Raw genomic sequence first — 52,118 nt, 5'->3', positions numbered from 1 at the left:
TTGAGCGCCTTCGGGTTGATCCCGCGCGTCTTCCCCTCGGTGAACAGCTCCTTGCGGGCCTCGGCGATGTCCTTCGCCTTCTTCATGAACTTGCCCTTCTCGGAGGCGAGTTCCTGCTCGAGGGCGTCGAAGCGCTCGATGTATTCCTTGATGAGATCGGCGCTGATGCCGTTGCTCTTGGCGACGGCGCCGGCGGCTGCAGCCGCTTTACTTGCTCTCGGCCTGCGGGCCATGTGCTTCTCCATTGGACGAGCGCCATCGTGGCAGCGCGAGGCCGCGGTCTTGGTCAGGTTGGTGGTTGGCGCTGCCGCGGCCGGTCAGCGCCGGCCTGGCTAACCCTGCTCTTGCAGGTGCCTCTCGCGCGCCTGCTTCGCCGTAACGGCGTCGACTTGGCGCGTCAGGATGTTGAAGGCCGCCTCTGGACCGACCGAGGCCTCGAGCCAGGTCGCGATTGCGGACAGGTAGCCATCGGCGGCAGCAATAGTTCTCTGGCGATTTCCGGCATCGTGATGCTTCTGGAGAATTCCGATCATCTCACCGCTGCAACGAACGGTGATGACGGCAGGATTATCTCCCGGGTTCTCATTCTCGCTCAATTTTCCCCTCCTAAAGTGAGGGGTGCATTCTGAGCAATCAAAGGAACACCACGGGTTTCGGCGTGCCATCGTGCCAAAACATCTTCCGAAATACCGTTAACGCCCTTCGTATACGCTGCGGAAACGATACCTGACCAGTATTCGCCCGGGATGTAGCCCCGACGCTTCCAGCCGGAGACTGTGGTGACGTTCTTGTGCCCGAAGCGACCGGCCAGCCAGGAGAGGCCCAGGGCCTCGATCAGCTCAGCGACATTGGCAGGGGTAGCGGGGGCGTCGACGACATCGGTCATAAACGAAATTCCTCGTTGCCCGTAGATATTACGTTCGCAACGTAATAAAAGTCAACGTCCACGACGTAACTTTTTTGAACCAAGTCGTGCCATAAGGAGACCAACCCATCGAAAGGAGGCATTCATGCAGGAAAAAGAACGGGAAACCGCCGAAACTGCGCGCCGAAAGGCGCGAGCAGACCGCATCGCGAAGGCTCGCTCGGCCGCTGGCTTTCGTTTCAAAATGGACGCGGTTCGAATGCTCGGGATACCGCAGACGACCTACTACGGCTGGGAAGGTGGCGCGGAGATCGATGCCGACACCGCTCGGCGCCTAGGCGAGCTATTCGGGGTGAAGCCAGAGTGGATTCTCTACGGCGACGGAGAGCCTGAAGCCGCGCTTTTCAAGGTTCCCGTCGTCGGCGTCATCGGCGCCGGCGGCACAATCGAGACCATGTCGGAGCAGTTCGACTCAAGCACGCCACTCTACGAAATCGAGGTCCCATTCCAGCTTCCGCCTGATGCGCTGGCGCTCGAGATCCGCGGCGATTCGATGTACCCGCGCTACGATAACGGCGACGTCATCATCTGCAGGAAGTTCAGCGAGGATATCGAGGTGATGATTGGACGCGAGGCTGCAGTGGCAACGGATATCGGGAACCGATACCTCAAGAAGGTCCTCAAGGGCACGAGACCAGGCCTCTTCGACCTCGAGAGCCACAACGCGCCGTTGATGAGGGATCAGAGGATCACCTGGGCCAGCCCCGTCAATACGGTCGTTCGATCCGGTCAATGGCGGGCACTGACTCCTGGAAATCGAGCATCATCCAACGTCAGACCTGTCCGGGCCTGATCGCGCGATGTCCAATCTCAGGTACGGATAATGAATTTTGTTGAACAATTGTGCTCTATCATATCAACAAAAATCATGATCCGTACTTGTTGATACGATAATCATTAAAGGGGTGGCGCTGTAGCGCCACCCTATTTTCTTATCGATATATCGTATTATCTGAAGAGTTTAGAATATATATTATATTTACCGCTCGCGCGCGTTGCGGCGCACGCGAGAGCGCGTTACCCGCGATGGCTTGCCGGGCCGTAATATTTTTGGGGGTCGGAGAGCTTTATTTCGGGCTGCTCGAAAAAAAATTACGTCGAGGGCGTTGACATAAATTACGTTTGCGACGTAATTTCCTTCCGTCGCAACCGGAAGGGTCAGCGCAATGCAATCCCAGATTTCCCAACTTGGCATATCGCCTGAGACCGTGATTCTCGCGGTCGTCGTCGTTGGCCTCATCGCCACGCTGGCCTCCCTTGCCGCAGTCCTCGCGGCTCCGGCGTCCCGTGGAAAGCCCACCGACCGGGGGCGGTTCTGATGGGTCGCTATCTTCCTCATCCGACACGCCCCGATGCAGTCGTCGTCCTTTTCACGCGACCGGCGCCGCACCTCGTTCCACGGGAGTTCTCCGGCGACCGCGAGCACGTCGCGGTCAGCCTGCCTCGTCTTCGCTGCCTGGGACAGGTCAGCTTGTCCGGCCTTGGCGGGAGGGCTTGATGGTCAGCTACGGCACCCTTGCGACGGCCGTCGTCGTATCTCTCCTCGTGGGCGCGTTCCTTGGTTCCCTCGCGATGGCTCTGGCCTGCATGGCTAAGGACGATTCCGTGGATGGGCTCCCGTGATCGAAAAGATCCCAGCCTCAGACCGATCCGCCTGGCTGGCTCTGCGCGAGCGAGATGTGACAGCGTCCGCCGCGGCCGCGCTCCTTGGGGCCCATCCATTCATGACGCCGTTCCAGCTCTGGCAGCTCAAGGCCGGCAAGATCTCGGAAGATCCGGAGGAGACGCCGCCGATGCAGCGCGGTCGCCTGCTCGAGCCCGTCGCCGTGAAGCTGCTGCAGGAGCGCCGTCCGGATTGGACCATCAAGCACAACAGCGGCCGCGCGCAGCTCTACTGGCGGGATCGCGATCGCCGGATCGGATGCACGCCTGACGTCCTGATCGACGATGACGGGGTGTTCGGAACGGTCCAGATCAAGTCGGTCGAGCCGATGGTCTTCCGCGAGAAGTGGCTCGTGGAGGGCAAGCTCGGATCTCCTGCTTCATGGGTCGTCGAGCCACCGCTCCATGTCGTTGTCCAGGCTCTTGTCGAGGCCAAGCTGACCGGCGCCGAGGTGGCCTATGTGGCGCCGCTTGTCGTCATGCACGGCCTTGAGATGCCGCTGGTTCCGGTGCCGATCCACGAGGGCGCCTGGGGCAGGGTGGTGGAGGAGGTCTCGTCCTTCTGGGCGTCGATCGCCGCCGGCGAGGAGCCTGACCCCGACTGGAAGAGGGACGCCTCGCTGCTGAACGAGCTTGGCCGCACCGACAACGGCCGCGAGATCGACCTGTCCGGCAACAACCTCATGCCTGAGTTGCTGGAGCGCCGGCTCGCCGCCAAGGAGCGGATCAAGGTCGACGAGAAGATCGTCGAGGAATGCGACGACGAGATCGCCGCGAAGATCGGCGCGTTCGAGCGCGCCCATGTCCCGGGCTGGTCCGTCAAGCGGCCGACCATCAACCGCAAGGCCTACGAGGTGAAGGCGGGCTCCTACCGCCGCCTCGACGTGAAGCGTCTCTAGCAAGGGCAGAACCATGGCATCTGAAGACGATGAACTCCGCCACGGCGTCGGCGGAAACAACCCACCTCGCTCCGAGGTGCTCGCTGACGAACACCGCGACCTCATCCGAGAGGTCGACGAGCTGCTGACAAAGGCCATGACCGCGCCGGCCGTTGTGTCGACGCCTGAGCACAAGGCTCAGATCGGCGAGCTCGTCGTGCCGATGGCGCGGCTTATGAAGCGTCTCGACGATACCCGCGCCGAGGCAGTTCGGCCGCACCTGCAGGCTCAGCGTGAAACCAATGGGTGGTTCAACGACCATGCCACCAGGATCTCGACGTTGAAGACTGAGCTCGAGGCGCGGGCTACGGCCTATGACCGCGCGGTAATCGAGAACGAGCGCAAGCGGCGAGAGGAGGAGGCGGCCAAGGCGCTCGAGGAGGAGAAGCGTCAGACCGAGTTAGCCGCACTCGCGGCGGCGAATGGCGACCTCGCTGGTTCGGCTGCCGCCGACGAGAAGGCCGAGCAAGCCGCCATCGCTGCCGCCAGCCTCGAGGGCCCGGCGCCCAAAGCCGCTGACGTTACGCGCGTTCGCAGTGGAGGAGTCGTCGGCTCATCCCGCACGGAATGGAAGGGCGAGATCATCGACATCGACAATCTCGATGTCGTGAAGCTCCGCCCGTACCTGAAGCGCGACGATCTCCAGAAAGCGCTCAACGCCTACGTCCGGACAGGCGGCCGCGAGTGCGCCGGCGCGGTGATCAAGGAAGACGTGAAGGCGAGCTTCCGATGAAGGTGGACCCGACGATCGACCCTGACTTCGCGGAGGTCTCGACTGGCCTCCAGGTCCGCATCTCCCAGACCGTCGACGGCGCATTCTCGCTGGTCTGGGTCAAGGAGAAGGGCGGCCCGAAGCACTTCGCTCACGGTCTCACCTACGGCGAGATGCTGGAGAACGTCATCAAGCTGATGTCGGTCCAACCACTGCCAGGCCCCGTCTACGAAAGCCGCCCAGAGCAGATGATCAAGTGGGGCCAGGTCCCGCCTGGCTACGCCGCCGTGATCCTGCCGAAGCAGGTGGCCGAGGAGCTGTCATTGGCGCTCTCCGATTTTCTGTGCTGGGCCGCCGGCTACAACGCCGCGCTCACGCCCGATGAGTTCGCCCGCCGCCCGATGGGCGTCGAGGATATCCGCTCCCTCAACATCAAGCTGAAGTCCGCAATCCAGAAGGTGAAATCATGAGCGCAGCTACCGAACTGACCGTCTCACCGCATGCCGGCAAGACTCCGATGAACCTGCTCGAGGTCAGCCGGCACGCCGGCGGCGTTGCCTATGCCAATATGGCTGACACGATCGCCACGGCCGAGCTGATGTCGCGCTCCGGTATCGCCGTCCGCGCCCACCTGCGTGGTGAGCCCGGGGCCTGCCACGCCGTCGTGATGCAGGCGATCGCGTGGGACATGAACCCCTACCAGGTCGCGAACAAGAGCTATTCGGTCAACAACCAGATCGCCTACGAGGCGCAGCTCATCCAGGCCGTGATTCAGATGCGCGCGCCGATCAAGGGGCGCATCAAGACGGAATACACGGGGGAGGGCGGCAAGCGCCAACTCCGTGTCTGGGCCCTCACGCGGCCGGGCGATGACGAGGAGCCGGAGACGGTCGAATACAAGTCGCCCGAGTTCGATCGGATTCAGCCCAAGAACTCTCCGCTCTGGAAGAACGATCCGGATCAGCAGCTCCACTACTATGCCGTGCGCGCCTGGTGTCGGCGGCATTTTCCGGAGGTCATTCTCGGCGTCTACGCGCCCGACGAGATCGAGGCCGTGAAGGGCGTCGACTATCACGAGATCGATGCCCGCGACACGATGGCCGAAAAGCTGGATCGTATCGCGGCGCCGAAGAAGGAGCGCCAGCCTCGCGCGGCGGCTCAGACGGCTCCCGCTGTCACTGCGCCCCTGCCGGCCCACGACCCTGACACCGGCGAAATCAAGCCTGAGACCGCCGCGCCCGCGCCGAAGCCGAAGGGTTACGACGCGCTCTTCGCGGCCGCGAGCCTCGTGATCGAGGACGGCGTCATGACCAAGAGCGGCGACGCTGTCGATGTCGGCCAGCAGGCCGGCGCTGGCGATATCGAGGATGCCGATCTCGTCATCGAGAAGGGCATCATCACCAAGAACCTGGTCCGCGCGCCCGATGCCGCGCCGAAGGAGCCGGTCAAGGTGACGAGCGGCACGGCTGCCCCGGAGAAGAAGGCGGACGCGCCGCGCGACCCGGTCGCCGATGAGCGAGCGACGCAGCAGGAAATGGCGGCGGCGGCCGGCGCACTCGAGCCTGGGAACGACCCCTTCGCCGACGACGATCGATCGGCTGAGCAGGAGGACCCGCTCAAGGCGAAGGTGGAAGCATTCAAGCGCGATCTCGCTGCGGTGACCGACGAGCCTGGCCTGGAGAAGTGCCGCAAGTCCTTCATGAAGGACTTCAAGAGCGTTCCAAACGACAATCCGTTCTACAAGGAGGCGGCTCTCGCCTACCAGCAGACCCTCGCCCGGGTGAAGGACGGCGCCCCCGCGCAGCCGGCGAAAACCGAGACCGCGCCCGAGGCCAAGCCTGCGCCCGCGCCAGCGGCGCAGCAGCAGCCCGACATGTCGCCCGAGGACGAGGCGGAGCTCGAACGCATCATGATGCACGAGCTCGACCACGCGCCGCGCGGGATCGACACGAACGACCTCGGCCAGGTGAAGGCCTACGTTCAGGGCCTGAAGGCGGCCGCCAAGGGCCGGGCGATCGGCGCGGTGCCGGCGGTCTACAGCGATGTCGAGGCGGAAGCCTGGAAGGTAGGCCACGCCTATCGCGCGGCCAACCCCGCCACATCGCAGGCCTGACCATGATCTTGCGCTGCGTAGATTTTGAAACGACCGGAGAGCCCTCCGAGGAGAACCCGCAGGCGGTCTGCGAGGTGGGTTTCTGCGACGTCGTCTTCGAGAACGGCGTGGCCTCGATTGGAATGCCCTGGTCGATGCTCGTCGACCCGGGTCGCCCAATGCCGGCGGACGCGCGCGCGGTCCATCACATCTCGGATGATGATGTCGCCATGTGCCCGCCGGCGACCACGGCCTTCATGCGTCTAACCGGAAACGCCGGCGGCGTCCCGAAGGCCGACTATTACTGCGCCCACAACGCCGACTACGAGCTGGCCTTCTTCAAGGGCGGCGAGACCCCCTGGATCTGCACGTTCAAGGTCGCTGTCCGCCTCTGGCCTGATGAGCAGAAGCACAGCCTCCAGTACCTGCGTTACGCGCTGGCGCTGGACATCGACCAGGACGTCGGCTTGCCGGCGCATCGGGCTGGGCCAGACGCCTATGTCGGCGCGGCGCTCATGGCCGCGATCCTCAATCGAGGCGCCAACCAGGTCGACCTCGCGACGATGGTGCGATGGTCCAAGGGGCCAGCGCTCTTCCAGCGGCTGAGTTTCGGCAAACATCGCGGAAAGCGTTTCGACGAGGTTCCGCTCGATTACTTGTATTGGATACAAGATAAGTCAGACATGAGCGCAGATATCAAAGCTAATGCCAAGCATTGGATTAAGCAACGCGCCATCAATAACGGGAGCTCAACATGACCTCGGCGTACCCGCTGTCGTGGCCGCCCGGCTTTCCGCGCGCCAAGAGCCGTGAAGACGGACGGTTCAAGACCAGCCTCCCGGCGGCCCTAAAGAACGTCGAGGGCAGCCTCAAGCTCTTCGGCAGCGATAGCCGAAAGCCGGTTTCCGACATCGTCCTCTCGTCGAATGTCGCACTCGGCGTCGCAAGGCCATCCGACCCGGGCGTGGCGGCATGGTTCACCTGGGATGGCGAGCAGATCTGCATCCCTGTCGATCGCTATGCGACGGTCGAGGCGAACCTGCAGGCCATCCATCATGTCATCGAAGCGCGCCGCGTCGAGCTGCGCCACGGCACGCTCGCCCTGGTCCGCGCGACCATGCAGGGCTTCAAGGCGCTGCCCGCGCCGCCCGGCGAGAGCTGGCGCGAGGTCTTCGGATTCCAGCCGGACACCCCCATCACCAGGGAACATGTCGAGGCCCGCTACAAGCGCCTCGCCAGCGTCAACCACCCCGATACCGCGACAGGGTCAGACGCGGCTATGGCGCGCCTCAACGTCGCCCGCGACCGGGCCATCTCCGAAATCGGCTGATCAGCCAAGTTCAGGAAAATCCAATGTCATCACTCAATAGGGCAACGCTCATCGGACGGCTCGGCAAGGACCCCGAGATCACGCGAACGGGCGGGGGTCTCATGGTCGCGAAGTTCAGCATCGCGACATCGGAGACTTGGCGCGACAAGCAGTCGGGCGAGAAGAAAGAGAAGACCGACTGGCATAACGTCGTCGTCTTCAATGAGAACCTCGCGAAGATCGCCGAGCAGTACCTGAAGAAGGGCTCTCTGGTGCTGGTCGAGGGCAAGATCGTCAATCGGACCTGGGACAAGCCCGACGGCGGCAAGGGGTATGCGACGGAGATCCAACTCCAAGGCTTCGACGGCAAGATCACGATGCTGGGTGGCAAGGGCGACGGCGGCGGAGGCGGCCGCGATTACGACTCCGAGTACGCCGAGCGCGGTGGTGGTCGATCGTCTGGCAACTCCGGCGGCTCGAGCTCCAGCGGCGGCTTCAGCGGTAGCGGCCGCGCCAGCCCGGGCCTCGACGACGACATCCCGTTCGGACCGGAGATGCGCTGATGACTATCCTCACCGATCAGCAGGTCCAGGATCTCTATGTCGAGATCGGAACCGAGCTTCAGGCCGTCGTGCGTCGGCGCTTCGGCGCAGGCCTCACCGACCAGCAGGCGGCCGCGACCGTCTCGGCGCTCGGCAGCGTCGCAGCGATCTTCATCGCGCAGGACGAGGAGTCGCATCGCAAGCTCCTCAACATCATCATCGACCAGACGGTCGCGAACGTCCGCGCGAGCGCGGAGTTTCAGGAGGGCATGCGGCGTCTTCGAGCCGGAGAGACCCCGCCCGAAAACCCGCATGTCGAGCAGGTTCCGGTCGCGGCGTCGATGCGCGCCGCAGCTCCGCACGGGGCTGACAACTGCCTCTGCTGCGCGATCTCGGCGCTCATCAGCGAACGCTATGGCGAGAAGCTCGAACCCCAAAAACTCGACGATGTCCTGCTCGGCCTCGCCGGCGCCGTCACCGTAATCGCCCAGCAGGCGGGCATGGAGATCATGCTCCCGTTCATCCACCACCTGAACGTCCTGATGGCGAACATGTCCGAAGCCCATGACATCGAAGGGATGACCAAGCAATGAGAGGTCTCCCGATCTACAATCGAGCGGCCATTATCTCCGATTGCGGTCGTTTTCGTTATCGGCTGGCTCGGACCTGGGACAGCAGCAAGACGTACCTCCAGTTCGCCATGCTCAACCCTAGCACGGCCGACGCGGAGATCGATGACCCCACCATACGCCGTTGCGTCGCATTCGCTCGCCGCGAAGGATTCGGCGGCATCGACGTCATCAACCTTCACGCTTATCGCGCGATGCGACCGGAAGAGCTCAAGCACGTCGATGACCGAGATGGCCCGGAGAACGAGCGTTATCTGCGGTACGTCGCTGAGTATCAGGCGAGCGTCGGAGGTCAGATCCTTTGCGCCTGGGGCGCGACCGGCGATGTCTTCAGTGGCGCCAGTAGGGCTCTCGATACCTTCAAGGCGGCTGGCGCGCGCACCGTCTGCCTCGGCAAGACCGCCAACGGCATGCCGCGACACCCTCTCTACGTCCCGGGCGATCAGCCCCTCGAGCCCTACGAAAGGAGCTGATGATGCCCAGCGTCTTCCCAGCCTGGATGACCGATCTTCCGATGCAGCAGCAGAGCGTGCTTGTGCTCGCCCTGCGCGGCCCGGACGGAATTCGCAAGCACCACCCCTGCAAGGATATTGTCCGCGCTTACCGCGGTTCGGTGCTGCTGGCGGCCAAGTACGGCCGGCCGCTCCGGGTCGGCGAGAAGGCTGACACCTTCATGTCGATGGAGCTGATCAGTAATCCCGAGCTCTGGCAGATTGCCTTGGAGCTTTTCTTCGACGTGATCGACGAGCTCCCGCACCACTACATCGCTCATCTCGTCCACGGCGCTCATATCCTCGCCTGCCACCATCCAAACGAGACGCTGCGTGACCGCTGGCGCGTGTTCTACGAACGCGCCGTCGACGACGCTCACATGGCTGTCGAGCCCGACCAGGTCATGAACGAGCGCCTCGGGGATTGGGGGCGGAAGTGGTGGGACAAGGAAGCGGCAGCATGAAAACTGCAATCTGTCTCGCCATCTACCTCGCCTTCGGCATCGCTCTCCATGCCCTTATGCTCGGCCCGACGATCGAGCCTGGCAGCGCGTGGTCTCTCGGCTGGATCGCCGGCTGGCCGGTGCTGCTGATCGCCTATGGCTTCAAGTGGTTCCTGATCACGGTCGCGGTGGTCGTCGCGATCGTCTGCATCTGGCTCCTCTGGGACAATCTCTGGTTCCGGGCCTATCGCAATGAGCTCGCGCGGAGGCGCTCATGATCGGCCTCGACCAGATCCGCCAGCAGTTCGACCGCATCTTGGCCGAGCCGCTCCAGACCCGTCTCCACACCAGCGAGGACAAGGGCAGGGAGATCGTGGCCGCGGCCGATGCGCGGCTGGGGCCGCTCGTTCGCGACTCGCTCTATGCCGGGCCCAACCGCTACGCTGGAATCGAGATCGTGACCTATCCGATCGGCACCCGCCTGCGGAACGCTGCAGGCGAGGAGCTCGTCATCGACGCGCAATCGGCCTTCCTCACGGGGCCTGGCTTCAAGGTGGTGTCATGAGCGGCTGGATCGTATCGAACGCGAAGGGCGACAAGTTCCGCTGCTGGGGTTCCTTCGGGCCCGACTGGACTGAAGACCGTGAGCTGGCGACGCGCTACGCGCGGCGCCGAGACGCTGAGAGCGTTCACGAAAACGATGACGATGCGTGGCGCATTATTCTCGTCTCTGAAGAGTTGCATCGTCGATCCGATCAGGAGAAGGAGTTCGCACTCCTATCCGAGATAGCCGAAACCCGCGCGGTCCTTGCTCACCTACTCTCGGTCAGAAATCTATCTCCGGGGACGATGGAGGTAATCGAGCGCGAAATTTCGACGATCCTCTCGATCGCGCGCGACCGGATCGGCAGCGGAGCGCGACCTTCTCGTGTCCGCCACCGGAAGCGCAGATCGACCTATTCCGTACTTGGCGATGCGGAGGCTCAGATCGCCACCTACGCGGATGGGACTGAGGTGCCGATCGATCGCGTCCGGAGCCGCTTGCTCACCGAAGGAGACAAGCTCGTCGTCTATCGCGCTGACGAAGGCGGCAAGCTCTGGCTTCGCTTCCCCGACGAATTCAACGACGGCCGCTTCGAGGAGATCCCAGCATGACCAAGGTCGACGACCTAACAGAAGCTCAGGAGGCGCTCCTCCTGTCGCTTCCGACGAAGCCTGGCGGCGATGTCCGGACCACCAACAAGCTGCTTGCGCTTGGGCTTGTGGTATGGGCCGACGAGGATCAGACGCACCTCGAGCCGACTGAGACCGGCCGTCGGCGGGCGGAGCAGATCCGGGAGGCGCGCCGCCCATGACCAACCCCACACCAGCGCAGGCTCCGAGCGGGGATGCGCGAACTCTACATCAGACCATTCTCGACTATTTGCAGTCAGACCTTTACCGAGCGCGCCTTTTAACCAAAAACAATAGCGAGATCGCTACGGACATTGCGCTTGCGGTCTATCCGCAGATTGCTTTTCCTGAGAATCCCGCGACGGAAGCTGCAGCCCCGCAGCCGCCAGCATTCGATCCTCTCAACGGGGGCTGTCCGCACTGCAAATGGCTCGACACCAACTTGGGCCGCGTGCTCGACAAGAAGTGCGGGCTTCATCAGCGCATCGAGGATATGCAGGCCGACCAGCAGCTTGATCAGCAGGTCATCAAGAGCCAAGGCTACACGATCCGCCGCGTTTGCGAGGTCATCCGAGCCGGCGATGACGAAGACCCGGTTCAGGTCGCGCAGGAGCGCATGGACGAAATCGCCGAGCTTGATGCCGCCGCGCCCCCGCAGCCCGTGCAGGGCGTCGCGGCGGTGGCGGTGAAGCCGTTGGAGTGGTCGGCGCCGACGCCGGAGGGAAAGCGCACAGCGGCTACTGTCAGCGGCTGGGCGACGATCGAGCCGATCTCAAACGGAATGTGGCGCTGGGACTTGGGCGGCGTCGCATGGGGCCGCGAGCGCAGCCAGCAAGGCGCACTCAAGATGCTGATGGCCTCCTACGAAGTACGAGCCCGCTCTGCGCTCCTTACGTCAGTGCCGGAATTATCCGAGTTGCGTCGTGCCCTCGCAGCTCTGACCGATGCTTTCCTGGATCGACATGGCTGTTTCCCGCTGGACAAGACCAACGACAAGGAGCGCCGGTGGTGCGCGGCGATGTCCGAGGCCTACCGCCTGATCGGACAGCCAGGATCGTCCCACCGCGCCGCTGAGATGGCGCGCTCATAGCGCCTCTTGACTCCTACCCTGAACGCGAGTTTGTTCTCACTCCGTTCACGGTAGGAGAACGTCATGGCTCAGTCCAGAAAGTTCCGCTTCGAGATCATCACGCAGCTCGGCGATGACCGGCCGAGGCTCGTGTCTCGGCATCATCACCGCCGAACAGCCGACCGGCGCCTCCTTCGTCTGCCGCTTCGCCCGGGCGAAAACGTCTCGATCCTCGACGAGGGCTCGATCGTGCGCTTCATGCGCTGCCCGACTGACTCGGAGATGGGTGATCTGCCGTTTTGACGACGATCTCCGAGCAGCGCTTCCGCGTGCAGCAGACATGGCCCGATCGCGATGACGTCTTCCAGGTATTGAACGACGATGGCGACAAGGTCGCGCATATCAGCCACGACAACTTCGTGCCGCCCGGCACGCCGAAGTGGTCTTGGCATCTGACCTACCATCAGAGCCGAAATATGCCGGGCTTCAGCGGCCGATGCGACAGCATGAACGACTGCAAGGCCGAGATCCGCGCGCGCTGGCCCACGTTCGAGGAGGTGCTGGAGCTTGAGGGGCATCTCGAGCGCGTGCGTCGCCCCAAGCACGGCGTCCGCACAGCGCTGTTTCCAGGCGAGGACGAGTACCGGCGCGCGGTGGCGGAAACCGAGGCCTTGGCGGGCTGCTTGGAGGACACTTACGATGATGCCCGCCTGTCGCTTGCTTCGCTAGTCATCCGGCGATGGGAGGGTGACGATGGAGCTTAGGTCTCCTTCTGACCGAAGCGCAGTTCGCACCCGGCCCGGTGATACTCACCCTTGGGCCCGCCGCCACAGGTCGAGCAGAGCGTGTCCTCCGAGCGCGCGAAGTTCGTGGCGAATTCCTCGATCGCAGCGACAGCCGCCGGTCGCACGAGCTGGCGGACGCCGTTCCGGTATTCCTCAGTGCTGGTTTCCCAACGCAAGAACTTCTTGTCACGCAGCTCGTCGTGAAATGCGATCGCGGCAGCCTCGACCGCGAGGTCGAACCGTCGGGTCGTGCGGAGATCAGTCATCGCCAGCCTCCAGATCCGTCGGCAGCTCGCGCCGGGCATGGTATGGGTACTCTCCCCGCTCCGGGTGCAGCTTGTCTAGCTTGATGGCCGTCGCGGCAGCGCGGCGCGCAACCACGATCATGCCGGCGTCGTCGATCATCATTGCCGTGACGGTGCGGACCCACGGCGGAATGTCCTGCTCGCCGCGCGTCCAGCGCTTTACGACGTTCAGGTTCACCCCGAAGATGCGAGCGAATGCGCCGGGCTGCATGTTGAGGACAGCAAGCTCGCGCCGGAAGCGCGCCGCGTCGATCCTGTCGTATTCGAACCTCACGCGGATGCTCCCATGGTCTCGTCGCGCCAGCTCGGCCGATCGCGGCGCGCGGCGTGCTCAGCGTTGGCCTCGGCGGCAAGTCGGGCGGTGAAGGCGACATAGGCGTCCTGGTCCGTCGGGTACAGCTTGCCGTACTGGTGCCGCAGCGGGTCGCGCCTGATGAGCGCGATGCGCTCCAGCATGTCGATCGGCTCGAGCTGAGAGGAGGGCAGGTTGATCCTGGTCCTGACGACGGGAGTCGGAACGCCGCCGTCGCCGATCACTGAGACGAGCGCCTCGCCAGTTCCCATCTCGGTCATAGCCTTCTCGGTGTCGACGCCCGTGTTCTGACGGAATGTCTTGGCGACCGCCTTGACAGCCCGGTGCTCGTTCGGGGTGAAGGCGCGCATGGCGTGCTGGACGCGATTGCCAAGCTGCGCCGCGACCTTCTCGGGGATGTCGAGCGCGTTCTGGCTGGCGAAGTAGACGCCAACCCCGCGAGAGCGGATCAGGCGCACGATGCGCTCGATGGTCTCGATCAGGATCTTCGGCGCGTCGGCGAAGACCATGTGAGCCTCGTCGACGATGACCACGAGCTTCGGCTTCTCGGCATCACCGACCTCCGGCAGGCGCGTGAACAGCGACATCAACAGCCAGATCATGAAGCCGCTGTAGAGCGAGCGCGACTCGAGCAGCCGATCGGCCGAGATCAGGTTGACCATGCCGCGGCCATCCTTGTCGACACGCAGGAGGTCCATGACGTCGAGCACCGGTTCGCCGAACAGGGCGTCCGCGCCCTGGCCCTCGATGTTGAGGATCGCGCGCTGGATAGCGCCGACGCTTGCCGCCGTGACGTTGCCGTGCTTCTCGCGGATTTCGGCGGCGTAATCGAGGAGGTTGCCGACCGCTGCCCGCAGGTCGTTGATGTCGAAGAGTTTGATCCCGTGCAGCGGACTCTCGCGGTCCTCGCACCAGCGGAAGCAGATGTTGATGATGCCTTCCTGCGTCGCGTTCAGGCCAAGCAGGCGAGCGAGCGTCTGCTGGCCCATCTCGTGGACCGACGTCTTCATCGGGAGGCCGTCCTCGCCGAACAGGTCCCAGAAGCGCACGGGGAAGCCCTTCGAGATCCCCGAGAGGTCTCCCTTGACATCGGTGATGAGCGTCGGGATGCCGACCGCCGAGCACTGCTCGACGATCGTTTGCACGGTGCGCGTCTTGCCGCTGCCTGTCGCGCCGGCGACCAGGCCGTGCCGGTTCAGGTAGCGGAGCGGGATGCCGGCGTCGGGGGAGAGTGTGATGCTGGTCAAATGAGCTCTCCCGTCTCGGCGAAGCGCTGAAGGATGGGCAGAAGCTCGCCTACCTGCTCCTGCGTGAGGTGCATGCGCGGCCAGCCGTCGCAGCGCGGGAACGGCTTGTCCACGCCAAACCAGATGGCGTGCTCGCCGGCCAGCGAGGACTTCTGCAGGCTGCATTCGGAGCCATAGCGATCCTTGAAGACAGCCTTCGAGAATCCGCGTTCGGTGTGGTGCATGTCGATGCTGCTCATCGCGCGGCCTGACACGCTTGACGATCAAATGACCCGCCGAGCGCAGCGCGCCCGGCGTCGGTGATCTCCCACCAGTTGTCGTCTCCCTGAGCGGCGTAGCCTCGATCAGCGAGAGCTCGCATTTGATTCTTCTCTGCTGTGTCGAGGTGACCCCAGAACAGGTCCAGGCGCGTCAAGCTCTCAAGAAGCCCACGCATGCCCCGCGTGATCGGCCGGCGCTGGTTGATCGTCGCCCTATCGGTGTGCCCGAGCATGTCACTCCCTCCCTTCGGTCTGGATGCATTCGACGACAGGTGTCCATGATGTTGCCTTCTTGACGACAGGGAGGACGCGAGCCGCCGCCGAGCGGCACGACGCCTCGTCGACGAACTTCATGTCGGATGTCACCGCGGGAGGGTGGTTTAAGCCGACACCCCAGACAATGAGGATGAGGGTCCAGGTCACAGCGGCTTCCCTTCGATCTCGGCGATGATTGCCATGGCTCGGCTGACTTCGCTGGGCTGCTGAGCTGCCGGCAGGAGCTGGTCATAGAGCCCGCCGCGCTTGCCATGCTCGACAACATGGCGAACCAGGAAGTCGAACATGGATGGGCTCTGCAGAAACAGGCGCGCAGTGGCCTTGACCCTGCCGTCGCTCTCGCTGGACGGCCCCGTCTTGATGACCTTGGCGAATGCGTGCCAGGCTCCGGGTCGCGAGGTGATTGGGATATAGCCCTCCCGATCTTCCGATGCGTCGAAGTCGATGTGGTATGGTCCCTTGATGAACTTCGGCATCAGATGACCCCCGCGATGCGCTTCGCTTCCTCGACGGCCGCCGCCGCCTTGGCGCTGAGAAGCGGGTCGAACTCGATGCCGTCAGCCCTGTTGGCCTCGTCGTTCTCGATCATGTCCTCGACCCGGCTCTCAGCGTAGGGGATGATCGCCTTCAGCGCCTCGCGCTGCGAACGGATGCGCCGGCCCATGCTGATGAACTGGCCGACATAGGCCTCGGTGGCGTCGCGCTCTCGCTCCAGCAGGCGGATGATCTCCCGCCTCGCGGCGCGCGCGTCCTCCAGGTGACGGTTGTTGGCCGCCAGCAGCTCGCGTTCTCGCTCGGCGAAGCTCTGGGCGCGAAGACCGGCATGCGTGGCGTTCTGGATCACCTCGATCGCCGACCTGTCAGCTTTGGAGCAGATCGTGATGAGGTCCTGGACTGTCTTCTCGATTCGATCGGTGCCTTGGTCGCGACCGAGGAATGCGATGGTCATGACGAGCGCCGTGCGCGCGTCGCTCAGCGCCGCCAGCAGGTCGGCGGCAATCAGGTCGCGGTTCTGGTCGATCTCGTGATCGGTGAGCGTGGTCACTGGTATCTCCTTTTGCGGTGGGCACAATTGCCCGTGGGGTCAGCTCGTCTTTGGTGGCATGAACGTCCAGATCAGCGCCGCCACCCACCCCAACCCGGTCCAGCCGGTGAAGAGGTTGAGGATGAATATCGGGACCTTGTGCGGGTTCTCGCGCGCCGCCGCCAGCAGCGCCGGCAGGAAGTAGAGCATCGCGAGGAACACCAGCGTCCCGATGTTGAGGATCGTCTCCAGCATGCCCCTTTGTCTCCCGCCGGCCCGCCGCCGTTCAAGGCAGCGCGGGTGGAGGTTAACGGGGCATGGTCATCAGCGTAAGAGCGCCATGGCGTCAGATCTCCCGCCCGAGCGCCGCGCGGATCGTGCGCAAGATCTCGCCATTCTCCGCGATCGGGCTCCAGGCCTGCTCCTCGATCCAGTGTTCGGCGGCTTCCAGGGCTTCGCGCACCGGATCGTTGACCAGCTCGCCGCCTGCCTCCTGTAACGCGCGCTCGGCCGCCGCGAATTCTGCCTTGAGCCAGTCCGGTGGGTTGCCGCCGCAGGCATCCACGAAGCCCTGCACCGCCGCCCGGAGTACGGGGGCCGCTGTCATCAGTACGGCAGCCGGCCGGTCGCGCGGGTCCAGGTCGCGCCGCGTCTTGTCCCAGACCGGCGACGGAATGCGCGCCAGCACATAGGAGCCGTCGCAGATGATCGACTGGCGGCCTTCGGTCTGCTGGCAAGGTTGAAGGGCCCAGGTCATGACCGGACCTCTGCTTTAGCAAAGCGCGGTCTGAACATGCCGCCCAGCTTGCCGGTTCTGCGGTCCAGGTGACGCGCGATGCCGCAGTAATCATGCGCGAAATTGAAGTCGTCAGCGGCGAGCATGCGGTCGAAGTCCATCGGGCAGCCGTTGGCGTGGGTCGCGCAGAGGTCCATGCTGATGGACATCCGGTCATCAGACGATCGCACGAGCCCGGCCTTTTCTGCGCGGTCGATGATCTTCATGACGGTATCGTGCTCGCGTCGGGTCGTGGTGAAGCTAATTTCATCCATGGTCAGCTCTCCAGCACGATGCGGACGACGAAGACGGCACCGCTTGCGGTGTGGATGCGCGGATTGTTGGCGTCGCTGACATCAACCAGCGTCACCTCGTCGTCGCCTCCCTCCTCGACCGTGTCGCCGTCGAGCTTGAAGAGCTTGAACGGGCGATCCTCGACCATGTCGCGGATGAGGAGGCCGATATCCGACGTGATCGGGCCGCGCTGATGATCTGGGCCGACTTTCGAGATGTCACACGCATCGCGCCATGTGTCGGCGTACTCCACGGCGTCGCCCGTCCCATTCGCCGCGCCCCGCGCGTCATGGTGGATGCCGTGCTGGTCGCTCTGCTGCCAACCTGCCGCGCGCGCCGGCCCGCTTCAATTGGGGGCGAACCTCATTCGCGAAACGTCGCGCAATCATCGTGTTCCGGATCATCGGCGCAGGCTTCGCGATGCTCTTCGATGACGATGGCGCAGGCGGCCTTGTCGCCGTGGATGCACGCAAGCGCGGTGCGCTCGACGCAATCGGAGTCGGTGAGGCATTCGCGCCAGCCGGCCCAAGTCGGCGGCGCGTGCGCCGGCCCGGTCAGGCAGATGAGGAGAAAGGCGGCGCGGATCATTCCAGGTAGCCTTCCGGGTTGGGGACCAACTCGCCTGTCGCCTCGCAAAAGATCGGCTCGCGCTCGCAGCGGGCGAACCAGTTTCCCATGACGGGAAGCGCTGTGTGGTGCCTATGGTCGCGGCCGCAGTCGGCGCACCATTCAAAAGCGAATTGCTCGCGAAGCCATTGCGGGGCCGGTGTCCCAAGATTGCCTTCGGTCATGCTCGCGACTCCGGCGACAGGTCCGGCCGGCTGGCGGCGATATCGTCCGCCATGGCGTCGGCGCGCTCGCTTTCCATCTCGTCGGCAAGCTCACCTGCAACCGTGTCGAGATAATCGCCGCTGTCGCTTTCGATGCCCCATAGCGATCGCGTTTCGCCGGTTTCCTCGCCGTCTTCGTCAAGTTGCTTCACGATGACGCCGCACCAATGCCAGACATCCGCGCACCATTGGCGCATGCGGTCGCAATCCTGTCGCACGGCCTCCGCCGCGACCTCGCGCCGTGTCGGCGAGCGGCCCAGGCGAGAGGCGAGGGCGGCTAACCCGTCCGGTCCCAATCCCCAGCCATCGCGCCGCGCCTGCGCCAGCGTCTCGGCTACGTCATAGTAGCGGCGGGATGCGCCATCGCGGGCAATGATGACCTCGCCCGGCGCCTTGTCGCGCCGCGTCCAAGCGCTAACGATGCCGTGGCCGTCATGTTCTTCCCAAGGCGGGCCCATGTCTTCGTCATGTTCGATCTCGACACGATAGGCGCACCCGTTGCGGATGATCGTTTCCATTTCAGAAGGCCCCGGTCAGGTGAATTTGCAGGGTCGCGGCGTCGGCTTCGAAGCCGTGCCCGCGTTCGGTGAGGCCGGCGCAGCAATCGAGAAATTGCGCCAGAGTGTCGCATTTGATGGTGCGGCGGGTCACCGTGCTGCCCTCCGCGTGCGGTAGGAGGGGAAGCGGTCGCGGATCGCGAGCCGATAGCGATAGGGCGCGCTTTCAAGCTCGCGCTTCAGGTCCGCATATTCCTCCGCCGTGGCGGGCCGCGTGTTGCCCGTCACCCATCCGGCATCGCAGGTGGAATGCTGGCCGATATGGGCATAGCAGGCCATGAGGCCGCGCCCCTCATCTTCGAACGGAAAGACGGCGGTTACGTCTCCTTTGTGGTCGCCGCGCTTGTCGGTTCGGAAACAGACGATGGTTTCGCGTTTCGTGCCCATGGCGTCACCGATAGAAGCGAGCGGCGGGAATGAGCGTCCGGACGTGCGCCTTGGCCGCGTCGCGGTTAGAGGCGCGAAAGGTCGCGTCCAGCTCGCCATCATCGGTCGCAGCCCAGAACAGCGGCTGACCATGGCCCCAATAAGCGCCGCAGTGGTCATAGCCTCCGGAGTCGAGCCGGATGCGCTGCAGCGTCACCTTAGGGGAATAGGCGGCGCGCTCGCCGGCTGCCTTGATCAGCGCGCGGATCGTCTCCCGCTCCGCCTTGCATTCGTCCGCCTCTTCCTGCCAGTAGCGGGCCTTGTAACCCTCCGACGGCCGGGCCTCTTTGAGGCGCAGGCAAACGCTGATGCGCTGCGACAGGCGGATGAATTCGGCTTCAAGCTCGGCTGCCGTGCGGTGCTCTGGCGCTTTCGTGCCGCGCCCAAGCGGCGCGCCGCGTGACCAGTCGCCGCCGTAACCCTGAGGGGCATTGTCGGAATAGTTCGGCATTGGGCATGCTTTCCCGTTCGCGCTCTAGCCATCGGCGAGCGCGTCGATTGATCGGATGGGATGGGGAGGCGCGGCCTAAGCCGCGCGCCGTATCAGTGGGGAAGGAAGCGCAGCGCGGCGAAGAGCAAGCCGGCGGTCGCGCCCATCATGGCACCCATGCGAACCGTTAGGCGCAGCGTCTGGGTTTCCAGCGCCTGCCGAAGATCTTCGCGTGTGGCGATCTCGCGCATGATGAAGTCCCGGGCGGCTTCCGCCATGGCTTCCGCGTCGGCGGCTTTGATGCCGCGATCTCGGAGGGCCTTTGCGTAGCCGAGGGTATCGAAGGCGAGGGCCATCGATCAAGCCCAGATGGCGCAGATTTGCTTTCGCATGCGGCCATCGCGGCGGATGCGGCGGCGCTCCTTTTCGCGCTCGATCCGCGCGGCGTGTGCGATGGCCCGTTCCTGATGCTTGGACATGGTCAGGTCTCCTTTTTAGGCATGGGCCACGATTGGCCCGGGGTGAAGCTGGCGCTTCCCATTACCGGCCCGTTAGGGCCGGCAAGGCGGAAAAGTCAGCGGGCGAGGGTGAGGCCGCACCGCGCAATGGCCGCGCGGGCATGGGCGAGGGCATCGGCCGGGCTGGCATGGTGAACCGGGCCGGCCTTGATCGTGGCGAGCTTCCCATCCCGGTAGAGCCTGACCACAGGGTAGAAGGCATCGCCGGCCCGCTCGACCATGGGCTTTGCGGTCAACTTGACCGGCCGGGCAACCGGCTTGCGCGTCAGGCAGAAGGAAAGGGAGAGCCGACCGATGCGGACGAAGCGCAAGCCGCCTACCTTCTGAGTGCTGATGTTGAGAATGGGATTGGTCATCGATCCGGTCCTTTTTTGGTGAGACACGATTGCCTCTATCCATGTGTAGAGATTACGCGCGGGACGTAAGCGCGTCAATAGTTTTCTACGTTCTGAGCGTAATTATTTTCATGTGATGGGCAGGGCAAAGCGAGTCCAGGTCAGGCAGGGCAAGGCAGGCTCGGCCCATCAATGGCAGGGCAAGGCATAGGGCCGGGCGCATGGTCAGTCATGCATGCGGTCATGGGCAGGGCGAGGCCATGGGCTGAGCAGGCTGGCCCGGTTAGCTCGCCTTGCCCGGTCAGGGCATCCGGCATCAGGCCCATGCGAATCGATGATCGTCAGGGCAGGGCATAGAGCCCGCAGGAAGCCCAAGGGCGGGCGCTGGCCCAAGCCCTTGCCTACCTAGCGGGGCAGCAAAGGAAAGCCGTCCTATTACGCTCTGGGCGTGGCTTTGGCCTAAACCATTGTAGGGACCGTGTTTTTCGGCCTGCGGGCGAGGCGCGCCGCGGCTCGCCCTTCATCGCCGCGTGAAAAATTCCTAAGAAACCTCCTCCCCAGAGCTCAAAATTCCCATTTCGATCGAGATCGCGACCTGCTAAGTTCTTGAAATCGCGTCGGGCTTGGGAACTCAGCGCACATGACGGTTGAACGCATTCGGGCGCGGCTGAAGCCGCCGAGCCGCAGTGACGCTATTCGCATGATCGTTGCGGAGCGCGGCGAGATCTCACGTCCAGAGCTCCTGGAGATCATGCGGAGCCGCGGTCTCGTGGAGGCGTCTCGGGAAGGCTCAAACCGGCTCTACTTCACATTGCGGGACATGCGGCGCGCCGGCTCGGCCTGCTTCGACGAGGACCGCGTATGGGCCGGAAACCCGGTCGACGCCCGAAATCTGTCAAGACAAAAGCGCGTCGGAAAAGAAAAAATTTCAGACCTGAGCAAGTGCCTATACGACCAGCTCTTTCAGGCCTTTGACCACCGCCGCGCTATGGCGGTTGTGACGTAATTTTACGGCGAGGGTCTTGCGCTGTGAGGAGAAATTCGGCAATTCTCGCGTCCAGCAGCCTCGGGGTGTGTGAAACAACATCTCTGAGAGCGCGGTAGACGAGCAGTTGAGAGCGAGGGGCGGCCCCAGCCGCCCTCCGTCCCGAGACCTGATCCCAAGCTCAGATAGATAGATTATCGTCTACACGCGAAGGCTGCGTCACGAATTCCGGCATCCATGTCACAGACAGGCGGTGCCGTGTCACGGATCAGCGGGCAGCGCCCTCGCGGCGCAATCGGAACGGCCCCGAGTGGAAAACTGCTGCAAGCGATAAAGGCCCCGTGCAGTTTCCAGCCAGATTAGACACCTGGCCTCGCTGACGATCTGAACCAGGGGTGAGGTCCGCCGGCACTAGCCGGCTGCTCACTCGGCACGAGGGCAAGGCACAACCCTCACCCCGACCATGAAGGCGAGCACCGGAGGGCCGAGCGTCCGGATCGCAATCGAGAGCAGAAAGCCGGTCGCTCTCGTAGCCAATCGAAGCCGAGGCAAACGAGCCCGCTGTACGGCGTCGGGGCGCAAACGACGTCGGGGGTCTGCGAGCCCCCAAGCCAATTCGCCCGAATGGGCAACGAGTAGACGACGGTGGTTGGAGAAGGTGATTGGGCCCCTTTCCACCGATACCCGGTCGCCGTCGTCGACCTGATCAGCGTCGCGCTGCTTTCGCGATCCCCAAGCCCGCACCCCGCGGCGAGAGGCGCTGACCCCACGAGGAACCGATGAGCGGATTTACCGCGCAAGCGCGCGTCTCGACGCTGCGCACCGTCGCGGCGAAGCTCGAGGGCGGCGCGATCCGCGCTGCCGCGGCGCGTGGGTTGAACGAACATATTCGTCTGCAGGAGCGCCAGGCCGTGAGGCTGATGGCGGCGCAGACGAAACTCAGCCCGGGCCGCGTGGCGAGGGTGACGAAGACCAGCTTCGCCGGCGGAGGCCGGATGGAGGCTTCGGTTGACGTCCGCGACGCCGCGATCCCTCTGGGCAAGGAGACGCATCGATCTTGGTCGCACTCGGCGGCGGGTGCGTCTGCCGGCGACTGGCGGTCGCACACCTATCCGAGCAGCTTCATCATTCGGCGTTACGGCGGCGACATTTTCGCTCGTATGCCTGGCGCCAAGAAGTATCCGATCGTCCGACTCTGGGGTCCGGTTCTCCCGAACGAGCTCCGGCGCCGGAACCAACCGACCTATCAGGGCGCAGTACGCCTCGCGAACACCGACCTCGAGGCTCGTGTTCTGCGGCACATCAGCTCTGTCTTTGCCTAGAGGCACCATGTCATCAGCGGCGGATCGAGAGCTCCTCGCCGGGCTACCGGCCGAGGTCTCTCACCAGTTCATGGCCGCCTTCACGAATATGAGCACCCGCGGCGTGCGCGACTTCGTGGCGCGCCGCATCTTCGTTCCCGGGTCGAAGAAGGGGCTGCTCAAGTTCGTTGAGAGCATCCATCGCTACCATGACCATCTGCGCGCTAGCGCTATAGGTAAGGCGGGCGGCGGGGAGCGCGACACACTCACCACCGAGCGAGCCAATCTCGCGAAGCTTCAGGCGCAGGAAGTCGAGCTCCGCCTGGCTCGCGCCCGCGGCGAATATGTGCCGCTGTCGGATGTGACGGATGGCTGGGCCAAGGTCGCCCAGATCGTGCGGGCGCAAGGTCTGGCGCAAACGAGCCGGATCGGCGCGAAGGTGCCGCACCTGACTGCGCACGATCGGACCGAGATCGCCACGCTCAACCGCGAGATGCTCGAAGCGATCGCGGAGGAGGTGGCGGCCCTGCAGGTGCTTGGCTCAGCGGGTGGCGCCGAATTTACGAGCGATCAGCCGGTTAAGGCGAAGCCTAAGCTGACCGAGGTGAAGATCCCGACCAATCGGGGCCGACCGCAAGGCGTCAAGGATTCTAAACCGCGTGCCAAGCGCCGCTCTTAACGGCGCCTATGGCGCGTTCTCGCGCGGTGTAACCCCGCCTGAGGCGATCCAGTATTCGCGCTGGGTGCAGGAAAACGTCCGCTTGCCGTCGACGTCGGCGGTTTCGGGAAAGTACCGGCCCTGGAAATACCAGCGCCTCATCCTGGACGCGATCGGTGATCCGACGATCCCGGAGGTGACGGTTCAGAAGCCGACCCGCATCGGCTACACCCGCCTGCTCTGCTCGGCGTTCGCCGCCGACATGGTCAACGACCCGACGTCGGTGATCTTCGTCACCCCCACGGATGACGATGCTGACGAGACGGTAAAGGACGAGATCGAGCCGACCTTCACAGAGTCGCCGGCGGTCTCTCACCTGATGACGTCGGGCCGCTACGCGAACGGCGAGACCCTCCGGAACCGCAAGTTCCCTGGCGGCGGTACGCTAAAGGTTCGCTCCGCCCGCGCGCCGCGCAACCTGGCGCGACTGACGGCCCGCAAGGTCTATTTCGACGAGACTGATCGCTACGAGGTCACCAAGGAAGGTGACCCGATTGCGATCGGTAAGAAGCGCACCGAGTCCTTTGCGGACCGGAAGCACGTCATGGGTTCGACGCCCGTCGATAAGGCGACGTCGTTCATCTGCCAGAGCTACGAGAACAGCGATCAGCGGGTCTTCGAGGTCCCCTGTCCGGGATGCGGCCACCGCTTCGAGCTCCTCTGGGAGCACATCAATCGTGACGACCCCTCCAACGTCGTTGCCGTCTGCCCCGACAAGGGCTGCATCATCGAGGAGCGTCACAAGCCCTGGATGGTGGGGGAGGGCGACTTCCGGATCACCAAGCCGGAGGTCAAGGACCACGCCGGCTTCCGCCTCAACGCGCTGGTCTCCCTGCAGCCTGGCGCGGCCTGGGCGATCCTGGCGAAGGAGTTTCGCGAGGCCAAGCGCGACGGCCCGGCCAAGATGCAGGTGTTCTGGAACACCGTGCTTGGCCTGCCGTGGGATCAGACCGTCGATGTCATCGACGAGAGCTCCCTGCTGGCGCGCCGGGAGCCGTTCGGCATCTCGTGGGACGAGGTCGAACAGGAGTGGCGTCAGGACATCCCTCGGGAGGTGCTCTACCTCACCGCCGGCGTCGATGTTCAGCCTGACCGCCTCGAGGCGGCATTGATCGGATACTCGAGGCAATCGCGCTTCATCCTGGGGCATATCGTGATCCGCGGCTTGCCCACGGTCGCGGTCACTTGGGATCGGCTCGACGCCTTCCTGCAGACGACATGGAAGCACCCGTTCGGAGGCCAGATCGGGATCGAGGCTGCCGCCGTCGACTCCGGCGACGGCAACATGACGGGCTACGTCTACGAATTCTGCGGCCCACGCTCGCACCGCCGGATTTACGCGATCAAGGGGCGCGGCGGGCCGCACAAGCCCTGGCAGTTCTCGACGTCTCGGCGGGCCCGCAAGCATGGCGGCCAGCTCGCCCTCATCGGCGTCGACACGGTCAAGGGCGACATCCTGACGTCGATGTCGATCCCAAAGGACGGCATCAACGGATTCCGCTTCTCCGACGAGCTCGACGAGGAGTGGTTCAAGCAGTTCACCGCGGAGCGCCGCAAGGTCGACTACGTCAAGGGGCGCCCTGTCATCACCTTCGAGCGGATCGGCTACCGAGCTGCCGAGGCCCTCGATTGCGTCGTCTACGGCCTGGCCGTGCGCGCCGTCTGCACCTTCCGCTTCGACGATCGTCAGGTGGAGCTCATTCGGACCTCTGCACCCTCGAAGGACACCGTTCGCGAGGAGCGCAAGAAGAAGATCGGCAGGCTGAACTCGTGAATTTGGTTGATCGCATCAAGGGCGCCGGCCGCGCCCTCATCGGACACAACGGCGGGCCGCCGATGGAGCGCCGGCGCGACGCGGCATACTTCCGCGGCGCCGCAGCCTCGAGTTTTCTTGGCGGCATGGCGAGGCCAGCTCTGCGTGAGCAGTCCGACGACATCCGAGCGGCCTGGCAGCTCGCGACGTCCCACGCGATTGATCGCATCCAGAACTCTGGGTTCATCAGCGGCGTTGTTGACGCCAGTGTCGCCTCCGTTGTCGGAAACGGGCTGAACCTCGCCGCGCGCCCGGAGCGCGAGCTGCTTGGCTGGTCCGAGAAGAAAGCCGAGGAGTGGTCGACCAAGGTCGAGACCAGGTTCAAGGTTTGGTCATCGAGCGCCCGCGAGTGCGACGCCGGCGCTCGCATGACGTTCGCGCAGCAGCAGATCGCCGCCTACAAGAGCTACCTCTATTTCGGCGAGATCCTCGCACGCCTGCCGATGTTCCGCCGCGACCAGCATGGTGGCCTGACCAAGGTGCTGCTGCTGCCGCCTTCGCGGCTATCCGAAACGGCGACGGACGCCTTCAATCGGACCAAGCATGGCGTTCGGATGGACCAATACGGGGCCGCGCTGTCGTACATCATCCGGATGGTTGACCAGCACGGGTATGCGGTCGATCGAGAGTTCCAGGCCCGGGACGCCGACGGCCGTCAGGGTGTCGTCCACGTCTTCGATCCGATGGTGCTCGGCGTGCGCGGAATCACACCGCTCGCGCCTGTGCTCAAGGTCTGCGCCCAGGTCGAGCAGCTCGCCGATGCGACGCTTTCGGCCACGCTGCTGCAGACGATGTTCGCGGCCACAATTCGGAACAACACGCCGGGACTCCAGGCCTTTTCCGGCCTGATGACCGAGGACGAGCAGGGGCAGGGGCAGGACAAGACGATGAACATCGACCAGTTCGTCGATGTGCGGGGCGATTGGTATGAGTCGGCCAAGCTGAACCTGCATCAGCACGGCCGCGTTGCTCACCTCTTCCCGAACGACGAGCTCGAGTTTCACGAGGCCAAGCACCCCTCGGAGAATTACGACAACTTCGCCGGCTGGCTTCTGCGCGAGATCGCGCGCTGCGCCGGCGTCACCTACGAGGAGGCATCCGGAGACTACCGGGGCGCCACCTACTCCTCGGTTCGCATCGGCACTGCGACCATGTGGCCGATCGTCCTCCAACGCCGTCAGAACATCGCCGGCGTCTTCTGCCAGAGCATCTATGAGGCCTGGCTCGGGGAGGAGATCGGCGAGGGGCGCATCGAGTTCGACAATGGGCTCGATGGCTTCCTGAAGAACAAGGGCGCTGCCTGCTCTGCGTGGTGGAACGGCCCGGCCGCACCTCAGGCTGACGATCTCAAAACAGCGCGTGCCGACGAGACCTTGCTGAAGGTCGGGGCGACAACGCTGGAGGCTGTCTCCGCCAAATACGGCCGCGACTGGCGAGACGACATGAAGCAGCGCAAGCGCGAGAAGGACCTGGCCCTCAGTTTGGGCCTGCCTGACCCGCACAAGCCGGTCGAGGAACGCGCTGCCGAATTCAAGCGATCCGAGCAGGGGGCGGACGACGACAAGACGGACAACCCCTCCTTCACTCCTGACAACTGAGAGGCCGCTATGGCGAACCAGACCACGAAGACAAAGGCTGTCCCCGGTAAGGCTCCTGCACCAGGGGCGGCCGCCACCGATCCGGCATCTCAGGATCCCGCGACGGCCGCTACCGAAAGCGGCGAGACCGACGGCCTCACCCTGCGCGGCTGGATCATCGAGCGCGCCGGCGCGGCCGGCGAGGGGCCCTCGTGGTTCAAGCTGGCTCCGGGCGGTGGCGGGTGGGTCTGGGATCGGGACAAGGCCAGCGTGTTCTCCAAGCGGGAAGACGCCAAGCCGCTGGTGGCAAGGAAGCGCGTCGTTGATGGTGCGACTGTTCCGGCCGGCCCCGCCTCCAATGAGGGCGCCAAGATCGTCAAGTTCGACGAAGGCGCGGACGACTGATCGCCATGCTGTCGCTCGAGCAGGCAGAGATCCTGATCGCGCTTCGGAAAACCGATCCCTGCGCGCTCGTCGACAAGCTCGACGCCATGCTGCTCGCCCTTTCCACGGGCGGATCAGTCCAGAAGATCGAGTTTCGCGATCGATCGACCTGGTTCCACCAGTCGAACATCCAGTCGCTACGGGACTACCGCAACGAGGTCGCCGGCGATTGCGCGGCCCTATCGGGTAAGGCGGCCCACTTCGCCATCACGCTCGGCGGCGGCCGGCGCAGGCCACCTTTCGGGATCTGAGCATGGACACCAACCTGCAGCCGACGGCCATTTCCTGGCCGGCGGTCCTTGCCGCGCGCCCGCAGTTGATCGCCGACGCGCATGCGCTGGAGCTGCATGATGCGTGGGTCACTGCCGAGCGGGAGTTCAACGCCAACCTGGGTCGTCCGGTCTCCGATGTCGCGCGGTATCGGGTAGTCGACGGTGTGGCCGTCATCCCCGTCTCCGGCGCCCTGATCAATCGGTACGACTTCATCGGTGAGGGCTCGGGATACACCAGCTATCCCGCTCTGACGCGCGAGGTGAACCGCGCTGCGGCTGATCCGGCGATCCGCGGCATCGTGCTCGCCATCAGCTCTCCCGGCGGTAATGCCGACGGAATCATTGCTCCCAGCGCAGCCATCCGCGCCGCTCGAGCAGCGAAGCCGGTGACTGCCTTGGTCGGCTCAATTGCTGCTTCCGGCGGCTACTGGCTCGCTGCTCAGGCCGGAGAGATCGTCCTCGACAACGATCTTTCGCAGGTCGGTTCAATCGGCGTCTACACGATGCACATGGATGTCTCGAAGCTCCTCGAGCGCATCGGCATCGACATCTCGGTGATCTCGTCAGGCCGCAACAAGGTCGACGGTCATCCCTTCGCCCCGCTCCCCGCGGACGTCCGCGCCTCCATTCAGCAGGAGGTCGACGACCTCCGCCTGATGTTCGCGCGTGAAGTTTCGACGGGGCGCCCCGCACTGACGGCGGATCTGGCCCTCGCCACTGAGGCCCGGATGTTTTCCGCCTTCAATCCTCGCACCGGGGCGCGCCCCGCGATCGAGGAGAAGCTGGCCGACCGCATGGGCTCGCTGAGCGATGTCGTCGGCTCCATCAACCGAGGCCGGTATCCCGGCCGTTTCATGAGGAAGACCGGGATGACGGATGTCACCAGGGAAGATCACGACCGCGCTGTTGCTGCGGCTCGTGAGGATGGCCGTGTCGCTGGCGAGCGCGCGGGCCGAGAGGCGGCTGCGACGCGCATCTCGTCGATCATGACGAGTGATGAGGCCAAGGCTAATCCGAAGCTGGCGTCTCACCTCGCCTACAAGACCGAAACCTCGGTCGAGGATGCGAAGGAGATGCTTGCCGCTGCCGGCCCGGCCGTGGCGGAGCCGAAGGCCGACGACAAGAAGTCCGAGAGCCAGACCTACGAGCAGCGGAAAGCGGCTGTGGGCGGCGAGGGCTACGTCGACACGGGCAATGGTTCCGGCACGAAGGCCACCGCCAAGGCCGGCTGGGGCAAGGCCGTCGCCGCCGCCAACAAGGGCCTCGGCCCCGGCGCCCGCAACTGATCTCTCGATCGACAAGGAGAATAGTCCATGACCGTCCTCACGGAAGGTATCCACCCGGTCGAGTTCATCATGAGCGAGTCCGGGTGGCATCGCTCGCGCGATGCGGTGAAGATCGCAGCTTCGCAGACCGTCATCCCTGCCAACTTGCTCGGCGGTAAGGCTGTCGCCGCCGACGTCACCACAGCGCAGTCCCGCACAGGCTCCGGTAACGGCGTCCTGACCTTCGCCAGCCCCGCCGTCAACTCCTCGGTGAAGACCGGGCGATACGTCGTCACCATGACCGGCTCCGGCGCGACTGCGGCGTTCCAGGTGGAGGACCCGACCGGCAAGGTCGTCGGTGTCGGCGCGGTCGGGACCGCCTTCGACAAGGAGGTGAAGTTCACCGTCGCCGACGGCGCCACCGACTTCGCTGCCGGCGACCAGATCTTCCTCGATATCGGCGTCGAGCCCACCGACTACGAGTACGTCCCGTGGAACCCGGCGGGCACCGATGGCTCGGAGAAGGTTCGCGCCATCGCCTGCTATGGCGCCGTCACGGGCGTCGGCGAGACCAAGAAGATCACGGCGCTGCGTCGTGATGCCGAGGTCAACGGCAAAATGCTCAACCTGCCGAACGGCGTGACTGCCGCTCAGACCGCGAAGGCATACGCCGATCTCGCGGCCCTCGGCATCATCGTTCGCTGACGCAAGGAGCAGCACGACCATGTTCGACATCTTCAACAACGACGCATTCTCGGTGACGTCGCTCACCGAAGCCATGCGCGAGGTGGCCTACGTCCCCTCCTTCGTCTCCTCGCTGGGCATCTTCCAGGAGGAATCGGTGGATACCCTCTCGGTGGCGATCGAGAAGGACGCCGACGACACCTACTCCATCGTTCCGGCGAGCCCGCGTGGCGCGCCCGGCGATACGGTCGGCAAGGGGCGTCGGAACATCCGCGATCTGCGCATCCCGCACTTCCAGCGGGATGACGCGATCATGGCCGACGAGGTCCAAGGCGTCCGCGCCTTCGGCACGGAGGAGCAGGTCGAGCTCTTCCAGGGCAAGATTGCGCGTCGCGCCGCCACGCACAGCCAGTCCTTCGCGCTGACCGAGGAGTATCATCGCCTCTCGGTCGTCACGCAGGGCAAGCTCCTCGATGCCGACGGTTCGGTGATCTACAACTACTTCACCGAAATGGGCGAGAGCCAGCCGGCCGAGGTGGATTGGGAGCTCGATGCCGCCAGCCCCGCCGACGGGGACCTTCGCCAGAAGTCGGCGAACCTGATGCGCAGCATCGGCGCCGCCCTCGGCGGCCTGCCGTTCACGGGGGTCCTCGCGCTGGCCGGCAACGACTTCTACGACGGCCTGATGAAGCACAAGAACTACCTCGACACCTACAAGGGCTACGAGGGCGTCCGCGAGCTTCGCAATGGCTTCCTGCCGGCGAACAATCCACAGGGCGGCGCCTGGGGTGCGGTCGACGCCTTCAACATCACCTGGGTCAACTATCGCGGCGGCCTGGGTGTCGACATCAGCGCCGACGAGGTGAAGTTCATCCCGCTCGGTGTCCCTGGTCTCTTCAAGACGGTCTACGGCCCGGCCGACTACATCGAGACGGTCAACCGTCCGGGTCAGCGCCTCTACGCCAAGCAGTTCGTGATGCAGAACGGCAAGGGCGTCGCGATGGAGTTCCAGACCAATGCGCTGCACTACTGCACGCGACCGCGCGTCCTGCAGCGCGGGCGTCGCACCTGATCGCCAGCGCGCGGCACCATGCAGAAGTTCGCAGCCTACGAGGCCATCGCTTCCTCGCTGAACGATGGCCTCTATGGGGAGCGGGTTCGGCTGGAGCCGCGCGCCGACGGCGAATTCTCGAAGGTCGGGGCCGATGTGTCCCGACCCGCCCTTGAGCTGACCGCGATCGTCGACTTCGAGCCGAAGGTGCTCAAGACGAGGAATAGCGGCCGCCATGATGCCGACGTATCCGACGTGATCGGCGAGAAGATCCATATCAGCATCCAGGAGAGGCTCGTGCCATACGAGTTGCGCTCCGGAGACCTGATCCATTTTCTCGAACGATCCTCTCCGTATCCCTCTGTGGCCGCCGTTTCCACGGTCGAGCCCGACGGGATCGGTCGCATTCTCGTTCGCTGCAAGCCAGGCAGGGTCCGCCCGTGACCATCGTCGCTCTCGCGTCCAGGGTGATCTTCACCAGACTCGTCCGCGGCCAGACATTTGCGGGCGATCTCGTCGAGAACGCTCCTCTCGAGCCGATCGAGACGGTCACTCGGCACCACAAGCCGACGATCGCCGTCTACACCGGCGTCATGAAGAACAAGCCGACCGGTCGCAACGCATTGGGCGCCGGTCGTGAGGCTCCGACCACAGAGCTCGTCTTCCAGATCTATGTCCCGCCCGCCGATGCGGTCGATGGGCTGGAAAATCTCAACCTGCAGCGCTCAGGGGCCGGCATCGCGCTCGACCTCATGCAGCGCCAGGTGCTCTCGGCTTTGCAGTCGCAGCACAACGACTGGTCGGAGCTGTGGACAGAGCTCGTCGTCGGCTACGACGACTTCGACAGCAAACCGGTCCTGATCGAGATCGAGGGCGGCGCGCGCATACCCTGCCGCGAGGTGACGCTGACCTGCCGGGTAATCAGCGACCCCGCACCGGGCGCGCCGCTCAATGGCTTCTGGGCGAGATTTGACGCGAAACTTCGTGCTGGCGGCGACGAACTCACGGTGCTCGCTGACCTGATCAAATATGCGATCGAGAAGCCTGGAGAGCTGTCGACGTGGCGCCAGGCCATGGCACTCCTTGGATTGAGCCGCCGCGCTGTGGTCGCGGGCGGCCTCGGGCCAGTCGAGCCGCCGGTCGCCGGAGATCCCGAGCCGGCAGAACTTGCGGAGGTGACCACATATCCTTCGACGATTGAGACCGTCGTATCGCCGGGCACCCTCCATCCGGGCGACGAGGACACCGCGGAATGAGGACGATCTCCGAGATCATCAACCGGATCGCCAAGATCGAGACGCGCATCTCGAACATGGTTCGGTTCGGGACGGTGGCGCAGGTCGATGCGAAGAGGAAGGAGGTTCGCCTCCGCCTCGGCTCCGATGACAGCGACCCATTCCTTTCACCATGGGTGCCGTACAGCCAGACAGCGGGCGCCTTGAAGATCCACACCCCGCCCAGCGTCGGTCAGCCCTTCGCGTTGATGTCGGATAACGGCAACATGCGTCAGTCCGTGGCTGTTCCGCGCACCTGGGACAACGAGAACCCGTCACCCTCCGAGAAGGGCGATGAGCACGTCCTGACCTTCGGCTCGGTCACGGCCGCGATCCGCGGCAAGCAGGTAATAGCCGAGGTTGGTGGGGCTAAGTTCGACGTGACCGACGAGAAGGTCACGATCCTGATCGGCGGCCGGTCGGTCGAGCTCACCGCCGGCGGCGGCCACCTGAAGTAGCCGTGCCTTTCATTGCCCGCTTGGGGGACGCCGGATCACACGGCGGCTCGATCATTTCGGCGGCCAGCTACTGGACCTGCATGGGCCCCAAGATTGCTCGACAGGGCGACATATACGCCTGCCCCATCCATGGACCCAATCCAATCGTTGCCGGGTCCAGCCGGTGGCAATGCGAGGGTCTGCCGATCGCGAGAACCGGCGACGCGACCGCATGCGGAGCGGTGATCATCTCCGGGCAATCCGCCTGGGACTGCGATTGAGGAGACGAAGATGGACAAGAAACCCTACATGCCGACCGACCCGAAGGCGACGCATGTCGCCGGCCAGCGCATCCGCAAGCTGCCGATCCACCTGACCGCCAGCCAGGCTGAGCACGAGCTGCGCGTCGGCGCCATCACCCCGTTTGTCGAGCGGGCAGAGAAGCAGAAGAAGGGCTGACGCATGTCGTCCGTCGGAATGAGCCGCGAGACCGGCCGATTGATCTTCGGATTCGATCACGTCGTTCAGAGCGTTGGCGACATCCTGACCACCAACATTGCCGAGAGACTTTTCCGTGAGTGGTACGGCTTTCCGGGCTTTCGTTTGCTCGGAGAGCCGCTGAATCAGGTCACTCTCGTCAAATTCCTGAATCTGATCTTCATCGCACTCACGCTGCGCCAGAAGAATGGCCTGCCAGTTGAGCCGCGGTTTCGGGTCACCCGGGCCGTTCCGCTGGAAGCAAATCGCCAAGGCGAGTTCCTATGCCGGTTGGAGGGGGAATACATGCCCCGCGGCCACCTCGGCGACTTCACCGTCGAAGGCAAGAAGAAGATCGTCATTACCAACGCCGGCGACCGCTTCACTGCGATCGAAGACACCGGAGCACTCTGATGGCCGATACGACCGCCTACGACCTCGCCGGCTTCCCGGCGCCTCAGGTCGTCGAGGAGGTTCAGGTCGAAAGCATCATCGACGATATGATCACGGACTTCGAGGGGCGCATGCCCTCTATGGTCGGGATCGTCGGTCTCGAGAGTGAGCCGACGACGAAGAACATCCAGGTGTGCGCCGCTCGCGAGGCCCAGATCCGGGCCCGCGTGAACGACGCGGCGAGGGCCAACCTGCTGAAGTACGCGACGGGCACGGACCTCGACAATCTTGCCGTCTTTTATGACGTCGTCAGGATGACGGGCGAGGATGATGACCGCCTCAAGCTTCGAGTGATCCTGGCAATTCAGGGTCGGTCTCCCGGCGGAACGAAGGCTCGATACCGCAAGATCGCCCTCGACTCGAGCATCCGTGTCGCTGATGCGGAAGTCTACCGCGAAGGCACGCGCCCGACCGTCAAGATCGCGGTCTATTCGACCGACGGCAACGGCATGGCCGACGCTGATCTGCTCAGCATCGTCAGGGAAGCGGTCAGTGCGCCCGACAAGATCATGGTCAGCGACACGATCGTCGTGAGCTCGGCCGTGTTCCAGACTGTCAACGTGGTCGCGGATATCTGGCTGCTGCCGGAGGCCTCTGATGCGCTTCTAACGCCACCGGCGGAGGGCGTGGAGTCGCCGCTCGCGGCGTCGCTGCGCACAGCTTGGGTCACAGAGGCCGGCCTTGGCTTTGATCTGGTCCCAGAGTGGGTCAGCGGGCGCCTCATGGTGCCTGGCGTGCAGCGCGCGGTCTCTCTTACGCCGGCGTCACCGATCATCGCGGCACCGCAGAACGCCATCTCGATCGGGACGATCACCCTGAATAATCGGGGCCGCGCGTACTGATGGCTCGAGACCCACATCTCCTGCCGGATAACGCCCGCCCCCTCGAAATCGCGCTCTCGCTGGCGACGGCGTTGGGCCCGGATATCGACGAGGCCGTTGTGGAGCTTCGCGGCATCAAGCTGCGAAACCCACCCCCGTCATATCTGCCGTACCTGATTTACGAGTACGGCCTCGGCGAGCTGACACCCTACCTGCCAAACCTCTACGAACTGATCGAGGATGGCATCGATTGGCAGCGGATTCGAGGAACCCCGGCCGCCGTTGCCCAGGCCTTGGGCTGGATCGGCTACGAGGGTGAGATCGAGGACCCGTCGATCCGCCGCTGGCGCTGGAACCTCTTCCAGCTCGCTCTCGACAGGGTCCGAGACGACGAGATCGACCTCGGCCGCATCGAGGGTGTGGCGCAGCTCTCCGTTCCGGTTCGATCGTACTTTTGGCGCGGATACCACGGCTACGACGTCCGCAACCTTGAATTCGGATGGAAGCGCTGGGGAGACTCGATCTGGGGCGGATATTCCGGCGTTCGCCTACCGGGCGGGCAGGCAAAGTGGTCCTATGGTCGTTCGTACTCAGTCGACCACGCTCTGACGGACGATGAGCTCGAAGATCTCGAGGTCTATCTGCCACCGGCCGGGAGCGAGCCTCTTGGATGGGGCGCCTTCCCTTGGCCGGCTGCGCCCTGGACGGATAGCGCGGCCAGAGCCAGATCGGTGGCGATGCTCGAGGCGCTCGACATCGGAACAGCATGGGTCGCCTTCAAGGATGCCGACGGCGACGTCATCGGCTACCGACGCGCCCGCGCTTGCCACCCCGTAACGCAGGGCGCGAGCGGCACATACACCATTGGCGGCACGGGGTTCACCCCCGCCGCTTCTGGCGCGACGATCCTCTACATCGAGGCGCTCACAGGCTTCGGCGATGGCTACGGCCATACAGCCGCCAGCGTGTCCTTCATGGTCCGCGGTGAGCCATCGTCCGGCTATCCACCCGGGGCGCTTTGGCTGCCTCCGGGCGCCCTGGTTTCCGCGTCCCCGCCGTTGGCGGAGACGCAAGTCAATATCGAATTCGGACGAACTGTGCGCGAGCGCGTGAGCGTCGCCCTCCGGTTCTAGGAGCATTCATGCCTTTCGAGCACCCTTCTGGGATTGACGACGCCTACGACAGGGCAGTCGCCAAGGAGTCGTGGTCAGACGTCGTCTTCCGCGAGGATCGCCTCGCGCAGGCGACCGAGATGAACGACGCCATGACGATCGCGCATCGCCGCACCCAGCGCGTCGGCAACATGGTCGCCAGGGACGGTGACCGCGTTGAGGGCGGAGAGATCGCGGTCACGCTCGACGTCACCGGCGACCCGCCTGAGCCCGTCGACCCACAGACGATGACCGTCACCATGGCCGCCGGCCGGGTCTACGTGCTTGGAGACACCCTTCCCGTCGCCGCGGCGACGTTCTCGGGCGTGCTCACCGCCGGCGAGGTCACGGTCGGCGTCCGGCTCGTGCAGACCGCGGTGACCGAGGAGGACGATCCGGACCTCCTCGGTCTTCATCCCGGCAATGAGGCTGAAGGCGAGCCCGGCGCCGCCCGGCTCATTTCGTCGCTCTCCTGGGCTATTTCCGACGATGGCGAGCCCGGCGAGTTCTTTTCGGTCTACGTCATCAAGGATGGCGCCCCGCTGAGCCAGATGCCGCCGCCGGCGCTGTCGAACGTGCAGCAGCTCCTCGCGGTCTACGATTTCGACTACGGCGGCAACTACATCGTCGACGGCTGCGAGGTCTTCGCCCTCGGCGATCTGGCCGGATCGCAGGTGTTCTCGATTGCCGCCGGCACCGCCAACATCAAGGGGTACAAGCGCATCCGCGAGACGGCCCTCCGTCATGCGCAGCCGGAAGAGCCGGACCTCGAAGCCATTGCGGCGGAGCCGCACACCTTCACCGGGCCGACCGATGGCGACACCGTCATCACGGTCTCCCGCCCGCCGATCGCCGGAGTGACCTCCGCGGTCGTGGTCAAGCAGACCTCGGAGAGTGTGGTGCGCGGCGCCAGCCCGGGCGGCTCTGACCCGCTGAGCCTCTCGTCGGTGGTGTCCATCGTCTCGATCACGCAGGGCGCCACGACCTTCGTCAGTGGCACGGACTACACGCTGTCAGCGGACTCGGTCTCCTGGACCCCGGGCGGCGCCGAGCCGGCGGCGAGCTCCACCTACACGGTGACCTATCGCTACAACTCGGCCGTGACCCCGACCGACATCACCGATACGACCGTCAAGGTCTCAGGTGGCGTCAATGGCACCACGGCGCTGATCTCGTACACCTCGAAGCTGCCGCGGATCGACATCCTCTGCTTCGACATCAGCGGCCGGCCTGTCTACGTCAAAGGCGTGAGCGCGCGCCGTGGCCGCCTGCCACCCATCGCGCCGTCGAGCCTCCTGAAGATCGCGGAGGTCCACAACGACTGGCTCAGCCTGCCGTTGATCGTCAACAACGGCACTCGCAATTTCACGGCCGACGAGCAGCGTCGGCTCTTCGGGCGCCTGATCGACGTCCTGGACCAATTCGAGCGCCAGCGCCTCGAAGCCAAGATGACCGCGTTCGCTCCGGTCTCGAAGAAGGGCATCTTCACCGACTCCTTCGTCGATGACTTCTATCGCGACCAGGGTGAGGCCCAGACCGCGGCGGTCAATCAAGGCGTGCTGCAGCTCGCTATCGACCAGGTCCAGATCGAGCGCACCGCCAACGCGATCGAGCTTCTGCCGTGGGTCGAGGAGATCGTGGTCCGGCAGGATCTCGCGACTTCGTCGTTCAAGATCAACCCGTACCAGAATTTCGTCGCCATGCCGGCTGGTATGGTGCTCAACCCTGCTGTCGACTTCTGGACGGCGGAGACGACCGAGTGGACCAGCGACGTCACGCGCGAATTCGCCGCGTCGCCCGAGGAGCCTCCGGGACAGACGACGATCAATGAGGTAACGCAGATCCGGCGCGAGGCCGCGACGACCCTGCGGTCGATCAACGTCGACGTAAAGCTCGAGGGCTTCGGCGTCGGCGAGAACCTCGCGACGCTCACCTTCGCCGGCATCGATGTGAAGCCGGCCGGGACGCAGACGGCGGACGGTGAGGGCGAGATCGAGCTGACGATCACGATCCCTGCCGGCGTGCCTGTGGGTCGCAGCCTGGTCCGCGCCACCGGCATGGCCGACAGCTTCGCTCAGGCGATCTTCGTTGGCGACGGCACGATCGACGTCACGACCATGCGGCGTGTCACGCTCATCGCGCGGGCCGCGCCGATACCTGCCCCTGTGATCGTGGTCAACGAGACGATCATCAACCAGATCATCGTCCAGCAGCAGAGCAATCCGGTCTGGCCGGAAGGCGGCGGTGGCGGCGGCGGAGATGGTGGCGGCAACGATCCGCTCGCCCAGACCTTCACGCTCCCGTCGCAGCGCCACGTCATCGGCGTCAACATCAAGTTCACGGCGATCGGTGACCGGACCAATGCTGTCCGCGTCCAGCTCGCGAGGGTGCAGAACGGCTATCCGACGAACGAGGTGCTGGCAGAGGCCTTCGTCAACATGCAGCCCGTGGTGGTCGGTGAAATCGTCGAGGTGAGGTTCGGCTACCCCGTCTTCCTGCCGGCCGATCGCGAGTTCTGCTTCGTCGTCCTGACCGCTGACGGGGACCACGCGATCGCCGGCGCCAAGCTGGGGGATATCGAGACCGTCTCGCAGACGCGCGTGTCGTCACAGCCCTACACAGTCGGCGTCATGCTCACCTCGGCGAACCGGCTCACCTGGACGGCTCACCAGGATTCGGACCTCTTCTTCCAGATCGTCTGCGCCAAGTTTACGGCCACGAGCAGGACGGTCGACCTGCTCACGGCGGATCTCGACACGGTCAGCGACATCCTCGTCCGCGGCACCGTCGAGCTGCCGACCGATGCGACGCTCTTCCGCTACGAGATCGTGCGGGCCGGCGGCCAGGTCATCCCGCTGGCTCCCGGTCAGGGGCGCGAGTTCACCGAGTTCCTTTCTGAGGAGGTGACGCTCCGCGCGGTGATGACAGGAACAGAGACGCTGTCGCCGATCCTGTATCCCGGAACCACGATGATTGGTGGCCGCATTCGCACCACCGGGACCTACGTCACGCGCCTTTTCACGATGGGAGCCGATGTCGATATCCGCGCGATCTTCGCTGCCCTGATGCCGGCAGGCTCGACGGTTGCCGTTCACGTCGACGCGGGCGATGACTCTTGGGAAGCCCTGACGGCCGGCGGGGCGACGGTCCTTGGGGGTGGCTGGAACGAGCCTGTCTACGAGAAGGACAGCTTCAGCGCAGCAGAAGGGCGCATCCGCGTCACGTTGACCGGCGGCCCTGCCGCGCGGCCCTCAATCGCGCAGTTGCGCGCCTATTCGGTTTGAGGCTGACGGATGGCAATCACCGACAACAGGTCTCCGAACCGGGACTATCTGCTCCCGCACGAAGACAACGACCTGACCGATGACGTTCTTCGGATCATCTCGGCGTTCACCGCGATCGATGCCGACGTACACAGTCTGCTGGCAAGCGTGTCGGCTCGAGCCCTGCTTTCGCACACGCATTCGTTTGCCGAGGTCCCTGGCCTACAGACGGCGCTCGACGGCAAATCGAACGTCGGGCACCTTCATACATTGAGCTCCCTGACCGACGTCGACACGACCGGCGCCGCGGCCGGCATGTTCCTCAAGCGTATCGCTGGAGGCTGGGTTCCAGCCAATCTGGCGATCGTCGACACGGGTGGGCTGCAGACCGCCCTTGACGGTAAGGTTCCGCTCAAGGGCTCTTCGATTGTCGTCCCGCGCGGGAATACGGCCGGTCGGCCGACCGGAACCTCGACTGAATCTCTGTTCCGGTACAATACGACGATCGCCGGCTGGGAGGGGTGGGACGGCGAGAAGTGGGGCAAGATCAGCGGCGGCGCGCCCACCAGTGAAACGCCTCCGTCACCCGCTCAGAACGGCGACTTCTGGTTCCACAGCGGCCTCGGCGTGCTGTTCATCCACTATGTCGACGGCGACGGCGACGCGAACTGGATCAGCATCGGCAGCGCGTCCGATCCGCTGTTCAACCTGCTTCGGGCAAACAACCTTTCGGATCTGGCGAGCCCCGACACGGCGCTGACGAACCTCGGCGCTAATGCTGACGGGCGAGATATCGTCAAGAATGCGACTGCCTTCGGAGCCAGTTTGGCGAAATCCGCCACTGCCGCCGCCGGCCGCGCGGTCGCAGGAGCTCCGGCGATCCCACAGTCTGGAGCTGGTGTTGGGCAGGTCGTTGCTATTCAGACCGCCTTCGGAAGTGGCTACATCGCTCCTTCCGGCGGCACTTGGTTCATCTGGGCCAGCACGTTCTCGGACACGAACTCCTGGTCGGGCAACTCGACGACCGTTGTCGTTGCTGGAGGGGCGAGTGCCTTGGCCGGCCCGGGTGGGACGAACCGTTGGGTCGGCTTCGCCTGGAGAATCGCCTGATGCTGAACCTCATTTGGAAGCGCCCTGACGGGACGTTCGTCGCGGACGTCAACGGGAAGCCCTATCACGTCGTCGACGGCGATGAGCCGCTTTGGACGGCTGCCCTCATCGCCGCCGCGAAGCTCGGCAACAAGCTCAAGCTGGAGCCCGCGCCCGAGGCTGTCGATCCGCCGCCGCTCACACGTCTCGCTAAGGCCGACCTCTGGCGCCGCTGCACTGACGAAGAAGCCGAGGTGCTCCACAACGCGCTGTCGCAGGCTCCATTCCGGCTGCGGCTGATCTTCGAGGCCGCGCAGTATCTCGACTCGACAGACCCGGATTATCCGGCCCTGCGCGCCGGCGTCGTCGCCGCGCTTGGCGAGGTCCGCGCGGCCATCATCCTTTCGCCGGAAGGCTGACCTATGGCTGCCATCAATTTCCCGCCGAGCCCGGTTGACGGCCAGATCCATAGCCCCGGCGCTGGCCTGCCTTCATACCAGTTCAAGGCAGGTGTCGGCTGGCTCAACATCGGCTCGGCCGGGTCTGTCATGGACACCTTCGCCTACACCGCGACAGGCGCCGAGGGCGTCACGCTCGCGGTTCCAGGCGGCTACCTGGCGAACCTAGCGGTCGTCAGCCGGGGCGGTGCGCTCCAAGCGCCGGGCGACGATGTCGACGTGACGAGCGGGACGAACATCGTCTTCGCGACGGCGCTGGTCGCAGGCGAGTCCATCCTGGTCTACAAGTTCCGCGCTTTCAGCCTGGTCGACAGCCTGACGAAGTCGCAGAACGGCGCCGACATCCCGAGCAAGCCGGCATTCCGCGCGAACCTCGGCATCGCCGCCTCGCCGTTCAAGAACCTGCTCATCAACGCGCTCGGCACGATCAACCAGCGCGTCTATGTCAGCGCCGCCGCTGTCGGCGCCGCCAATACCTACACGCTCGACCGCTGGAAAGTCGTCGTCAGTGGGCAGGCTTTGTCGTGGACCGAGAGCCAGAATGTCCGCACGATGACCGCTCCCGCAGGCGGCGTCGAACAGGCAGTCGAGGGCGCGAATATCCAGTCGGGTGTCTATACCCTGTCATGGATCGGAACCGCGACCGCGACTGTCGATGGTGCGGCTGTCGTCAATGGCGGCCCGGTCACTCTGACGGGCGGCTCCAATGCCGTCGTCCGGTTCATCGGCGGGACGTTCGCGCTGCCGCAGCTTGAGCGCGGGAGCGTCGCGACAGAGTTCGGCGCGGTCCCGTATGACGTCGAATTGCTGCGCTGCACGCGATACTGCCAAGTCATCGAAGCCGGCTTGAGGGCGGATGGCTACAACGCAGCGGGCGGCGTTATAGGCATAAGCGTGACCATCCACCCTATGCGCTCGACACCGATCGTCGAGGCGGGCGGCATCGCTTCATCCGTCAACGCTTCGGGGCAGTTCTTCGCCACATCCCGCAATAATTTCGCGGTGCAATCCAACTACGCGGCCACGGGGGCGGCGTTCATCCAACTGTCGGGCATCCTTTTGACGGCGGAAATCTGACATGAGCAAAGCACGCAACCTCGCGCAATTCGCGAACCGGACTTTGATCTCGGCGAAGCTCGCGGCGAACGGACAGTTTCTCGTCTTCGACGTTGAGCCTGACACTCTCTATCGGTTTGATCTTAAAGCCAAAGCAGTCAGTGCCGACGACACGTTAGTATTTCACGTTGCGCCAACAGTTGGGGCGTGGGTCACTGGTGCAGGCACTTATTCATATCAACAGCATGTTGCGACAGGGGCAACGCCCGGATCAAGCAGCGGAACAGCCGCAGCGGTTCCGATCGCCTCGCTGGATGCCCCCGTAACAGGCTGGCCTGTGCGTTATTCGGGCCTCATATTCTCTGGCGCTGCGGCGGAATACGCTGGCATCTACGGTAACGGAGGTGGCGTGCAGGCTAGCGGCGCACCGCAGGTTTATCAGATCGACGGCGTCTACAATGTATCTCTTGGCGCAGTGGCTCAAGTTCGCTTCGGGGTTGGCACCGCCGGGAACCTTGCCGCCGGATCGCGGTGCTTCCTCGAAAAGCTGGGCTAACGCCCTCTCGCAACTCGCCTAGCGGCCTTCCGCAAGGCTCACCCAACCCGCCCTTCGAGGCGGGTTTTTCTTTGGCAGGAGAAGGCCATGTTTTTGCATGTTGGTATCGCCCACACCCGGGACGAGATCGAAACCCTCCCGACGTTCGGGGCTGAGATGTCGGTGGCGGGTATCATCGGAACCGCGGAGGACGCGGATGAAGTCATCTGGCCCCTCGACACTCCGATCTACGTGACCACGAACGAGGCCACCAAGATCGCGGCCCTGGGACTGACCGGAACGTTGCGCGACGCCGTCGCCGGAATCTCCGCCCAGCTCACCAGCGGCCAGGTCGCCGCCAAGGTCGTCATCGTGCGGGTGGAGGAGGGCGCCGACGCCGACGAGACGATCGGCAACATTATCGGCGACGAGGCGACCCGGACAGGCATGTGGGCTTTCCTCGATGCACCGAATGACCTCGGAGTGACACCGCGCCTGATCTGCGCGCCGGGGTACACCCAGCAGTTCACGCGAAATGGTGTGCTTTCCGTGCCGGTTACCAATCCCGGTTCGGCTTACTCGGCTGCGACGGTCGCGTTCTCCGGGGGCGGCTCCGATCCGGGCAAGGTGCTGCCAACCGCGACGGTGACGATCGGCGCGGGTCCTGACGCTGGCAAGATCATGGGCATCGTCATCACCGACCCGGGCGCCAATCTGACGGCCGCGCCGACTGTCACTCTGAACGGCACGGGAGGCTCCGGGGCCGCCCTCGGCACCCCCGTCCTGGGCAACCTCGCCAACGGGGTCGTCGCGGCCATTCCGACCGTCCTGAACCGCCTGCGGGCCTCGTTCCAGCCCGAGGGTCCCTCGACGAGCCGCGAGGCCTGGCTTGACTACGTCGAAACGATCCAGAGCGACCGCATCATGCACCCGACGCGCCAGGACGTGATCGTGCTGGACGAAGACGGTGACCCTGTCACGCGCGGCGCCTCTTCCCGCGTCATCGGCCTCTACATTCGTCGCGACTACGAGACCGACGGCGTGCCGGCTCGCTCGGTCGCCAACCAGCCGATCAACGGGATCGTCGGCGTCACGCCGCCGGTCGAATTCTCCATCACCGATGGCGCGAACGAGGGACAGGAGATCGTCGGCGCAAAGGGCGGCATCATCGTCCGTGGCGAGACCGGCGTGGAGAGCGCGATCGCTTCTGGCGGTTTCGTCTTCTGGGGCACGGACACGCTGTCGGAAGACCCTCTCTGGCAGTTCTCGCATGTGGTGCGACTGCGCGACTATATCGAGCTCGGCCAGGTGCGGACGCTCCGCTATTACCTCGGGCGCTTCAACATCAGCGTCGCGACGGTCAACGCGGTTCTGGAAACCATTCGATCCCAGCTCGCCCGCCTCGAGGCCCGCGGCTACATCCTCGGTTTCCGTGTCGGCTTCGAGCCGGACAAGAACACGCCGGAGGAACTGCGCCAGGGCAATATCCAGGTGCTCTTCAAGGCGGAAGAGGCGCCGGTGCTGCGCAAGATCACCGTGTCCTCGCGGCGCTTCCGGCAGGCATTCGACGATCTCGTCAATGCCGTCGCCACCTCCCTCAACAGCCTCGACAACGCGGCCTGATCGGGCCGCGTAACCGTCACAACCAGGGAAGACCGGGATGGCAACTCTCTACGAAATGGATTTCGCCGCACTGTTCTGCGACGAGCTCGACCCCTCCAAGGCGAACTGGCTGAACCTGGAGGAGGTCAAAATCCCGATGCTCCAGGAGAAGACCCAGGAGACCACGGGCGGCGGTGCGGCGATGAGCCTGCGCATGGGCATGGGCATCTTCGAACCGATCGAGCTGACCTTCAAGCTGCGCGGATTCAATCCGGACGTCATGAACAAGATCATGCCGCCCGGCCGTGTTCGCCGCGCCTACACGATCACCGGCAACATCCGGGATCTCGAAGGCGACCGGCAGTTCGCGCTCAAGGCCGTGATCAGGGGGCGTATGACCAAGGTCGACCCCGGCTCGTTCACGCGCGACAGCGGCATTTCCACCGACTACCAGATCGACGAGATCGTCTTCTACTCGCTGCATCTCGACGGGGTGGAGAAGTATTACGTCGATCAGTTCGTCGGCCCGAACGGCATCCGCGTCGATGGCGTCCAGGTCTACCAGGATGTCGCTCGCCACCTCGGCCTGGCGTGATCTGAGCCATGAGCAACGAAAACGATAAGCCGGCAGCCCGCGTGGCGCCGGCAGCGAACGTGACACTTCTCGGCGCACGGACGCGGGAGATCACCCTGGAGTACCCGGCCGAATGGGAGGGCAAGACCTACGACAAGGTCACGGTTCGCCGGATGACCCCCGTCGAGGTTGGTGAATTCGTCGCGGCGGCGGCGGCCGGCTCAGACCTCCCGATGGCGATGCTCGACATTCCCGAGGAGCTCTTCCGCGCCCTGGATAATGATGACCAGGAGCAGATCGAGGAGGCGATCTTCGATTTTTTGCCCCGCCGCTTGCAGACGGTTCTCCTGCTCGACCAGGGGAGTGGCGTGGATACATCGCCGCCGTCGCAAGCGTCTTCGGAGGCGGCGTCGAGCAGTACGAGCGCATGAGCTGGTTCGATCTCCTCGCCTATTACGATCAGGCGATCGAGATCGAGAAGTCCCGCTCCCATCGGGTCCACAAGGTCATCATCATGGTCAAGAAGAGGTAGCAGGTGGCGCCGCGTTCCATCCTTGCTCAGCTCGTCGTCGCACTCCGCGATGACGCATCTGGGCCGGCTAAGGCGCTCGCCGGCACCCTGAAGGGCCTAGAGAAGTCGGCTGTCGACTTCGCCAAGACGATGAACGGCGCCAAGTGGAACGCCGGCTTCACGCGGCAGCTCGGCAATCTCAAGGCTACCCAGGACGAGATCGGTCAGATCAAGAGGTCATGGGGTGAGCTGCAGGCTCAGCTCTCTGGAGCTGGTGCCAAGGGTCGCCTGCGTACCGACGCCCAGAAGCAATGGGCCAATGAGTGGCTCGGGCGGCTCCAGGCAGTCCGCATCGCGCAGCAGCAGAACACCGAAGAGGGCATTCGCAACGCGAAGCGCCTGGCCGCGGAGGAGAAGCGCGCTGCCGCCGAAGCCGCCCGGGAAAAGCTGCGACTCACGAAAGAAGAGGCGCGCGCCAAGGACCGAGCGATCCGCGAGACGGCCGCCAATGAGCGCCGCGCAGCCAGGGAGTCTGCTCGAACAGCCCGCGAGGCGATGCGCGAACAGGCTCGCGCTGTCAGGGTCGCCAACCGTGAGTCTGCTCGGGCTCAGCGCGATCTCGCGCGTTCAGAGCGAGAGACCGGCCGTGGCGCCGGAGCATTCGGCAGGGCTGTGGTCCGGCATGGCGCTTACGCTGTCGGGGTGGGCGGCGGGAGCTATCTCGCCGCGCGCGGCACCCGCGCGGGCGCAATCATGGGCGCAGAGGGGGTGCGGCAGGACGCCCGCGACTATCAGGCCGGCATGACACAGGCCGAGAGCGACCGGCTGCGCGCCCTGTCGATCGCCAACTCGCAGCGCTACAAATCAGTCTCCGAGACCAACCTGCGCCAGATCTACCGCGAGAGCGCGCTCTCGATGGGCGGCTATCGCAGGGGTGGCTTCGACAAGGTCACCGAACTTGCACCCGATCTCGCCGCCGCGATGGTTAGCCTGCAGACCAAGGTCGGGCCACAGCAGGCCTCGACGCAGCTCGCCGGCCTGTCGCGCGCCGCCCAGAACTTCGGCTTCGCCGACGACCCCAAGCGCTTCCGCGAAATCCTGGAGGGCCTCGTGCGTGCCCAGGCGATTGAGGGGCGCGAGTTCAATTTCCAGGACATGTTCACACTGGCCCGGCGTGCGAAGTCTGCCGGCCTCTCGCTGAGCGACGAGTTCCTCTACACCGTCGCGCCAGCGCTGATCGCCGACCAAGGCGCGCCCGGCGCCGGCACTGCGCTCTCGAAGCTGATCCAGCGTCAGGTCGGCGGCCGTGTCACCAAGGCGTCGATGGGCGTCCAGCGGCAGTACGGTATCCGCGACGAGAAGAATAATGTCGTCGGCATGGACACGCTCATCCGCGACCCCTTCCAGTGGGTCAAGAATGTCGTGATCCCGAAGCTGCAGGCGAAGGGCATCAACGTCGATGACCCGACGCAGCTCGGCAGCGTCATCCCGAAGCTATTCTCCGACGAGACCGCGGCTGCCCTGGTGCAGCGCCTGATCGGACAGCGCGAGGAGTTCGAGGACGCCCAGGTCAACTACAAGCGCGCCCCGGGCAACCAGGCTGCGGCCGGCGAGCTCGAGAAGCGCGATCCGTTCGTCGCGATGCAGCAGGTCACGCAGCAGATCGACAATGCCGCCACGGAGATTGCAAGGCCGATCGTCCAGACGATCATGCCCGCGCTCAGCATGCTTGGTGGCTCCCTGAATAGCCTCGCCAACAAGATCCGCGAGAACCCCGAGTTCGCGCGCACCTTTGGTGAGACCGGCGCGGGAGTTACGGGCGTCGGTGGTCTTGGAGCGATCGCTGGCGGCCTCGCTGGTCTGTGGCAGTCCGGAACGGTGGCCGGCGCGATCAAGGGCGGGCTGCGCGGAGGTGTCTGGGGCGCGCTCCTGGGCGGCGTCCTTGGTCTCGTAGGCCCGTCGATCTATCGCAACCTCACGGACAATCCCGACCAGGGAAGCCCGGCCGAGGGCTTCAATCTCAACTTCGATCGCAAGAGCGTCTACGACCGCGCCAGGTTCAATCAGGACTCGGTCGCTTCGCAGGGCAGGGTGGCCGCAGGCGGCGCAGCCTCAGAGGGGCAAGCCGCAGGCGAGAGCTTTAGCTCCAGCGTGGCGAGCGGCGTGGCCGCCCAGGCGCCTGCCGTCGAGGCGCAGGGCCGATCGATCTTCGATCGACTGCGCGCGATCTTCTCGAGCGGCATCACCGTTCCGATCACGGCCGCGCCGGGTGGCAGTGAGGGGCATCGCGTCTTCCAAAACGTAACGGGGCAGGGGACCGCGCCTGCGCGCGGCTCTGGTGGCTCTGTGGCGGCAGGCGGCCTCTACCGCGTGAACGAGTACGGAGAGGAGTTCTTCCAGCCAACCGAGGACGGGCGGATCATCGATCCTCGAAGGAAGGCGGCGGGCGGCGGTGCGGTCGTGGGCTCGTTCTCAATGGGCGGTAGCACATTCCACATCACCGGCGTCAGTGACCCTGGGGCTGTAGCGGAGCGCGTCATCGCGGAGATTGACGCGCGCGTCCGCGACCTTGTCGACGGGGCATTCGCTGATGTTGGCGTGGAGCTGGCCTGATGACCCCATTGATGATCCTCGGGGCGGTAGTCTTCGAGCTCCGTCACAACCTCTCGGGAACGACCTTCGAGGGAGATACGGATTTCGCTGAGCACAAGGTTCTGGGTGGATCGTCGCTGTACGAGCACATGACGCTCGGCGAGCGCGAGCGAACCATCAAGGGCACCACCTTTCCGATGGACCCAGATTACGGCTCCGCGGCAGCGGTAGTTGCTGCTCTCGACGCGATGCGCGAGGCGGGGCAGCCGCAGCATTTGATGCGGGGTGATGGAGCTTCGCTCGGCTGGCATCTCATCACCAAGGTCAAGGCCGAGGGAGAGCACCTCGCCCACCACGGCGTGCCCCACAAGTTGGATTTTTTGGTGTCGCTCACGCAGTGCGACGCCCCGCCTGTTACCGGCTTCGCGTCTATCATTGCGGACTTCTTCCTGTGAGTATCACGACCTACGAGACCTATACCGTCGAGACCACGGGATTGACGGTATCCCTGCTCGTTTGGCGTCGATTTAAGCGCCCGATGTTCGGGATGGTCGAGCGCATCCTCGAGCTCAACTATGGCCTGGCGGAGAAGGGAATCTTCCTGCCGATCGGGACGAAGGTGACGATCCCGATCGACGCACCGACAGCGCGCTCGATACAGATCGCGCCGGCGATCCAGCTCTGGGACTGAGCTGTGGGTTTCCGGAAGCCTGCATGTCGGGTCGAGATCAACGGCGTCGACTACACCGATCGATTTCAGCCGCTCGTGAAGTCGATCAAGGTATCGGACAAGGATGGCCTGACCTCTGACACTTGCACGATCAAGCTCGCCGACAGCGGCGGCGCGATCGCTCTCCCAGACGAAAACGACATGCTGACCGTCTACCTCGGCGACGCCGAAGCTGGTGTGGGTCTCGTCTTCCAGGGGAGGATCGACGGAGTGCGGTCGACCGGGACATCCGGGGGCGGCCAAGAGCTCACGATCAGCGCCAAGGGCTTCGACGCTACGGGGAAGGCGAAAGGGGTCAAGGAGAAGCACAAGGACAACGCCAAATTTGGCGACGTTGCGAAGGAGTGGGGTAAGGCCTCCGGAATGACCGATGTCGTGATCGACGACGATCTAGCGTCGATCGAGGACGAATACTGGTCGATGAATAATGAGAGCTTCATCGGCTGGGGGCAAAGGGTCGCCGGCGAAATCGGCGCAACCTTCAAGGTCCAAGGCGACAGGGCAATGTTTCTGTCTGCTGACGGTGGCAAGACCGCTCGAGGCAGGTCCATTCCAGATTTTACAGTCACCCGCGGCGACAACCTTCTCCGCTGGGACATATCGCCGATCCGCGGCCGACCTGGGCATCAGAAGGTAGACGTCGAATTCTACTCGGCCAAGGACGGGAAGCTGAAGACCAAGCAGATCGAGGTCGATGGGCAGAAGTCCGAAGTCAGCCTCCGCAGCAAGGTTCGCGCCTCCGACGAGAAGAACGCCGAGCGCATCGCGAGGTCGGGCGGCAAGAAGGTCAAGCGGAAGGGCGGCTCGGGGACGGTGACGATCGTCGGTTCTCACCTCGTCAAACCGGAAGGCAAGCTGATCTTGGTCGGCGCGCGCGAAGGCATCGACGGCGAGTACCGGATCACCGGCGTCGAACACGACTATTCGAGCAAGGGCTATGACGTCGATCTGACCGTAGAGCAGCCACAAGGCAAAGCCGGCAAGGACAGCCGGCGGAAAACCAAGTCAACAAGCTAATCGGAGCACATCATGCGCTCATTCTACGACGCCGGGCAAAACGCGGCGAATGCCTATCGTCGCGCTTTTGCTCCACAATTTTCGGACTACGTCGAGGACGTGGTGCTTGCTGCCGATACGCTGGTTCGCGTCCCAATTCCGGAGGGCGCCGGGGTAGCGGTCTTCAGCTTCGATGGCGATTTCAGGGTAAGGCTGGGCGTCGTAGCCACGACTTTCACGCTTCCAGCCACCACGACATCGAATGGCTCGGGCTCCGAGCTGTCGCCGGCCGCACGGGTGATACCTGCCAAGCTGGGAGACGGCACGACGACACCGACTCACATCTGCCTTCGCGCCGCGGCGGCCTGCAAGGGCTCGATCGCGTTCTACGGCAACTGACCGATGCGAGCGCTGTCAAGTCCCGGGGCTCTCTCAAAGGGAGGCATGCTGGCGCAGCGGGGTGCACTTAGCGCCCTTGGTACGGGTGGGGTGTCGCCCTTCGCCTTCACCTTCAACGGTCTGCCCTTCACCTTCGCGGGTCAATCCTTCACCTATGGAGCGCCGTGATGGGCTATGCTGCTGAGAATCCCTCTGCCAATGCGGCAGCCTTCGCCGCGCTGCGTGACGCGATCGGTGCGAGCCCGGCGCCAACGCTCGGCTTCCTCGGCCATTCGATCCCGGCCGCCGGCGTTTCGAACACCGCGACCGAGACCCGCAATGCCAATTACGGCATGCAGTATTGGGTTCCGGCGCTGGCGGGACAGCGCATCCGCTCCGAGCACAGCCTCAACAAGGCCGTGGCGGGCGCGACCGCCCTGGCGGCCCAGGCGCAAATTGCTCCGATGATCGCGGCGAAACCCAACCGCGTTATCGTCGACATCGGCCGCAACGACACCAGCTTCCAGAACTTCGTGGATGGCGTCGTGCCGATCTACGATGCGCTGCTCGGCGCTGGTATTGCGGTTGATGCGATCCCATTGATGCCGACCAGCCTGACGACGGCTTCGACGCGCGGCTACATGCAGCGCATCAGCGCTTGGGTCCGCGAACAGGGTCAGAAGGGCATTCGCAATTTCAATGTCATCGACTGCGGCCGTGACTACGGCGATCCGCTCTCGGCCAACTTCGCGCCCAAGTCGGACAGTGGCAACACCTATGACAACACCCACCCGGCCGGGCTCGGCGGCTATCGCATCTCGAAGCCGCTGGCGGCCTTCTATCGGCAGATTTATCCCGAGATCGTGACGCTTCAAGGCGTCGCGGACCAGTACGACGCCGACAACTTCCCCGGTGGCAACCTGATCCCGAACGGTATCCTCGACGGGACAGGCGGCACGTTGACGACCAACCAAGGCGTCACCACCACGGGCAGCGTCATGGCGACCGGTTGGGCCATGGTCGCCACGACGCCCTACACCGGCGGCAGCCCGCTCTCCGGTCTGACCATGACGGCCGCCAAGGCGGCGCTCGATGCCTTTGGCGCACCCGGCCAGCGCATCACCTTCAGTGGCGGGTATACTGGCGATGTCGGCTCGATCTTCGGCATCCGCTGGTCCGGCTCGGGCGGCGACTATGCCAAGCTCAATGTCGGAGATTGGGTCGAGGCCACCGCCGAGGTCGAGTTGCTCGGCGGCACCGTCCAGCAGCTTCTCGCCGGCATCCAGCTCGGCCTGTTCCTGAACATGGGCGGCACCCTCTATGCGGCCAAGGACGGCTATGCCGTGACCAGCGGCCTCTCGCCGAAGGAGGGCTACAAGGTCACGTTGCGGACGCCGCCGATCCAGATCACGGCCATTCCGACCCTCGAACAGGTCACGGTCTATGCGATCCCGACGCAGGGCGCACAGACCTTCGCCGAGAACTGCGTCTTCGAAACCCGCTACGTCGCTCTCAGGAAGATCTCCGCGCCATGAAGCTCTTCGCCCACATCCAAGACCTATCCGGCCTCGCCGACGGTGTGCAGGGCCTCGTGCTCGGCTTCGCGGCCGTGGCCGAGACCGACGACGAGGCCGAGACCTTCGCCATGGCCGGGATCACCTTTGCCCGCTCGGAACCGGAGCTGGCCGAACTGCTCGGCCCGGAGGCCTGGCCCTATTATGTGCCCGCGCCGAACGCGCAATGCGCCGGCTGGCGGTATGAGGCCGGTCAGTTCATCGATCCCTGAGCCACCCCCATTGCAAGGCAGGTAAGCGCGGGCGCCCCCTGAAGTAAGGCGCCCCGCTCCGGATTACTCCGGGTACTTCCTTGCCGCAGTCCCGCTAGCTATGGCCGCTCCCGAGGCGTTGAGAGCGGTCACCGTCCACTCATAGGTGTGGACCTGTCCGGACGGTGGGTTCGGGCCGTTGTAACCGCCGCTGATCGCTCCGCACGGGATGGAGGCCGCAGCCGGAACCTCACCGCCGCCATGATTCCAGGCCGGCGCGTCACGATCGACCAGCTTGAACCGCAGGGTCTTCGCATCCTTCGGAAGACCTCCGACGGTAAACGTCGGCGACCCGGCGGCGCACCATTTGAAGGCGACGTTCAGCGCGGGGAGGTTGGCGCTCGGCGCGCTGCCCCCGGCATTACATCCGGCCAACCCCAAGCAGGCGGCCGCGACAAGCATAGTCCTGAGCATTTTTTCTCCCGTAGTGGTCGCGGCTGATCCGCGCGAGCTGACCTTAAGCGAACTCGACGCCAGGTGGCGAGAGTGCGCCGTTGCAACCATTCAATCATTGGGGATGTCGCGATGAACACGCTCGAGGTTCAACGGGCGCTGACGGCGCTTGGCTTCAAGCCAGGATCGCTGGACGGGCTTCTCGGAAAGCAGACCAAGGAGGCGATCCGTGCGTTCCAGGCCGGCTACCGCCTCGTCGTCGACGGTATTGCTGGTCCTCAGACCAAGAAGGCGCTCAAGGAGGCCCTCGCGGCACCGAAGCCTGGTCGGCCCGAGCCAGACAAGGTTGCTATGGCCGGGCCCGCGCCTGCGGCAGCGGCTCTTCCGGCTATCGCCGCGGCGGCCCCACCGAACGTCTCGAGCCTCAAGCTTCTCAGCACCGCGCGGCCAATCAGTACGCTTTTCATCCACTGCGCGGCGACAGCCGAAGGCAAGGACTACACCGTCGCGGACATCCGGGCCTGGCATAAGGCCCGCGGCTGGTCCGACATCGGCTACCACTATGTCGTCTACCGGGACGGCTCGATCCAGCCCGGGCGGCCGATCGGTCAGGTCGGAGCGCATGTCGAGGGCCACAACACCGGCTCGGTTGGCATCGTCTATGTCGGCGGTGTCGCCAAGGACGGCAAGACGGCCAAGGACACCCGCACACCGGCACAGAGAGCATCGCTGCTCTGGCTGACGAAGCAACTCGTCGCGAAGCACGGCGTCAAGCGCGTGCGCGGCCATAACGAGGTGGCGGCAAAGGCCTGTCCTTCATTCACGGTCGCCAAGGACGAGCTCGGTCGCCTCATTTGATCCGCCGGCGGCCGGCCGCCGCCAACCCTTCACCTCGGAGACTCATCATGAAACGTTTCGTCCTGGCGCTCGTCGCTGTCAACGGCGGTCGGATTCCAGGCCATCGTGGCGGAGTAAAAGCAGGCCACTGGCGTTGGTGAGCGGCGGATATGGCGAGGGCCCCGATCGGGGCCCT

Annotated in this window: 76 protein-coding genes (1 of these 76 running past the window's edge); 52 read left to right on the top strand and 24 right to left on the bottom strand. The window is 64.6% G+C overall.

The features are described 5' to 3' along the window. From ACFPN9_RS29335 to ACFPN9_RS29325, 3 genes are all read right to left on the bottom strand, one after another. A protein-coding gene (locus tag ACFPN9_RS29335) for a GapR family DNA-binding domain-containing protein (RefSeq protein ID WP_377818079.1) crosses the window boundary here: on the bottom strand, window positions 1-233 show its 5' portion. It extends 208 nt beyond the left edge of the window; the window shows 233 of its 441 coding nt (coding positions 1-233); the start codon lies at window positions 231-233; the stop codon falls past the left edge of the window. 99 nt (window positions 234-332) lie between these two features. Beyond that, window positions 333-596: a hypothetical protein gene (locus ACFPN9_RS29330; protein ID WP_377818078.1), complete on the bottom strand. Its 264-nt coding sequence runs from the start codon at window positions 594-596 to the stop codon at window positions 333-335. Then, a complete protein-coding gene (locus ACFPN9_RS29325; protein WP_377818077.1) occupies window positions 593-886 on the bottom strand; it encodes a hypothetical protein in 294 nt (97 codons plus the stop codon). The genes ACFPN9_RS29330 and ACFPN9_RS29325 overlap by 4 nt, the downstream gene beginning before the upstream one ends. 124 nt (window positions 887-1,010) lie before the next feature. On the opposite strand from ACFPN9_RS29325, the gene ACFPN9_RS29320 reads away from it, so the two are divergent. From ACFPN9_RS29320 to ACFPN9_RS29235, 18 genes are all read left to right on the top strand, one after another. After that, window positions 1,011-1,718: a S24 family peptidase gene (locus tag ACFPN9_RS29320; RefSeq protein WP_377818076.1), complete on the top strand. Its 708-nt coding sequence runs from the start codon at window positions 1,011-1,013 to the stop codon at window positions 1,716-1,718. Between the two features lie 826 nt (window positions 1,719-2,544). Beyond that, complete coding sequence (locus ACFPN9_RS29315; RefSeq protein ID WP_377818075.1) at window positions 2,545-3,486, top strand: YqaJ viral recombinase family protein; 942 nt, start codon at window positions 2,545-2,547, stop codon at window positions 3,484-3,486. 136 nt (window positions 3,487-3,622) lie between these two features. Then, complete coding sequence (locus ACFPN9_RS29310) at window positions 3,623-4,258, top strand: hypothetical protein (protein WP_377818074.1); 636 nt, start codon at window positions 3,623-3,625, stop codon at window positions 4,256-4,258. Beyond that, window positions 4,255-4,707, top strand: a complete 453-nt coding sequence (locus tag ACFPN9_RS29305; RefSeq protein WP_377818073.1) for a hypothetical protein — start codon at window positions 4,255-4,257, stop codon at window positions 4,705-4,707. The genes ACFPN9_RS29310 and ACFPN9_RS29305 overlap by 4 nt, the downstream gene beginning before the upstream one ends. Continuing rightward, window positions 4,704-6,350 carry a recombinase RecT gene (locus ACFPN9_RS29300; RefSeq protein ID WP_377818072.1) on the top strand — a complete coding sequence of 549 codons (1,647 nt, stop codon included), beginning with the start codon at window positions 4,704-4,706 and terminating at the stop codon, window positions 6,348-6,350. The genes ACFPN9_RS29305 and ACFPN9_RS29300 overlap by 4 nt, the downstream gene beginning before the upstream one ends. A gap of 2 nt (window positions 6,351-6,352) precedes the next feature. Beyond that, the gene (locus tag ACFPN9_RS29295) at window positions 6,353-7,087 is read left to right on the top strand and encodes an exonuclease domain-containing protein (protein ID WP_377818071.1); all 735 of its coding nucleotides are present in this window, start codon (window positions 6,353-6,355) and stop codon (window positions 7,085-7,087) included. Next, window positions 7,084-7,659 (top strand): J domain-containing protein, encoded by a 576-nt coding sequence (locus tag ACFPN9_RS29290; protein WP_377818070.1) that lies wholly within the window; start codon window positions 7,084-7,086, stop codon window positions 7,657-7,659. The genes ACFPN9_RS29295 and ACFPN9_RS29290 overlap by 4 nt, the downstream gene beginning before the upstream one ends. A 23-nt stretch (window positions 7,660-7,682) precedes the next feature. Continuing rightward, window positions 7,683-8,201, top strand: coding sequence for a single-stranded DNA-binding protein (gene ssb / locus ACFPN9_RS29285; protein ID WP_377818069.1), 519 nt, complete (start codon window positions 7,683-7,685; stop codon window positions 8,199-8,201). Continuing rightward, on the top strand, window positions 8,201-8,773 hold the full coding sequence (locus tag ACFPN9_RS29280) for a hypothetical protein (RefSeq protein WP_377818068.1): 573 nt from the start codon (window positions 8,201-8,203) through the stop codon (window positions 8,771-8,773). The genes ssb and ACFPN9_RS29280 overlap by 1 nt, the downstream gene beginning before the upstream one ends. After that, a complete protein-coding gene (locus ACFPN9_RS29275) occupies window positions 8,770-9,282 on the top strand; it encodes a DUF1643 domain-containing protein (protein WP_377818067.1) in 513 nt (170 codons plus the stop codon). The genes ACFPN9_RS29280 and ACFPN9_RS29275 overlap by 4 nt, the downstream gene beginning before the upstream one ends. A gap of 2 nt (window positions 9,283-9,284) precedes the next feature. Further along, window positions 9,285-9,764: a hypothetical protein gene (locus ACFPN9_RS29270; RefSeq protein ID WP_377818066.1), complete on the top strand. Its 480-nt coding sequence runs from the start codon at window positions 9,285-9,287 to the stop codon at window positions 9,762-9,764. Continuing rightward, window positions 9,761-10,021, top strand: coding sequence for a hypothetical protein (locus tag ACFPN9_RS29265; RefSeq protein WP_377818065.1), 261 nt, complete (start codon window positions 9,761-9,763; stop codon window positions 10,019-10,021). Before ACFPN9_RS29270 ends, ACFPN9_RS29265 begins: the two co-directional genes overlap by 4 nt. Beyond that, window positions 10,018-10,308, top strand: a complete 291-nt coding sequence (locus tag ACFPN9_RS29260; protein WP_377818064.1) for a hypothetical protein — start codon at window positions 10,018-10,020, stop codon at window positions 10,306-10,308. The genes ACFPN9_RS29265 and ACFPN9_RS29260 overlap by 4 nt, the downstream gene beginning before the upstream one ends. Beyond that, the gene (locus ACFPN9_RS29255) at window positions 10,305-10,898 is read left to right on the top strand and encodes a hypothetical protein (RefSeq protein ID WP_377818063.1); all 594 of its coding nucleotides are present in this window, start codon (window positions 10,305-10,307) and stop codon (window positions 10,896-10,898) included. The genes ACFPN9_RS29260 and ACFPN9_RS29255 overlap by 4 nt, the downstream gene beginning before the upstream one ends. Next, the gene (locus ACFPN9_RS29250) at window positions 10,895-11,098 is read left to right on the top strand and encodes a hypothetical protein (protein ID WP_377818062.1); all 204 of its coding nucleotides are present in this window, start codon (window positions 10,895-10,897) and stop codon (window positions 11,096-11,098) included. The genes ACFPN9_RS29255 and ACFPN9_RS29250 overlap by 4 nt, the downstream gene beginning before the upstream one ends. Further along, a complete protein-coding gene (locus tag ACFPN9_RS29245; protein WP_377818061.1) occupies window positions 11,095-12,006 on the top strand; it encodes a hypothetical protein in 912 nt (303 codons plus the stop codon). The genes ACFPN9_RS29250 and ACFPN9_RS29245 overlap by 4 nt, the downstream gene beginning before the upstream one ends. Before the next feature lie 63 nt (window positions 12,007-12,069). Next, window positions 12,070-12,288 (top strand): hypothetical protein, encoded by a 219-nt coding sequence (locus tag ACFPN9_RS29240; protein ID WP_377818060.1) that lies wholly within the window; start codon window positions 12,070-12,072, stop codon window positions 12,286-12,288. After that, window positions 12,285-12,749: a hypothetical protein gene (locus tag ACFPN9_RS29235; RefSeq protein ID WP_377818059.1), complete on the top strand. Its 465-nt coding sequence runs from the start codon at window positions 12,285-12,287 to the stop codon at window positions 12,747-12,749. The genes ACFPN9_RS29240 and ACFPN9_RS29235 overlap by 4 nt, the downstream gene beginning before the upstream one ends. On the opposite strand, the gene ACFPN9_RS29230 is transcribed toward ACFPN9_RS29235, so the two are convergent. The 20 genes from ACFPN9_RS29230 to ACFPN9_RS29135 all read right to left on the bottom strand — a co-directional run bounded on the left by ACFPN9_RS29230 (window position 12,746) and on the right by ACFPN9_RS29135 (window position 20,381). After that, window positions 12,746-13,036: a hypothetical protein gene (locus ACFPN9_RS29230; protein WP_377818058.1), complete on the bottom strand. Its 291-nt coding sequence runs from the start codon at window positions 13,034-13,036 to the stop codon at window positions 12,746-12,748. The genes ACFPN9_RS29235 and ACFPN9_RS29230 overlap by 4 nt on opposite strands. Continuing rightward, window positions 13,029-13,349, bottom strand: a complete 321-nt coding sequence (locus tag ACFPN9_RS29225; RefSeq protein WP_377818057.1) for a hypothetical protein — start codon at window positions 13,347-13,349, stop codon at window positions 13,029-13,031. The genes ACFPN9_RS29230 and ACFPN9_RS29225 overlap by 8 nt, the downstream gene beginning before the upstream one ends. Continuing rightward, on the bottom strand, window positions 13,346-14,635 hold the full coding sequence (locus ACFPN9_RS29220; protein WP_377818056.1) for a helicase HerA-like domain-containing protein: 1,290 nt from the start codon (window positions 14,633-14,635) through the stop codon (window positions 13,346-13,348). The genes ACFPN9_RS29225 and ACFPN9_RS29220 overlap by 4 nt, the downstream gene beginning before the upstream one ends. Further along, a complete protein-coding gene (locus ACFPN9_RS29215) occupies window positions 14,632-14,874 on the bottom strand; it encodes a hypothetical protein (RefSeq protein ID WP_377818055.1) in 243 nt (80 codons plus the stop codon). Before ACFPN9_RS29215 ends, ACFPN9_RS29220 begins: the two co-directional genes overlap by 4 nt. Further along, on the bottom strand, window positions 14,871-15,128 hold the full coding sequence (locus ACFPN9_RS29210) for a hypothetical protein (protein ID WP_377818054.1): 258 nt from the start codon (window positions 15,126-15,128) through the stop codon (window positions 14,871-14,873). Before ACFPN9_RS29210 ends, ACFPN9_RS29215 begins: the two co-directional genes overlap by 4 nt. Before the next feature lies 1 nt (window position 15,129). Next, window positions 15,130-15,318 (bottom strand): hypothetical protein, encoded by a 189-nt coding sequence (locus tag ACFPN9_RS29205; protein ID WP_377818053.1) that lies wholly within the window; start codon window positions 15,316-15,318, stop codon window positions 15,130-15,132. Beyond that, complete coding sequence (locus ACFPN9_RS29200) at window positions 15,315-15,647, bottom strand: hypothetical protein (protein WP_377818052.1); 333 nt, start codon at window positions 15,645-15,647, stop codon at window positions 15,315-15,317. The genes ACFPN9_RS29205 and ACFPN9_RS29200 overlap by 4 nt, the downstream gene beginning before the upstream one ends. Beyond that, complete coding sequence (locus ACFPN9_RS29195; RefSeq protein ID WP_377818051.1) at window positions 15,647-16,216, bottom strand: hypothetical protein; 570 nt, start codon at window positions 16,214-16,216, stop codon at window positions 15,647-15,649. Before ACFPN9_RS29195 ends, ACFPN9_RS29200 begins: the two co-directional genes overlap by 1 nt. 39 nt (window positions 16,217-16,255) lie before the next feature. Further along, window positions 16,256-16,450 (bottom strand): superinfection immunity protein, encoded by a 195-nt coding sequence (locus tag ACFPN9_RS29190; RefSeq protein WP_377818050.1) that lies wholly within the window; start codon window positions 16,448-16,450, stop codon window positions 16,256-16,258. 91 nt (window positions 16,451-16,541) lie between these two features. Further along, a complete protein-coding gene (locus ACFPN9_RS29185; RefSeq protein WP_377818049.1) occupies window positions 16,542-16,952 on the bottom strand; it encodes a hypothetical protein in 411 nt (136 codons plus the stop codon). Then, entirely contained in the window at window positions 16,949-17,245 is a 297-nt protein-coding gene (locus tag ACFPN9_RS29180) for a DUF6874 family protein (RefSeq protein ID WP_377818048.1), read from the bottom strand. The genes ACFPN9_RS29185 and ACFPN9_RS29180 overlap by 4 nt, the downstream gene beginning before the upstream one ends. Before the next feature lie 2 nt (window positions 17,246-17,247). Beyond that, entirely contained in the window at window positions 17,248-17,517 is a 270-nt protein-coding gene (locus ACFPN9_RS29175; RefSeq protein ID WP_377818047.1) for a hypothetical protein, read from the bottom strand. A 110-nt stretch (window positions 17,518-17,627) separates the two neighbouring features. After that, on the bottom strand, window positions 17,628-17,852 hold the full coding sequence (locus ACFPN9_RS29170) for a hypothetical protein (protein WP_377818046.1): 225 nt from the start codon (window positions 17,850-17,852) through the stop codon (window positions 17,628-17,630). Next, window positions 17,849-18,055 carry a hypothetical protein gene (locus ACFPN9_RS29165; RefSeq protein ID WP_377818045.1) on the bottom strand — a complete coding sequence of 69 codons (207 nt, stop codon included), beginning with the start codon at window positions 18,053-18,055 and terminating at the stop codon, window positions 17,849-17,851. The genes ACFPN9_RS29170 and ACFPN9_RS29165 overlap by 4 nt, the downstream gene beginning before the upstream one ends. Next, the gene (locus ACFPN9_RS29160; RefSeq protein ID WP_377818044.1) at window positions 18,052-18,612 is read right to left on the bottom strand and encodes a hypothetical protein; all 561 of its coding nucleotides are present in this window, start codon (window positions 18,610-18,612) and stop codon (window positions 18,052-18,054) included. Before ACFPN9_RS29160 ends, ACFPN9_RS29165 begins: the two co-directional genes overlap by 4 nt. A 1-nt stretch (window position 18,613) precedes the next feature. Beyond that, the gene (locus ACFPN9_RS29155) at window positions 18,614-18,745 is read right to left on the bottom strand and encodes a hypothetical protein (RefSeq protein ID WP_377818043.1); all 132 of its coding nucleotides are present in this window, start codon (window positions 18,743-18,745) and stop codon (window positions 18,614-18,616) included. Further along, on the bottom strand, window positions 18,742-19,038 hold the full coding sequence (locus ACFPN9_RS29150; RefSeq protein WP_377818042.1) for a hypothetical protein: 297 nt from the start codon (window positions 19,036-19,038) through the stop codon (window positions 18,742-18,744). Before ACFPN9_RS29150 ends, ACFPN9_RS29155 begins: the two co-directional genes overlap by 4 nt. A gap of 4 nt (window positions 19,039-19,042) precedes the next feature. After that, window positions 19,043-19,528 (bottom strand): hypothetical protein, encoded by a 486-nt coding sequence (locus ACFPN9_RS29145; RefSeq protein ID WP_377818041.1) that lies wholly within the window; start codon window positions 19,526-19,528, stop codon window positions 19,043-19,045. Between the two features lie 92 nt (window positions 19,529-19,620). Further along, window positions 19,621-19,863, bottom strand: a complete 243-nt coding sequence (locus ACFPN9_RS29140; RefSeq protein WP_377818040.1) for a hypothetical protein — start codon at window positions 19,861-19,863, stop codon at window positions 19,621-19,623. Between the two features lie 218 nt (window positions 19,864-20,081). Next, window positions 20,082-20,381, bottom strand: a complete 300-nt coding sequence (locus ACFPN9_RS29135) for a hypothetical protein (RefSeq protein ID WP_377818039.1) — start codon at window positions 20,379-20,381, stop codon at window positions 20,082-20,084. 619 nt (window positions 20,382-21,000) lie between these two features. Here ACFPN9_RS29135 and ACFPN9_RS29130 point away from each other — a divergent pair. From ACFPN9_RS29130 to ACFPN9_RS28970, 33 genes are all read left to right on the top strand, one after another. Then, the gene (locus tag ACFPN9_RS29130) at window positions 21,001-21,366 is read left to right on the top strand and encodes a hypothetical protein (RefSeq protein ID WP_377818038.1); all 366 of its coding nucleotides are present in this window, start codon (window positions 21,001-21,003) and stop codon (window positions 21,364-21,366) included. 758 nt (window positions 21,367-22,124) lie between these two features. Next, window positions 22,125-22,667 carry a hypothetical protein gene (locus ACFPN9_RS29125; RefSeq protein WP_377818037.1) on the top strand — a complete coding sequence of 181 codons (543 nt, stop codon included), beginning with the start codon at window positions 22,125-22,127 and terminating at the stop codon, window positions 22,665-22,667. Window positions 22,668-22,737: 70 nt separating this feature from the next. Next, window positions 22,738-23,325 carry a hypothetical protein gene (locus ACFPN9_RS29120; RefSeq protein ID WP_377818036.1) on the top strand — a complete coding sequence of 196 codons (588 nt, stop codon included), beginning with the start codon at window positions 22,738-22,740 and terminating at the stop codon, window positions 23,323-23,325. Then, complete coding sequence (locus tag ACFPN9_RS29115; protein WP_377818035.1) at window positions 23,306-25,138, top strand: phage terminase large subunit family protein; 1,833 nt, start codon at window positions 23,306-23,308, stop codon at window positions 25,136-25,138. Before ACFPN9_RS29120 ends, ACFPN9_RS29115 begins: the two co-directional genes overlap by 20 nt. Next, window positions 25,135-26,775, top strand: coding sequence for a phage portal protein (locus ACFPN9_RS29110; protein ID WP_377818034.1), 1,641 nt, complete (start codon window positions 25,135-25,137; stop codon window positions 26,773-26,775). The genes ACFPN9_RS29115 and ACFPN9_RS29110 overlap by 4 nt, the downstream gene beginning before the upstream one ends. A gap of 9 nt (window positions 26,776-26,784) precedes the next feature. Next, window positions 26,785-27,159 carry a hypothetical protein gene (locus ACFPN9_RS29105; protein ID WP_377818033.1) on the top strand — a complete coding sequence of 125 codons (375 nt, stop codon included), beginning with the start codon at window positions 26,785-26,787 and terminating at the stop codon, window positions 27,157-27,159. 5 nt (window positions 27,160-27,164) lie between these two features. Continuing rightward, the gene (locus tag ACFPN9_RS29100) at window positions 27,165-27,449 is read left to right on the top strand and encodes a hypothetical protein (protein ID WP_377818032.1); all 285 of its coding nucleotides are present in this window, start codon (window positions 27,165-27,167) and stop codon (window positions 27,447-27,449) included. 2 nt (window positions 27,450-27,451) lie between these two features. After that, window positions 27,452-28,756, top strand: a complete 1,305-nt coding sequence (locus tag ACFPN9_RS29095) for a S49 family peptidase (RefSeq protein WP_377818031.1) — start codon at window positions 27,452-27,454, stop codon at window positions 28,754-28,756. Between the two features lie 27 nt (window positions 28,757-28,783). After that, complete coding sequence (locus tag ACFPN9_RS29090; RefSeq protein WP_377818030.1) at window positions 28,784-29,440, top strand: head decoration protein; 657 nt, start codon at window positions 28,784-28,786, stop codon at window positions 29,438-29,440. 19 nt (window positions 29,441-29,459) lie between these two features. Continuing rightward, a complete protein-coding gene (locus ACFPN9_RS29085) occupies window positions 29,460-30,491 on the top strand; it encodes a major capsid protein (protein ID WP_377818029.1) in 1,032 nt (343 codons plus the stop codon). A gap of 18 nt (window positions 30,492-30,509) precedes the next feature. Continuing rightward, on the top strand, window positions 30,510-30,914 hold the full coding sequence (locus ACFPN9_RS29080) for a hypothetical protein (protein WP_377818028.1): 405 nt from the start codon (window positions 30,510-30,512) through the stop codon (window positions 30,912-30,914). Beyond that, on the top strand, window positions 30,911-31,726 hold the full coding sequence (locus ACFPN9_RS29075) for a hypothetical protein (protein WP_377818027.1): 816 nt from the start codon (window positions 30,911-30,913) through the stop codon (window positions 31,724-31,726). The genes ACFPN9_RS29080 and ACFPN9_RS29075 overlap by 4 nt, the downstream gene beginning before the upstream one ends. After that, the gene (locus ACFPN9_RS29070) at window positions 31,723-32,202 is read left to right on the top strand and encodes a hypothetical protein (RefSeq protein ID WP_377818026.1); all 480 of its coding nucleotides are present in this window, start codon (window positions 31,723-31,725) and stop codon (window positions 32,200-32,202) included. Before ACFPN9_RS29075 ends, ACFPN9_RS29070 begins: the two co-directional genes overlap by 4 nt. Window positions 32,203-32,204: 2 nt before the next feature. Beyond that, window positions 32,205-32,462, top strand: coding sequence for a PAAR domain-containing protein (locus ACFPN9_RS29065; protein WP_377818025.1), 258 nt, complete (start codon window positions 32,205-32,207; stop codon window positions 32,460-32,462). Between the two features lie 10 nt (window positions 32,463-32,472). After that, window positions 32,473-32,640, top strand: coding sequence for a hypothetical protein (locus tag ACFPN9_RS29060; protein WP_377818024.1), 168 nt, complete (start codon window positions 32,473-32,475; stop codon window positions 32,638-32,640). A 3-nt stretch (window positions 32,641-32,643) separates the two neighbouring features. Further along, a complete protein-coding gene (locus ACFPN9_RS29055; protein ID WP_377818023.1) occupies window positions 32,644-33,072 on the top strand; it encodes a GPW/gp25 family protein in 429 nt (142 codons plus the stop codon). Further along, the gene (locus ACFPN9_RS29050; RefSeq protein ID WP_377818022.1) at window positions 33,072-33,953 is read left to right on the top strand and encodes a baseplate J/gp47 family protein; all 882 of its coding nucleotides are present in this window, start codon (window positions 33,072-33,074) and stop codon (window positions 33,951-33,953) included. The genes ACFPN9_RS29055 and ACFPN9_RS29050 overlap by 1 nt, the downstream gene beginning before the upstream one ends. Further along, the gene (locus tag ACFPN9_RS29045) at window positions 33,953-35,065 is read left to right on the top strand and encodes a phage tail protein (protein ID WP_377818021.1); all 1,113 of its coding nucleotides are present in this window, start codon (window positions 33,953-33,955) and stop codon (window positions 35,063-35,065) included. Before ACFPN9_RS29050 ends, ACFPN9_RS29045 begins: the two co-directional genes overlap by 1 nt. An 8-nt stretch (window positions 35,066-35,073) precedes the next feature. Further along, complete coding sequence (locus tag ACFPN9_RS29040) at window positions 35,074-38,367, top strand: DUF4815 domain-containing protein (protein WP_377818020.1); 3,294 nt, start codon at window positions 35,074-35,076, stop codon at window positions 38,365-38,367. Between the two features lie 9 nt (window positions 38,368-38,376). Then, window positions 38,377-39,456, top strand: a complete 1,080-nt coding sequence (locus ACFPN9_RS29035) for a phage tail fiber repeat family protein (RefSeq protein WP_377818019.1) — start codon at window positions 38,377-38,379, stop codon at window positions 39,454-39,456. Continuing rightward, entirely contained in the window at window positions 39,456-39,854 is a 399-nt protein-coding gene (locus ACFPN9_RS29030; protein ID WP_377818018.1) for a hypothetical protein, read from the top strand. Before ACFPN9_RS29035 ends, ACFPN9_RS29030 begins: the two co-directional genes overlap by 1 nt. 3 nt (window positions 39,855-39,857) lie before the next feature. After that, window positions 39,858-40,970: a hypothetical protein gene (locus ACFPN9_RS29025; protein WP_377818017.1), complete on the top strand. Its 1,113-nt coding sequence runs from the start codon at window positions 39,858-39,860 to the stop codon at window positions 40,968-40,970. A 1-nt stretch (window position 40,971) separates the two neighbouring features. Then, a complete protein-coding gene (locus tag ACFPN9_RS29020) occupies window positions 40,972-41,505 on the top strand; it encodes a hypothetical protein (RefSeq protein ID WP_377818016.1) in 534 nt (177 codons plus the stop codon). An 87-nt stretch (window positions 41,506-41,592) separates the two neighbouring features. Continuing rightward, window positions 41,593-43,107: a phage tail sheath C-terminal domain-containing protein gene (locus tag ACFPN9_RS29015; protein WP_377818015.1), complete on the top strand. Its 1,515-nt coding sequence runs from the start codon at window positions 41,593-41,595 to the stop codon at window positions 43,105-43,107. A 37-nt stretch (window positions 43,108-43,144) separates the two neighbouring features. Further along, window positions 43,145-43,681 (top strand): phage major tail tube protein, encoded by a 537-nt coding sequence (locus ACFPN9_RS29010; protein ID WP_377818014.1) that lies wholly within the window; start codon window positions 43,145-43,147, stop codon window positions 43,679-43,681. Window positions 43,682-43,689: 8 nt separating this feature from the next. Next, window positions 43,690-44,091, top strand: a complete 402-nt coding sequence (locus tag ACFPN9_RS29005) for a phage tail assembly protein (protein WP_377818013.1) — start codon at window positions 43,690-43,692, stop codon at window positions 44,089-44,091. A 104-nt stretch (window positions 44,092-44,195) separates the two neighbouring features. After that, complete coding sequence (locus ACFPN9_RS29000) at window positions 44,196-46,784, top strand: hypothetical protein (protein ID WP_377818012.1); 2,589 nt, start codon at window positions 44,196-44,198, stop codon at window positions 46,782-46,784. Continuing rightward, window positions 46,784-47,218 (top strand): phage tail protein, encoded by a 435-nt coding sequence (locus ACFPN9_RS28995; protein WP_377818011.1) that lies wholly within the window; start codon window positions 46,784-46,786, stop codon window positions 47,216-47,218. Before ACFPN9_RS29000 ends, ACFPN9_RS28995 begins: the two co-directional genes overlap by 1 nt. After that, the gene (locus ACFPN9_RS28990; RefSeq protein ID WP_377818010.1) at window positions 47,215-47,454 is read left to right on the top strand and encodes a tail protein X; all 240 of its coding nucleotides are present in this window, start codon (window positions 47,215-47,217) and stop codon (window positions 47,452-47,454) included. The genes ACFPN9_RS28995 and ACFPN9_RS28990 overlap by 4 nt, the downstream gene beginning before the upstream one ends. A 3-nt stretch (window positions 47,455-47,457) precedes the next feature. Beyond that, entirely contained in the window at window positions 47,458-48,510 is a 1,053-nt protein-coding gene (locus tag ACFPN9_RS28985) for a phage late control D family protein (RefSeq protein WP_377818009.1), read from the top strand. A 12-nt stretch (window positions 48,511-48,522) separates the two neighbouring features. Continuing rightward, window positions 48,523-48,888, top strand: coding sequence for a hypothetical protein (locus tag ACFPN9_RS28980; protein WP_377818008.1), 366 nt, complete (start codon window positions 48,523-48,525; stop codon window positions 48,886-48,888). A 167-nt stretch (window positions 48,889-49,055) separates the two neighbouring features. Continuing rightward, window positions 49,056-50,402 carry a GDSL-type esterase/lipase family protein gene (locus tag ACFPN9_RS28975; RefSeq protein ID WP_377818007.1) on the top strand — a complete coding sequence of 449 codons (1,347 nt, stop codon included), beginning with the start codon at window positions 49,056-49,058 and terminating at the stop codon, window positions 50,400-50,402. Beyond that, a complete protein-coding gene (locus tag ACFPN9_RS28970; protein ID WP_377818006.1) occupies window positions 50,399-50,653 on the top strand; it encodes a hypothetical protein in 255 nt (84 codons plus the stop codon). Before ACFPN9_RS28975 ends, ACFPN9_RS28970 begins: the two co-directional genes overlap by 4 nt. A 63-nt stretch (window positions 50,654-50,716) precedes the next feature. Here ACFPN9_RS28970 and ACFPN9_RS28965 read toward each other — a convergent pair whose 3' ends face one another. Beyond that, window positions 50,717-51,106: a YbhB/YbcL family Raf kinase inhibitor-like protein gene (locus tag ACFPN9_RS28965; protein WP_377818005.1), complete on the bottom strand. Its 390-nt coding sequence runs from the start codon at window positions 51,104-51,106 to the stop codon at window positions 50,717-50,719. Window positions 51,107-51,217: 111 nt separating this feature from the next. Between ACFPN9_RS28965 and ACFPN9_RS28960 the strand changes: the two genes are divergently transcribed. Next, window positions 51,218-51,943 carry a peptidoglycan-binding protein gene (locus ACFPN9_RS28960; protein ID WP_377818004.1) on the top strand — a complete coding sequence of 242 codons (726 nt, stop codon included), beginning with the start codon at window positions 51,218-51,220 and terminating at the stop codon, window positions 51,941-51,943. Window positions 51,944-52,118: the final 175 nt, after the last annotated feature.

Source organism: Allobosea massiliensis, assembly GCF_042655245.1.
Lineage (GTDB): Bacteria > Pseudomonadota > Alphaproteobacteria > Rhizobiales > Beijerinckiaceae > Allobosea > Allobosea massiliensis.
The sequence above is the reverse complement of the archived record's forward strand: the minus strand, read 5'-3'. Positions and strand labels throughout refer to the sequence as shown.

Coding starts and splice junctions, on each gene's coding strand:
- ACFPN9_RS29325 (WP_377818077.1), bottom strand. CDS start 886: ATGACCGATGTCGTCGACGCCCCCGCTACCCCTGCCAATGTCGCTGAG.
- ACFPN9_RS29320 (WP_377818076.1), top strand. CDS start 1,011: ATGCAGGAAAAAGAACGGGAAACCGCCGAAACTGCGCGCCGAAAGGCG.
- ACFPN9_RS29310 (WP_377818074.1), top strand. CDS start 3,623: ATGACCGCGCCGGCCGTTGTGTCGACGCCTGAGCACAAGGCTCAGATC.
- ACFPN9_RS29305 (WP_377818073.1), top strand. CDS start 4,255: ATGAAGGTGGACCCGACGATCGACCCTGACTTCGCGGAGGTCTCGACT.
- ACFPN9_RS29300 (WP_377818072.1), top strand. CDS start 4,704: ATGAGCGCAGCTACCGAACTGACCGTCTCACCGCATGCCGGCAAGACT.
- ACFPN9_RS29295 (WP_377818071.1), top strand. CDS start 6,353: ATGATCTTGCGCTGCGTAGATTTTGAAACGACCGGAGAGCCCTCCGAG.
- ACFPN9_RS29290 (WP_377818070.1), top strand. CDS start 7,084: ATGACCTCGGCGTACCCGCTGTCGTGGCCGCCCGGCTTTCCGCGCGCC.
- ssb (WP_377818069.1), top strand. CDS start 7,683: ATGTCATCACTCAATAGGGCAACGCTCATCGGACGGCTCGGCAAGGAC.
- ACFPN9_RS29280 (WP_377818068.1), top strand. CDS start 8,201: ATGACTATCCTCACCGATCAGCAGGTCCAGGATCTCTATGTCGAGATC.
- ACFPN9_RS29275 (WP_377818067.1), top strand. CDS start 8,770: ATGAGAGGTCTCCCGATCTACAATCGAGCGGCCATTATCTCCGATTGC.
- ACFPN9_RS29270 (WP_377818066.1), top strand. CDS start 9,285: ATGCCCAGCGTCTTCCCAGCCTGGATGACCGATCTTCCGATGCAGCAG.
- ACFPN9_RS29265 (WP_377818065.1), top strand. CDS start 9,761: ATGAAAACTGCAATCTGTCTCGCCATCTACCTCGCCTTCGGCATCGCT.
- ACFPN9_RS29260 (WP_377818064.1), top strand. CDS start 10,018: ATGATCGGCCTCGACCAGATCCGCCAGCAGTTCGACCGCATCTTGGCC.
- ACFPN9_RS29255 (WP_377818063.1), top strand. CDS start 10,305: ATGAGCGGCTGGATCGTATCGAACGCGAAGGGCGACAAGTTCCGCTGC.
- ACFPN9_RS29250 (WP_377818062.1), top strand. CDS start 10,895: ATGACCAAGGTCGACGACCTAACAGAAGCTCAGGAGGCGCTCCTCCTG.
- ACFPN9_RS29245 (WP_377818061.1), top strand. CDS start 11,095: ATGACCAACCCCACACCAGCGCAGGCTCCGAGCGGGGATGCGCGAACT.
- ACFPN9_RS29240 (WP_377818060.1), top strand. CDS start 12,070: ATGGCTCAGTCCAGAAAGTTCCGCTTCGAGATCATCACGCAGCTCGGC.
- ACFPN9_RS29230 (WP_377818058.1), bottom strand. CDS start 13,036: ATGACTGATCTCCGCACGACCCGACGGTTCGACCTCGCGGTCGAGGCT.
- ACFPN9_RS29215 (WP_377818055.1), bottom strand. CDS start 14,874: ATGAGCAGCATCGACATGCACCACACCGAACGCGGATTCTCGAAGGCT.
- ACFPN9_RS29210 (WP_377818054.1), bottom strand. CDS start 15,128: ATGCTCGGGCACACCGATAGGGCGACGATCAACCAGCGCCGGCCGATC.
- ACFPN9_RS29200 (WP_377818052.1), bottom strand. CDS start 15,647: ATGCCGAAGTTCATCAAGGGACCATACCACATCGACTTCGACGCATCG.
- ACFPN9_RS29190 (WP_377818050.1), bottom strand. CDS start 16,450: ATGCTGGAGACGATCCTCAACATCGGGACGCTGGTGTTCCTCGCGATG.
- ACFPN9_RS29185 (WP_377818049.1), bottom strand. CDS start 16,952: ATGACCTGGGCCCTTCAACCTTGCCAGCAGACCGAAGGCCGCCAGTCG.
- ACFPN9_RS29180 (WP_377818048.1), bottom strand. CDS start 17,245: ATGGATGAAATTAGCTTCACCACGACCCGACGCGAGCACGATACCGTC.
- ACFPN9_RS29170 (WP_377818046.1), bottom strand. CDS start 17,852: ATGATCCGCGCCGCCTTTCTCCTCATCTGCCTGACCGGGCCGGCGCAC.
- ACFPN9_RS29165 (WP_377818045.1), bottom strand. CDS start 18,055: ATGACCGAAGGCAATCTTGGGACACCGGCCCCGCAATGGCTTCGCGAG.
- ACFPN9_RS29160 (WP_377818044.1), bottom strand. CDS start 18,612: ATGGAAACGATCATCCGCAACGGGTGCGCCTATCGTGTCGAGATCGAA.
- ACFPN9_RS29150 (WP_377818042.1), bottom strand. CDS start 19,038: ATGGGCACGAAACGCGAAACCATCGTCTGTTTCCGAACCGACAAGCGC.
- ACFPN9_RS29145 (WP_377818041.1), bottom strand. CDS start 19,528: ATGCCGAACTATTCCGACAATGCCCCTCAGGGTTACGGCGGCGACTGG.
- ACFPN9_RS29140 (WP_377818040.1), bottom strand. CDS start 19,863: ATGGCCCTCGCCTTCGATACCCTCGGCTACGCAAAGGCCCTCCGAGAT.
- ACFPN9_RS29135 (WP_377818039.1), bottom strand. CDS start 20,381: ATGACCAATCCCATTCTCAACATCAGCACTCAGAAGGTAGGCGGCTTG.
- ACFPN9_RS29130 (WP_377818038.1), top strand. CDS start 21,001: ATGACGGTTGAACGCATTCGGGCGCGGCTGAAGCCGCCGAGCCGCAGT.
- ACFPN9_RS29125 (WP_377818037.1), top strand. CDS start 22,125: ATGAGCGGATTTACCGCGCAAGCGCGCGTCTCGACGCTGCGCACCGTC.
- ACFPN9_RS29120 (WP_377818036.1), top strand. CDS start 22,738: ATGGCCGCCTTCACGAATATGAGCACCCGCGGCGTGCGCGACTTCGTG.
- ACFPN9_RS29105 (WP_377818033.1), top strand. CDS start 26,785: ATGGCGAACCAGACCACGAAGACAAAGGCTGTCCCCGGTAAGGCTCCT.
- ACFPN9_RS29100 (WP_377818032.1), top strand. CDS start 27,165: ATGCTGTCGCTCGAGCAGGCAGAGATCCTGATCGCGCTTCGGAAAACC.
- ACFPN9_RS29095 (WP_377818031.1), top strand. CDS start 27,452: ATGGACACCAACCTGCAGCCGACGGCCATTTCCTGGCCGGCGGTCCTT.
- ACFPN9_RS29090 (WP_377818030.1), top strand. CDS start 28,784: ATGACCGTCCTCACGGAAGGTATCCACCCGGTCGAGTTCATCATGAGC.
- ACFPN9_RS29085 (WP_377818029.1), top strand. CDS start 29,460: ATGTTCGACATCTTCAACAACGACGCATTCTCGGTGACGTCGCTCACC.
- ACFPN9_RS29080 (WP_377818028.1), top strand. CDS start 30,510: ATGCAGAAGTTCGCAGCCTACGAGGCCATCGCTTCCTCGCTGAACGAT.
- ACFPN9_RS29070 (WP_377818026.1), top strand. CDS start 31,723: ATGAGGACGATCTCCGAGATCATCAACCGGATCGCCAAGATCGAGACG.
- ACFPN9_RS29060 (WP_377818024.1), top strand. CDS start 32,473: ATGGACAAGAAACCCTACATGCCGACCGACCCGAAGGCGACGCATGTC.
- ACFPN9_RS29055 (WP_377818023.1), top strand. CDS start 32,644: ATGTCGTCCGTCGGAATGAGCCGCGAGACCGGCCGATTGATCTTCGGA.
- ACFPN9_RS29050 (WP_377818022.1), top strand. CDS start 33,072: ATGGCCGATACGACCGCCTACGACCTCGCCGGCTTCCCGGCGCCTCAG.
- ACFPN9_RS29045 (WP_377818021.1), top strand. CDS start 33,953: ATGGCTCGAGACCCACATCTCCTGCCGGATAACGCCCGCCCCCTCGAA.
- ACFPN9_RS29040 (WP_377818020.1), top strand. CDS start 35,074: ATGCCTTTCGAGCACCCTTCTGGGATTGACGACGCCTACGACAGGGCA.
- ACFPN9_RS29035 (WP_377818019.1), top strand. CDS start 38,377: ATGGCAATCACCGACAACAGGTCTCCGAACCGGGACTATCTGCTCCCG.
- ACFPN9_RS29030 (WP_377818018.1), top strand. CDS start 39,456: ATGCTGAACCTCATTTGGAAGCGCCCTGACGGGACGTTCGTCGCGGAC.
- ACFPN9_RS29025 (WP_377818017.1), top strand. CDS start 39,858: ATGGCTGCCATCAATTTCCCGCCGAGCCCGGTTGACGGCCAGATCCAT.
- ACFPN9_RS29020 (WP_377818016.1), top strand. CDS start 40,972: ATGAGCAAAGCACGCAACCTCGCGCAATTCGCGAACCGGACTTTGATC.
- ACFPN9_RS29015 (WP_377818015.1), top strand. CDS start 41,593: ATGTTTTTGCATGTTGGTATCGCCCACACCCGGGACGAGATCGAAACC.
- ACFPN9_RS29010 (WP_377818014.1), top strand. CDS start 43,145: ATGGCAACTCTCTACGAAATGGATTTCGCCGCACTGTTCTGCGACGAG.
- ACFPN9_RS29005 (WP_377818013.1), top strand. CDS start 43,690: ATGAGCAACGAAAACGATAAGCCGGCAGCCCGCGTGGCGCCGGCAGCG.
- ACFPN9_RS28995 (WP_377818011.1), top strand. CDS start 46,784: ATGACCCCATTGATGATCCTCGGGGCGGTAGTCTTCGAGCTCCGTCAC.
- ACFPN9_RS28980 (WP_377818008.1), top strand. CDS start 48,523: ATGCGCTCATTCTACGACGCCGGGCAAAACGCGGCGAATGCCTATCGT.
- ACFPN9_RS28975 (WP_377818007.1), top strand. CDS start 49,056: ATGGGCTATGCTGCTGAGAATCCCTCTGCCAATGCGGCAGCCTTCGCC.
- ACFPN9_RS28970 (WP_377818006.1), top strand. CDS start 50,399: ATGAAGCTCTTCGCCCACATCCAAGACCTATCCGGCCTCGCCGACGGT.
- ACFPN9_RS28965 (WP_377818005.1), bottom strand. CDS start 51,106: ATGCTCAGGACTATGCTTGTCGCGGCCGCCTGCTTGGGGTTGGCCGGA.
- ACFPN9_RS28960 (WP_377818004.1), top strand. CDS start 51,218: ATGAACACGCTCGAGGTTCAACGGGCGCTGACGGCGCTTGGCTTCAAG.